Origin of the sequence: Agrobacterium sp. SOY23 (genome assembly GCF_027212525.1) — a bacterium.
Lineage (GTDB): Bacteria > Pseudomonadota > Alphaproteobacteria > Rhizobiales > Rhizobiaceae > Agrobacterium > Agrobacterium tumefaciens_I.
Genome location: NZ_JAPWDT010000008.1, coordinates 173,015 through 230,012 on the forward strand (window position 1 = coordinate 173,015; position 56,998 = coordinate 230,012).

The 56,998-nt window shown below is 59.6% G+C and carries 51 protein-coding genes (1 of these 51 only partly in view); 22 read left to right on the forward strand and 29 right to left on the reverse strand.

Features of this window, described 5'->3' with window-relative positions:
• Positions 1 to 680, reverse strand: partial view of a threonine aldolase family protein gene (locus O3S81_RS21680; protein ID WP_269346559.1) — the 5' portion only. The gene continues 373 nt to the left of window position 1, outside the view; only the first 680 of its 1,053 coding nucleotides appear in the window; the start codon lies at positions 678 to 680; its stop codon lies beyond the left edge, outside the window.
• Between the two features lie 371 nt (positions 681 to 1,051).
• On the opposite strand from O3S81_RS21680, the gene gltB reads away from it, so the two are divergent.
• The 3 genes from gltB to O3S81_RS21695 are packed head-to-tail and all read left to right on the forward strand — an operon-like array spanning position 1,052 to position 7,434.
• Positions 1,052 to 5,797: a glutamate synthase large subunit gene (gene gltB / locus O3S81_RS21685; RefSeq protein WP_269346561.1), complete on the forward strand. Its 4,746-nt coding sequence runs from the start codon at positions 1,052 to 1,054 to the stop codon at positions 5,795 to 5,797.
• 8 nt (positions 5,798 to 5,805) lie between these two features.
• Complete coding sequence (locus tag O3S81_RS21690; protein WP_269346563.1) at positions 5,806 to 5,964, forward strand: hypothetical protein; 159 nt, start codon at positions 5,806 to 5,808, stop codon at positions 5,962 to 5,964.
• Between the two features lie 15 nt (positions 5,965 to 5,979).
• Positions 5,980 to 7,434, forward strand: coding sequence for a glutamate synthase subunit beta (locus O3S81_RS21695; RefSeq protein WP_269346565.1), 1,455 nt, complete (start codon positions 5,980 to 5,982; stop codon positions 7,432 to 7,434).
• A gap of 153 nt (positions 7,435 to 7,587) precedes the next feature.
• On the opposite strand, the gene O3S81_RS21700 is transcribed toward O3S81_RS21695, so the two are convergent.
• The 4 genes from O3S81_RS21700 to O3S81_RS21715 form a co-directional block, all read right to left on the reverse strand.
• Complete coding sequence (locus O3S81_RS21700; protein ID WP_269346567.1) at positions 7,588 to 8,979, reverse strand: sensor histidine kinase; 1,392 nt, start codon at positions 8,977 to 8,979, stop codon at positions 7,588 to 7,590.
• Positions 8,976 to 9,650: a response regulator transcription factor gene (locus tag O3S81_RS21705; RefSeq protein WP_269346569.1), complete on the reverse strand. Its 675-nt coding sequence runs from the start codon at positions 9,648 to 9,650 to the stop codon at positions 8,976 to 8,978. Before O3S81_RS21705 ends, O3S81_RS21700 begins: the two co-directional genes overlap by 4 nt.
• A 250-nt stretch (positions 9,651 to 9,900) precedes the next feature.
• Positions 9,901 to 11,136 carry an SGNH/GDSL hydrolase family protein gene (locus tag O3S81_RS21710; RefSeq protein WP_269346571.1) on the reverse strand — a complete coding sequence of 412 codons (1,236 nt, stop codon included), beginning with the start codon at positions 11,134 to 11,136 and terminating at the stop codon, positions 9,901 to 9,903.
• 63 nt (positions 11,137 to 11,199) lie between these two features.
• Positions 11,200 to 12,423: a lytic murein transglycosylase gene (locus tag O3S81_RS21715; protein WP_269346573.1), complete on the reverse strand. Its 1,224-nt coding sequence runs from the start codon at positions 12,421 to 12,423 to the stop codon at positions 11,200 to 11,202.
• 195 nt (positions 12,424 to 12,618) lie between these two features.
• On the opposite strand from O3S81_RS21715, the gene galU reads away from it, so the two are divergent.
• On the forward strand, positions 12,619 to 13,506 hold the full coding sequence (gene galU / locus O3S81_RS21720; protein WP_269346575.1) for a UTP--glucose-1-phosphate uridylyltransferase GalU: 888 nt from the start codon (positions 12,619 to 12,621) through the stop codon (positions 13,504 to 13,506).
• Positions 13,507 to 13,564: 58 nt separating this feature from the next.
• Here galU and uppP read toward each other — a convergent pair whose 3' ends face one another.
• Entirely contained in the window at positions 13,565 to 15,049 is a 1,485-nt protein-coding gene (uppP, locus tag O3S81_RS21725; protein WP_269346577.1) for a polysaccharide biosynthesis protein UppP, read from the reverse strand.
• Positions 15,050 to 15,460: 411 nt separating this feature from the next.
• On the opposite strand from uppP, the gene O3S81_RS21730 reads away from it, so the two are divergent.
• Together O3S81_RS21730 and O3S81_RS21735 are read left to right on the forward strand one after the other, a co-directional pair.
• Positions 15,461 to 15,826, forward strand: coding sequence for a PAS domain-containing protein (locus tag O3S81_RS21730; protein WP_331284202.1), 366 nt, complete (start codon positions 15,461 to 15,463; stop codon positions 15,824 to 15,826).
• 99 nt (positions 15,827 to 15,925) lie between these two features.
• Positions 15,926 to 16,921 (forward strand): KpsF/GutQ family sugar-phosphate isomerase, encoded by a 996-nt coding sequence (locus O3S81_RS21735; RefSeq protein ID WP_269346581.1) that lies wholly within the window; start codon positions 15,926 to 15,928, stop codon positions 16,919 to 16,921.
• A gap of 22 nt (positions 16,922 to 16,943) precedes the next feature.
• Here the strand turns inward: O3S81_RS21735 and O3S81_RS21740 are convergent, their stop codons facing one another.
• The 6 genes from O3S81_RS21740 to O3S81_RS21765 all read right to left on the reverse strand — a co-directional run bounded on the left by O3S81_RS21740 (position 16,944) and on the right by O3S81_RS21765 (position 24,001).
• A complete protein-coding gene (locus tag O3S81_RS21740) occupies positions 16,944 to 17,408 on the reverse strand; it encodes an NfeD family protein (protein WP_269346582.1) in 465 nt (154 codons plus the stop codon).
• Between the two features lie 2 nt (positions 17,409 to 17,410).
• Positions 17,411 to 18,460 (reverse strand): SPFH domain-containing protein, encoded by a 1,050-nt coding sequence (locus tag O3S81_RS21745; RefSeq protein WP_269346583.1) that lies wholly within the window; start codon positions 18,458 to 18,460, stop codon positions 17,411 to 17,413.
• A gap of 57 nt (positions 18,461 to 18,517) precedes the next feature.
• Positions 18,518 to 19,552, reverse strand: a complete 1,035-nt coding sequence (hemH, locus tag O3S81_RS21750; protein WP_269346584.1) for a ferrochelatase — start codon at positions 19,550 to 19,552, stop codon at positions 18,518 to 18,520.
• Between the two features lie 350 nt (positions 19,553 to 19,902).
• Positions 19,903 to 21,816 carry a 5'-nucleotidase C-terminal domain-containing protein gene (locus O3S81_RS21755; RefSeq protein ID WP_269346586.1) on the reverse strand — a complete coding sequence of 638 codons (1,914 nt, stop codon included), beginning with the start codon at positions 21,814 to 21,816 and terminating at the stop codon, positions 19,903 to 19,905.
• Between the two features lie 215 nt (positions 21,817 to 22,031).
• Positions 22,032 to 22,406 carry an outer membrane lipoprotein Omp10 gene (gene omp10, locus O3S81_RS21760; RefSeq protein WP_269346588.1) on the reverse strand — a complete coding sequence of 125 codons (375 nt, stop codon included), beginning with the start codon at positions 22,404 to 22,406 and terminating at the stop codon, positions 22,032 to 22,034.
• A gap of 149 nt (positions 22,407 to 22,555) precedes the next feature.
• Complete coding sequence (locus tag O3S81_RS21765; RefSeq protein ID WP_269346590.1) at positions 22,556 to 24,001, reverse strand: homospermidine synthase; 1,446 nt, start codon at positions 23,999 to 24,001, stop codon at positions 22,556 to 22,558.
• Positions 24,002 to 24,258: 257 nt separating this feature from the next.
• On the opposite strand from O3S81_RS21765, the gene O3S81_RS21770 reads away from it, so the two are divergent.
• Entirely contained in the window at positions 24,259 to 25,167 is a 909-nt protein-coding gene (locus O3S81_RS21770; RefSeq protein WP_269346592.1) for a sensor domain-containing diguanylate cyclase, read from the forward strand.
• Here O3S81_RS21770 and O3S81_RS21775 read toward each other — a convergent pair.
• A complete protein-coding gene (locus tag O3S81_RS21775) occupies positions 25,164 to 25,799 on the reverse strand; it encodes an aminotransferase class IV family protein (protein WP_269346779.1) in 636 nt (211 codons plus the stop codon). The two genes, O3S81_RS21770 and O3S81_RS21775, sit on opposite strands and share 4 nt — an antisense overlap.
• Before the next feature lie 97 nt (positions 25,800 to 25,896).
• Positions 25,897 to 27,747: a M3 family oligoendopeptidase gene (locus tag O3S81_RS21780; protein ID WP_269346593.1), complete on the reverse strand. Its 1,851-nt coding sequence runs from the start codon at positions 27,745 to 27,747 to the stop codon at positions 25,897 to 25,899.
• Between the two features lie 169 nt (positions 27,748 to 27,916).
• Between O3S81_RS21780 and O3S81_RS21785 the strand changes: the two genes are divergently transcribed.
• Both O3S81_RS21785 and O3S81_RS21790 read left to right on the forward strand, forming a co-directional pair.
• The gene (locus tag O3S81_RS21785) at positions 27,917 to 29,464 is read left to right on the forward strand and encodes a sigma-54-dependent transcriptional regulator (RefSeq protein ID WP_269346595.1); all 1,548 of its coding nucleotides are present in this window, start codon (positions 27,917 to 27,919) and stop codon (positions 29,462 to 29,464) included.
• Between the two features lie 175 nt (positions 29,465 to 29,639).
• Positions 29,640 to 31,544 carry a DUF882 domain-containing protein gene (locus O3S81_RS21790; protein WP_269346597.1) on the forward strand — a complete coding sequence of 635 codons (1,905 nt, stop codon included), beginning with the start codon at positions 29,640 to 29,642 and terminating at the stop codon, positions 31,542 to 31,544.
• A gap of 82 nt (positions 31,545 to 31,626) precedes the next feature.
• Here O3S81_RS21790 and pyk read toward each other — a convergent pair whose 3' ends face one another.
• Entirely contained in the window at positions 31,627 to 33,066 is a 1,440-nt protein-coding gene (gene pyk, locus O3S81_RS21795; RefSeq protein WP_269346599.1) for a pyruvate kinase, read from the reverse strand.
• On the reverse strand, positions 33,066 to 33,452 hold the full coding sequence (locus tag O3S81_RS21800; protein ID WP_442864979.1) for a DUF1036 domain-containing protein: 387 nt from the start codon (positions 33,450 to 33,452) through the stop codon (positions 33,066 to 33,068). The genes pyk and O3S81_RS21800 overlap by 1 nt, the downstream gene beginning before the upstream one ends.
• A gap of 291 nt (positions 33,453 to 33,743) precedes the next feature.
• Between O3S81_RS21800 and O3S81_RS21805 the strand changes: the two genes are divergently transcribed.
• From O3S81_RS21805 to O3S81_RS21815, 3 genes are all read left to right on the forward strand, one after another.
• A complete protein-coding gene (locus tag O3S81_RS21805) occupies positions 33,744 to 34,532 on the forward strand; it encodes an N-formylglutamate amidohydrolase (protein ID WP_269346603.1) in 789 nt (262 codons plus the stop codon).
• A gap of 15 nt (positions 34,533 to 34,547) precedes the next feature.
• Entirely contained in the window at positions 34,548 to 34,853 is a 306-nt protein-coding gene (locus tag O3S81_RS21810) for a DUF1244 domain-containing protein (RefSeq protein WP_269346604.1), read from the forward strand.
• 148 nt (positions 34,854 to 35,001) lie between these two features.
• On the forward strand, positions 35,002 to 35,259 hold the full coding sequence (locus O3S81_RS21815) for a DUF2312 domain-containing protein (RefSeq protein ID WP_006314683.1): 258 nt from the start codon (positions 35,002 to 35,004) through the stop codon (positions 35,257 to 35,259).
• A gap of 68 nt (positions 35,260 to 35,327) precedes the next feature.
• Here the strand turns inward: O3S81_RS21815 and O3S81_RS21820 are convergent, their stop codons facing one another.
• From O3S81_RS21820 to O3S81_RS21840, 5 genes are all read right to left on the reverse strand, one after another.
• A complete protein-coding gene (locus O3S81_RS21820) occupies positions 35,328 to 35,948 on the reverse strand; it encodes a tetratricopeptide repeat protein (RefSeq protein WP_269346610.1) in 621 nt (206 codons plus the stop codon).
• Positions 35,949 to 36,049: 101 nt separating this feature from the next.
• Positions 36,050 to 36,175, reverse strand: coding sequence for a type B 50S ribosomal protein L36 (ykgO, locus tag O3S81_RS21825; protein WP_003497670.1), 126 nt, complete (start codon positions 36,173 to 36,175; stop codon positions 36,050 to 36,052).
• 147 nt (positions 36,176 to 36,322) lie between these two features.
• Entirely contained in the window at positions 36,323 to 37,399 is a 1,077-nt protein-coding gene (locus O3S81_RS21830) for a 5-(carboxyamino)imidazole ribonucleotide synthase (protein WP_269346624.1), read from the reverse strand.
• Between the two features lie 11 nt (positions 37,400 to 37,410).
• The gene (gene purE, locus O3S81_RS21835; protein WP_035216131.1) at positions 37,411 to 37,878 is read right to left on the reverse strand and encodes a 5-(carboxyamino)imidazole ribonucleotide mutase; all 468 of its coding nucleotides are present in this window, start codon (positions 37,876 to 37,878) and stop codon (positions 37,411 to 37,413) included.
• A gap of 47 nt (positions 37,879 to 37,925) precedes the next feature.
• Positions 37,926 to 38,129 (reverse strand): YdcH family protein, encoded by a 204-nt coding sequence (locus tag O3S81_RS21840; RefSeq protein ID WP_003497661.1) that lies wholly within the window; start codon positions 38,127 to 38,129, stop codon positions 37,926 to 37,928.
• Between the two features lie 234 nt (positions 38,130 to 38,363).
• On the opposite strand from O3S81_RS21840, the gene O3S81_RS21845 reads away from it, so the two are divergent.
• Positions 38,364 to 38,540 carry a YdcH family protein gene (locus O3S81_RS21845; protein ID WP_003506164.1) on the forward strand — a complete coding sequence of 59 codons (177 nt, stop codon included), beginning with the start codon at positions 38,364 to 38,366 and terminating at the stop codon, positions 38,538 to 38,540.
• Positions 38,541 to 38,643: 103 nt separating this feature from the next.
• Here the strand turns inward: O3S81_RS21845 and O3S81_RS21850 are convergent, their stop codons facing one another.
• A complete protein-coding gene (locus tag O3S81_RS21850) occupies positions 38,644 to 39,408 on the reverse strand; it encodes a sulfite exporter TauE/SafE family protein (RefSeq protein ID WP_269346627.1) in 765 nt (254 codons plus the stop codon).
• Between the two features lie 104 nt (positions 39,409 to 39,512).
• On the opposite strand from O3S81_RS21850, the gene O3S81_RS21855 reads away from it, so the two are divergent.
• The 6 genes from O3S81_RS21855 to O3S81_RS21880 all read left to right on the forward strand — a co-directional run bounded on the left by O3S81_RS21855 (position 39,513) and on the right by O3S81_RS21880 (position 46,232).
• A complete protein-coding gene (locus O3S81_RS21855; protein WP_269346629.1) occupies positions 39,513 to 40,166 on the forward strand; it encodes a thiamine phosphate synthase in 654 nt (217 codons plus the stop codon).
• Between the two features lie 8 nt (positions 40,167 to 40,174).
• Complete coding sequence (locus O3S81_RS21860) at positions 40,175 to 41,275, forward strand: tetratricopeptide repeat protein (protein WP_269346631.1); 1,101 nt, start codon at positions 40,175 to 40,177, stop codon at positions 41,273 to 41,275.
• 164 nt (positions 41,276 to 41,439) lie between these two features.
• Entirely contained in the window at positions 41,440 to 42,240 is an 801-nt protein-coding gene (locus O3S81_RS21865) for an inositol monophosphatase family protein (RefSeq protein ID WP_269346632.1), read from the forward strand.
• Positions 42,241 to 42,441: 201 nt separating this feature from the next.
• Positions 42,442 to 43,464: a flagellar motor protein MotA gene (locus O3S81_RS21870; protein ID WP_269346634.1), complete on the forward strand. Its 1,023-nt coding sequence runs from the start codon at positions 42,442 to 42,444 to the stop codon at positions 43,462 to 43,464.
• Between the two features lie 2 nt (positions 43,465 to 43,466).
• Positions 43,467 to 44,498 carry a peptidoglycan -binding protein gene (locus O3S81_RS21875; protein ID WP_269346635.1) on the forward strand — a complete coding sequence of 344 codons (1,032 nt, stop codon included), beginning with the start codon at positions 43,467 to 43,469 and terminating at the stop codon, positions 44,496 to 44,498.
• An 87-nt stretch (positions 44,499 to 44,585) separates the two neighbouring features.
• Positions 44,586 to 46,232 carry an FAD-binding dehydrogenase gene (locus O3S81_RS21880; protein WP_269346637.1) on the forward strand — a complete coding sequence of 549 codons (1,647 nt, stop codon included), beginning with the start codon at positions 44,586 to 44,588 and terminating at the stop codon, positions 46,230 to 46,232.
• 102 nt (positions 46,233 to 46,334) lie between these two features.
• On the opposite strand, the gene O3S81_RS21885 is transcribed toward O3S81_RS21880, so the two are convergent.
• Positions 46,335 to 48,134, reverse strand: coding sequence for an ABC transporter transmembrane domain-containing protein (locus O3S81_RS21885; protein WP_269346639.1), 1,800 nt, complete (start codon positions 48,132 to 48,134; stop codon positions 46,335 to 46,337).
• 260 nt (positions 48,135 to 48,394) lie between these two features.
• Here O3S81_RS21885 and rpmE point away from each other — a divergent pair, with 260 nt between their 5' ends.
• On the forward strand, positions 48,395 to 48,616 hold the full coding sequence (rpmE, locus tag O3S81_RS21890) for a 50S ribosomal protein L31 (protein ID WP_003497640.1): 222 nt from the start codon (positions 48,395 to 48,397) through the stop codon (positions 48,614 to 48,616).
• 487 nt (positions 48,617 to 49,103) lie between these two features.
• Here the strand turns inward: rpmE and rcdA are convergent, their stop codons facing one another.
• The 3 genes from rcdA to O3S81_RS21905 form a co-directional block, all read right to left on the reverse strand.
• Positions 49,104 to 49,619 (reverse strand): protease adaptor protein RcdA, encoded by a 516-nt coding sequence (gene rcdA, locus O3S81_RS21895; protein ID WP_003506184.1) that lies wholly within the window; start codon positions 49,617 to 49,619, stop codon positions 49,104 to 49,106.
• Between the two features lie 405 nt (positions 49,620 to 50,024).
• Positions 50,025 to 50,216, reverse strand: coding sequence for a DUF1192 domain-containing protein (locus O3S81_RS21900; RefSeq protein WP_269346640.1), 192 nt, complete (start codon positions 50,214 to 50,216; stop codon positions 50,025 to 50,027).
• Positions 50,213 to 51,502 carry an MFS transporter gene (locus O3S81_RS21905; protein ID WP_269346641.1) on the reverse strand — a complete coding sequence of 430 codons (1,290 nt, stop codon included), beginning with the start codon at positions 51,500 to 51,502 and terminating at the stop codon, positions 50,213 to 50,215. Before O3S81_RS21905 ends, O3S81_RS21900 begins: the two co-directional genes overlap by 4 nt.
• 135 nt (positions 51,503 to 51,637) lie before the next feature.
• Between O3S81_RS21905 and O3S81_RS21910 the strand changes: the two genes are divergently transcribed.
• Positions 51,638 to 51,793 carry a hypothetical protein gene (locus tag O3S81_RS21910; protein ID WP_162854470.1) on the forward strand — a complete coding sequence of 52 codons (156 nt, stop codon included), beginning with the start codon at positions 51,638 to 51,640 and terminating at the stop codon, positions 51,791 to 51,793.
• Positions 51,794 to 51,903: 110 nt separating this feature from the next.
• On the opposite strand, the gene O3S81_RS21915 is transcribed toward O3S81_RS21910, so the two are convergent.
• The 3 genes from O3S81_RS21915 to O3S81_RS21925 all read right to left on the reverse strand — a co-directional run bounded on the left by O3S81_RS21915 (position 51,904) and on the right by O3S81_RS21925 (position 56,257).
• Positions 51,904 to 52,929 carry a class I fructose-bisphosphate aldolase gene (locus O3S81_RS21915; protein WP_269346642.1) on the reverse strand — a complete coding sequence of 342 codons (1,026 nt, stop codon included), beginning with the start codon at positions 52,927 to 52,929 and terminating at the stop codon, positions 51,904 to 51,906.
• Positions 52,930 to 53,120: 191 nt separating this feature from the next.
• Positions 53,121 to 54,323, reverse strand: a complete 1,203-nt coding sequence (locus O3S81_RS21920) for a phosphoglycerate kinase (RefSeq protein ID WP_269346644.1) — start codon at positions 54,321 to 54,323, stop codon at positions 53,121 to 53,123.
• A 68-nt stretch (positions 54,324 to 54,391) separates the two neighbouring features.
• Positions 54,392 to 56,257, reverse strand: a complete 1,866-nt coding sequence (locus O3S81_RS21925; protein ID WP_269346646.1) for a potassium/proton antiporter — start codon at positions 56,255 to 56,257, stop codon at positions 54,392 to 54,394.
• A gap of 387 nt (positions 56,258 to 56,644) precedes the next feature.
• Here O3S81_RS21925 and O3S81_RS21930 point away from each other — a divergent pair, with 387 nt between their 5' ends.
• The gene (locus tag O3S81_RS21930) at positions 56,645 to 56,908 is read left to right on the forward strand and encodes a hypothetical protein (protein WP_269346648.1); all 264 of its coding nucleotides are present in this window, start codon (positions 56,645 to 56,647) and stop codon (positions 56,906 to 56,908) included.
• Positions 56,909 to 56,998: the final 90 nt, after the last annotated feature.

A 56,998-nucleotide genomic window follows, 5' to 3' on the forward strand; every position in this document is an offset into this window, starting at 1 on the left:
CGCAGGAAGGAGAAGTCCCGGGCGAGCGACGGGTCGAAGAAGACGATCGCTTCCGCGCACCAGCAGCCGTTTTTCGTGCCGCCGAAAGACAGGACATCGACGCCGCGTTTCCAGGTCATTTCGGCGGGCGTGGTGCCGAGGGCGGCAAGCGCATTGGCAAACCGCGCGCCATCCATATGCAGCGGCAGGCCGTTTTCCTTGGCGATCTTCGATATCGCGTCGATTTCATCGAGCGTGTAGACGGTGCCGGCCTCGGTTGCCTGTGTCATGGTGATGGCAGCGGCGCGCCCATGGTGCACGGCATCCTGCGGATAACGCGCAATGCGTTCGATCAGGTTTTCCGGCAGCATCTTGCCATTCGGCCCCTCGACAGCGACCATGCGCATGCCGGAAAAGAAATCCGGGGCGCCGCATTCATCCTCGATCACATGCGCTTCGGAATGACAGAAGGTCAGGCCGCCGGCGCGGGCGATGCTGGCCAGCGAAAGCGAATTGGCCGCCGTGCCGGTGGCGACGAAAAACACTGCGACTTCGCGTTCGAAGATTTCGTTGAAGCGCTTTTCGATGGAGAGATCGAGCTCGCTGGTGCCGTAGGCGGCGGCAAAGCGTGTGGATTCCCGAGACAGCCGCTCATTGACGGCCGGATGGGCGCCAGCCCAATTGTCTGAAGCAAAAAACATCTCTGAAGGCTTTCCGATAGCTGAGGGTCTGTGTTGGGCTGCGTGAAGCTATGACGGACAAAGTTCTAGGACCTAAGATCGCGATTGGCAAATCGGGCAATGAAAGCAATGGCCCAGCGGCTTCTTCGACAAGAAAGTTTCGCACAATAGGTCAGTATCGAAACTTCGCTGCAAATCGGGGCATTCACTAATTGGATTCGGACCCTTGCAAAATTCAGTCGTTTCTGCCAAAATCAGCGGGAATTGAGACAGTCTTGCTGTCCTAAATTTGATCCAGCCGGCCTGAATGCGGATTTTGCGGGAAGCAGAAATCCGCATCGAGCCGGATCTTCGCATGAAACCGTGCAAGTAATTTTGCAGGAGGGACAAAAATGACGAACAAGCCGCAGGCGGATATCGCCGCCGCAACCCTGACCACAGACTGTCCCACCGCGGCTGCGGCCGCACCCGTTTCTGCGAAAGCGCGTTTCGCGGGCGGCTTGCCGGAACGGCAGGGTCTTTACGATCCCGCCAACGAACATGACGCCTGCGGCGTCGGCTTCGTAGCCCATATGAAGGGCGTCAAGTCGCACCAGATCGTCAGTGACGGCCTGTTCATCCTCGAAAACCTCACCCATCGCGGTGCGGTTGGCGCTGACCCGCTGATGGGTGATGGCGCGGGCATTCTCGTGCAGATCCCCGACCGTTTCTTCCGCGAGGAAATGGCGGCGCAGGGCGTGACGTTGCCGAAGGCCGGCGAATACGCCGTCGGCCACATCTTCATGCCGCGCGATCCTTCCCGCATCGAGCATTACAAGAAGGTCATCGTCGACGTCATCGGCGAAGAGGGGCAGCAGTTCCTCGGCTTCCGCGACGTGCCTGTCGATAATTCCTCGCTGTCGAAGGCGCCGGATATTGCTGCGACCGAGCCGCACCATGTTCAGGTCTTCATCGGCGCAGGCCGCGATGCCGCGACCAATCATGATTTTGAGCGCAAGCTGTTCCTAATCCGCAAGGTTCTCTCCAACCGCATCTATGATGAGGGCGGCGGCAAGGAAACGCAGGATTTCTATCCCGTTTCCCTTTCCTCCTCCACCATCGTCTACAAGGGCATGTTCCTCGCCTATCAGGTTGGCGCCTATTACAAGGATCTGGCCGATCCGCGCTTCGAATCCGCCGTTGCCCTCGTGCATCAGCGTTTCTCGACCAACACCTTCCCGTCCTGGAAGCTGGCGCATCCCTACCGCATGGTCGCTCATAACGGTGAAATCAACACGCTGCGCGGCAACGTCAACTGGATGGCGGCGCGTCAGGCCTCGGTTTCGTCGGCGCTGTTCGGCGATGACATTTCCAAGCTCTGGCCGATTTCCTATGAAGGTCAGTCGGACACCGCCTGTTTCGACAACGCGCTCGAATTCCTCGTGCGCGGCGGTTACTCCATGGCCCACGCCGTCATGATGCTGATCCCGGAAGCCTGGGCCGGCAACCAGTCCATGTCTGCCGAACGCAAGGCATTCTACGAATATCACGCAGCGCTGATGGAGCCGTGGGACGGCCCGGCCGCCGTTGCCTTCACCGATGGCAAGCAGATTGGCGCGACGCTCGACCGCAACGGTCTTCGCCCGGCACGTTATCTCGTCACCGATGATGATCGCATCATCATGGCGTCCGAGGCGGGCACGCTGCCGGTGCCGGAAGAGCGCATCGTCAAGAAGTGGCGCCTGCAGCCCGGCAAGATGCTGCTGATCGACATGGAAAAGGGTGCGATCATTTCCGATGAGGAAGTGAAGCATGAACTTGCCGCCAAGCACCCCTACCGCACCTGGCTCGACCGCACGCAGCTCATCCTCGAAGAGCTGAAGCCGGTCGAACCGCGCGCGCTTCGCCGCGACGTGTCGCTGCTCGACCGTCAGCAGGCCTTCGGCTACACTAGCGAAGATACGAAGCTGTTGATGTCGCCGATGGCGACGACCGGCCAGGAAGCCATCGGCTCCATGGGCACCGATACGCCGATTTCGGCCATGTCGGAAAAGTCGAAGCTGCTTTACACCTATTTCAAGCAGAACTTCGCGCAGGTGACGAACCCGCCGATCGATCCGATCCGCGAAGAGCTTGTCATGAGCCTCGTGTCCTTCATCGGTCCGCGCCCGAATATCCTCGACCATGAAGGTGCCGCCCGCGCCAAGCGTCTGGAAGTGCGCCAGCCGATCCTGACCAATGGTGATCTGGAGAAGATCCGCTCCATCGGCCATACGGAAGACCGTTTCGACACCAAGACGCTCGACTTCACCTATGATGTGGAGCGTGGCGCGGAAGGCATGCCGGAAATGCTGGAACGCCTGTGCGAGCGGGCGGAATCCGCCGTTCGTGGCGGTTACAACATCATCGTTCTCTCCGACCGTCAGCTTGGCCCGGACCGCATTGCGATCCCCGCCCTTCTGGCGACCGCCGCCGTGCACCACCACCTGATCCGCAAGGGTCTGCGCACCTCGGTCGGCCTCGTCGTGGAAACCGGTGAGCCGCGCGAAATCCATCATTTCTGCCTGCTCGCCGGTTATGGCGCGGAGGCGATCAACCCCTATCTCGCCTTTGACACGCTGCTCGACATGCACAAGCACGGCGCCTTCCCGAAGGAAGTCTCCGACGACGAAGTGGTTTATCGCTACATCAAGGCGGTCGGTAAGGGCATCCTCAAGGTCATGTCCAAGATGGGCATTTCCACCTACCAGTCCTATTGCGGCGCGCAGATCTTCGACGCCATCGGCCTTTCCTCGGAATTCGTCGAGAAGTATTTCTTCGGCACCGCCACCTCCATCGAAGGTGTCGGCCTGACGGAGATTGCCGAAGAAACCGTAACGCGCCACACGGCGGCCTTTGGCAAGGATCCGATCCTTGCCAACACGCTCGATATCGGCGGTGAATACGCCTATCGCATGCGCGGTGAAAGCCACGCCTGGACGCCGGATGCCGTCGCCTCGCTGCAGCACGCCGTGCGCGGCAACAGCCAGGATCGTTACCGCGAATTCGCCGGCATGGTGAATGAGACGGCGCTGCGCATGAACACCATTCGCGGCCTGTTCAAGGTAAAGTCGGCGGAAGCGCTCGGCCGCAAGCCGGTTTCCATCGATGATGTCGAGCCGGCGGCAGATATCGTCAAGCGCTTCTCGACCGGGGCCATGTCCTTCGGCTCGATCAGCCGCGAGGCGCATACCACGCTCGCCATCGCCATGAACCGTATCGGCGGCAAGTCAAACACTGGTGAGGGCGGCGAAGAATCCGACCGTTACATGCCGCTGTTGAACGGCCAGCCGAACCCGGAACGCTCCGCCATCAAGCAGATCGCTTCCGGACGCTTCGGCGTGACGACGGAATATCTCGTCAATGCCGATATGCTGCAGATCAAGGTGGCGCAGGGCGCAAAGCCCGGCGAAGGTGGTCAGCTGCCCGGCCACAAGGTGGATGCGACGGTTGCCAAGACCCGTCACTCCACCCCGGGTGTCGGCCTCATCTCGCCGCCGCCGCATCATGACATCTATTCGATCGAAGATCTGGCACAGCTGATCTACGACCTGAAGAACGTCAACCCGGAAGCCGATGTTTCGGTGAAGCTGGTGTCGGAAGTGGGCGTCGGCACGGTTGCTGCCGGTGTCGCCAAGGCGCGTGCCGACCATATCACCGTTGCCGGTTTCGACGGCGGCACGGGTGCTTCGCCGCTTACCTCGCTGAAGCATGCGGGCTCGCCCTGGGAAATCGGCCTTGCCGAAACCCAGCAGACGCTGGTGCTGAACGGCCTTCGCTCGCGCGTTGCCCTGCAGGTGGATGGCGGTCTGAAGACCGGCCGCGACGTCATCATCGGCGCGCTGCTCGGTGCGGATGAATTCGGCTTCGCCACTGCGCCGCTGATTGCGGCGGGCTGCATCATGATGCGCAAGTGCCATCTCAATACCTGCCCGGTGGGCGTCGCGACGCAGGACCCGGTTCTGCGCAAGCGCTTCAAGGGCACGCCGGAACATGTCATCAACTACTTCTTCTTCGTGGCCGAAGAAGTGCGCGAAATTCTTGCCTCGCTTGGCGTTACCAGGCTGGATGAGATCATCGGTGCTTCCGAGATGCTCGAAAAGGATGAGATGCTGGCGCACTGGAAGGCCAAGGGTCTGGATTTCAGCCGCATCTTCCACAAGGTTGAGGCACCCAAGGAAGCAACCTTCTGGACCGAACGCCAGAAGCATCCGATCGACGATATTCTCGACCGCAAGCTGATCGAGAAGTCCTTGCCGTCGCTCGAAAACCGCGAACCCGTGGTCTTCGAAGTGCCGATCAAGAACGTCGACCGTTCCGCAGGCGCCATGCTTTCGGGTGCGCTTGCCAAGCGTTGGGGTCACAAGGGCCTGAAGGACGATACGATCCACGTCACGCTCAAGGGCACGGCCGGTCAGTCCTTCGGCGCGTTCCTTGCCCGCGGCATCACCTTCGATCTGGTGGGTGACGGCAACGACTATGTCGGCAAGGGTCTTTCGGGTGGCCGCATCATCGTGCGCCCGCCGGAAAACACCCGCATCGTTGCGGAAAACTCGATCATCGTCGGCAATACCGTGCTTTACGGCGCGATCACCGGTGAGTGTTATTTCCGCGGTGTCGCGGGTGAGCGTTTCGCGGTGCGTAACTCCGGCGCGGTTGCTGTTGTCGAAGGCGTGGGCGACCACGGCTGCGAATATATGACGGGCGGCATCGTCGTTGTTCTCGGTGAGACGGGCCGTAACTTCGCGGCCGGCATGTCCGGCGGCGTGGCTTATGTTCTCGACGAGAAGGGTGACTTCGCCACCCGCTGCAACATGGCCATGGTCGAGCTTGAGCCGGTTCCGGAAGAAGACGACATGCTGGAAAAGCTGCACCATCACGGCGGCGACCTCATGCACAAGGGACGTGTGGACGTTTCCGAGGACATGACGCGCCACGACGAGGAGCGCCTATACCAGCTGATCTCGAACCACTTCCATTACACGAATTCGTCGCGCGCCAAGGATATACTCGACCGCTGGAGCGAGTTCCGTCCGAAGTTCCGCAAGGTCATGCCGGTCGAATACCGCCGTGCGCTTGAGGAAATGGAGCGCATGCGCATGGGCGTGGCGGCGGAATAATCCGCCGCGTGAGGACACTACACCAACTGGTCTCGCTGATGATCGCGGCCGCCGTTCCCACGGCGATCTACTGGACGAGCGGCGAGACCGGATTTGAGTTCATCGTATTGGGGGCGGCTTTCGGTTTCGCCTACTGGTACTGGGGCCCGACAGGCGCTCCGCTTTGATGTGAGGACATAAACGTGGGCAAGGTTACAGGTTTTCTGGAAATCGACCGGCAGGTGGGCAAGTATCAGCCCGCATCGGATCGTATCCGCCATTTCCGCGAATTCACCATTCCGATGTCGGATGCCGAGGTGCAGAAGCAGGCGGCGCGCTGCATGGATTGCGGCATTCCCTACTGTCATGGCCCGACGGGCTGTCCCGTGCACAACCAGATCCCCGACTGGAACGATCTGGTCTATAACAACAATTGGGAAGAGGCGATCCGTAACCTCCATTCCACCAACAACTTCCCGGAATTTACCGGCCGCGTCTGTCCCGCGCCCTGCGAGGAAGCGTGCACGCTGAACCTCGAGGATGCACCGGTCGCCATCAAGACCGTAGAGCAGGCGATTGCCGACAAGGCCTATGAGCTGGGCTTCATCGTGCCGAAGCCGGCGACGATCCACACCGGCAAGAAGGTCGCCATCATCGGTTCCGGCCCTTCGGGCATGGCGGCGGCTCAGCAGCTTGGCCGCGCCGGTCACGAGGTGCACGTTTACGAGCGTGAATCCAAGCCCGGCGGCCTGCTGCGTTACGGTATCCCGGACTTCAAGATGGAGAAGAACTTCATCGATCGCCGTGTCGAGCAGATCAAGGGCGAAGGCGTCACCTTCCATTGTGGCGTCAATGTCGGCGTTGATGTGACGGTTGAGGCGCTTCTCTCCGACCACGATGCGGTTCTTTATTGCGGCGGTTCGGAAACCCCGCGTCCGGCCGGTATCGGTGGCGCCGATCTGCTTGGTGTTTACGATGCCATGCCTTATCTCGTGCAGCAGAACCGCCGCGTCGGCCGTGAAAACATCGACAGCATCGGCTGGCCTGCCGATCCGATCCTTGCCGGTGGCAAGCATGTCGTCGTTGTTGGTGGTGGCGATACCGCATCCGACTGCGTCGGTACGGCCTTCCGTCAGGGCGCGGTGAAAGTCACCCAGCTCGACATCCGCCCGATGCCGCCGGAAAAGGAAGACAAGCTTGCGGTCTGGCCCTTCTGGGCAACCAAGATGCGCACCTCGTCCTCGCAGGCCGAAGGCGCCATTCGCGAGTTCCAGGTGGCGACGCTTGAATTCGTCGGCGAAGACGGCGTGCTGACAGGCGTGAAGTGCTGCCAGGTGGATGACCGCCGCAAGCCGATCGCCGGCACGGAATTCATCATCAAGGCCGATCTCGCCTTCATCGCCATCGGCTTCTCCGGTCCCTTCACCGACAGCGTGCTGAAGGAGATGGACGGCAAGCTGACGCTCAACACCGACCGCCGCGGCTCCACCAATGTGGTTGCCAACGAAACAGATTACCGGACCTCGGTCGACAAGCTGTGGGCTGCGGGCGATGTGCGCCGTGGCCAGTCCCTGGTGGTCTGGGCGATCCGCGAAGGCCGCCAGGCGGCGCGTGCGATCGACGAGGCGCTGATGGGTGCCACCGTTCTGCCGCGCTAAGCGAATGAATGCGGCATAAGCCGCACGAACCATAACAAAAGGCCTGTTGTCAGATACAACAGGCCTTTTGTCTGACTGGACGACCAAAAAAGCGATTGGGGCGTCGCTTTCATGGGGACGGGCAAGATATCGCGCCTGTGAATTGCAAGGACATTACGCGTTTCCCGAAAAGCAGTTTTTTGCCAGTAATACGGGATGGGTCCAGCAATAGGGAAGGCTGATGCGGAAGCAGGCGCCACCGGTGGATGAATCGCTGATGGTGATCTCGCCGCCGTGGTAGCGGACGATTTCCTGAACGAGGTTGAGACCGAGCCCGGTGCCACGATCCTTTGGCCGCAGGCGATGGAATGCGTCGAACACCAGTTCCCTGTCCTCTTCGGGAATACCGTTGCCTTCGTCGGAGATGTCGATCACGCGGTTCGCCGCGATTTTGACGGTGATCGTGCCGCGATTGCCGCCATGTTCGATGGCATTCTGCACGATGTTCATCAGCGCGCGCTGCAGCGAGGCGTCGTCGGCAAGGGCGAGGATCGGCTCTTCTTCCGGCTCGAAAGAGAGATTATATCCCTGTGAGATCGCAAGCGGCGCCATATCCGCAACGACGGATCTGCAAAGGCTGACGAGATCAAGCGGAATAAGCGGTGCTTTCTGGCCGCCCAGACGTTGCAGGTCGAGCAATTGTTCGGCCAGCACGGCAATACGGCTGGCATCGGCCAAAATCCTGCTGCGGGCCGGGCCTTCCAGCAGCGTTTCAACACGGGTCTGGAGAATGGCGACAGGGGTGCGCAATTCATGGGCGGCATCGAGAATGAAACGTTTGTGCCGTTCATAGCCATCGTCCAGCCGCTGCAATGCGCCGTTGACGGCATGCACGAGTGGCTGCACCTCCCGTGGAATGTTGCCGTCCGGCAATCGATATCCGCGTTTGTCGATATCGATGGTTTCCGCCGTGCGCGCGATGGTCGAGAGGGCGCGAAATTCCCGGCGAATGATCCAGGGAATGGTTACGATCGTCACGATCGACATGAGAATGAGAACCGGCATGATCAAGATATTGGAGAATAGCAGGACGGGGAAGGTCATGCTGAACGGCCCGCCTTTGCCGATCATGACGAACTCTCCAGCCGGCCCCGAAGCGCGCCGCACGACAGCTATTCGTACCACGGCGAGATAGGAATAGGACAGTGCCGCGTCGCGTACGTCGGAAATCCTGATATCGCTCAGCTGCTGGTCCATGTTGAATGCATCCGGTACCTGCCCGGCCTTTACGACTTCTCCCTTTTCGCTAACGGCGGTGAACCAGAAATCGGACGTGTTGTTGCGGAGCTGGGTGAATTCTGGTGTTTCTTTGAGAACCAGCTGGCCATCCTTATCCCGCACGATTGCTTTGGCAGTAATCTGGGCCGCCTCGGGGCTCAGCAGGGCGCTTCCAGCCCCGCCGGTCGACAAAGAGGTGACGATGGCTGCGGTGACGACGAAGAGGCTGCCGATCTGAAACAGCAGCAATTGAATGGTCAGGCGGCGCTTCAGCGATTTCCTCTTCACGCGGTCGCCCTCAGGAGATAACCGACACCGCGAATGCCGTGAACCTCAAGGCCCGCATCCGCAGCTGCCAATTTGCGGCGCAAACGGGAAATATGGGAATCGAGTGCATTGGACTGGATTTCATCATCGAAATTATAGACGGCCTCCTCCAGCAGCGGGCGCAGCACCGTTCTGCCCTGTCGCCGCAACAATGCTTCGAGGATCAGCAGCTCCCGTCTCGTCAGGGGAAGGAATTCACCCTTGATGCGCACTTCGCGGGTTTCGAAGCAGAATTCCAGCCTGCCCAGTCTCGCCGTCATCGTCACGGCGCCAGCCGGCCGGCGCATCAGGGCACGGATGCGGGCAAGCAGTTCCTCAACGGCGAAAGGCTTGGCCAGATAATCGTCCGCGCCGAGATTGAGGCCGTTGATCCGGTCCGCAAGCGCACCCTGGGCCGTCAGCACGATGACGGGTGGGGTGACGGGCAGGAGACGCAGATCTTCGATAAGCTCGATGCCATCACCATCGGGCAATTGCCGGTCGAGCACGACAAGATCGTGAACACCGTCCATGATGGCATGACGGGCAAGATCGAGCGTGCCGACCGTATCCACGATAATATCGAACCGATGGAGCGCGGCGGACAGGGCTGCTGCCATTTCGCGTTCGTCTTCAACAAGCAGCAGGCGCATGAATTCGTCTCGGCAATGTCCGGCTTCGTCTCCCGAAGAGGAAGAACGCGCGTGAAGTCAAAAAACGACGGCGCCGTTGACGCTCTGAGCGAGTGGCGCGCCGCCGTTGGGTCAATATAGCCATGCAAAAGGAGGATGGGAGAAGGCAGGCCACCAACCCCACATTCCTGCAAAGCTATACTTATCCTGCCATGGTCGGATTGCCTAAACATTACGCCTGTCACGGGCCGTCAGGCCACGGAAAAAGCGTCTATTGTTTCGCCTGCGTGGTATCCGGTATCACGCGGTAGTCATCGATACGGCCTGCCGGGGCATCCGCCATCTCGCCCCGTTTGGTCAGCCTTTCGCGGGGCGATTCCACCACGGATACGCGTGACGGACCAGCCGTCAAAGGGGTATCGCCAAGCAGCTTGTCGCCGCCATCGAGATTGGGATCGGTCAGGCTGATCGGCTGGGTGCGCACCTGCCCCGCATCGATGCCGAGCGCCGGCAGGGAGGTGAGCGCCGGCAAATTGCTGCCGTCGAGTTTCACGAGGTCCGGTCCGGCGCTGTCGAGGTGCCTGCGCACGAATTTCTCGACGTAAAAGGCGAGCTTGCGCTTGCCGGCCTGCGTCATGCCGATGCCGTCCGCCTCACGCAGGCGGGCCTGCTGGCCGTTCATATCATAACCGGTAATGACGAATTTCCCGGCCTCGTCGACGAAGCCGTCCCATACATCCACAAATTCACCGCCATATTTTTCGACATGGCTGCGATAAAGCCGGTTGAAGCCGACGAGATCGGCCGAAAGCGAGGGCGACTGGAAGGCGGGCACGCCAACCCAAAGCACCGGCACCTTCGGGCGGCCTGCAAGGGTCAGAAGCTCGTCGATGCGCCGTTCATATTCCTTGAACCAGACTTCGGTGCCGAATTTTTCCCTGACATCACCGATCTGCATCTGCTGGCGATCGTTCGAGCCCATCATGATGACGATGGTGGCCGGATTGGTCTCGCTTATGAATTGCGGCAGATTGGTAGACCAGTCGTAATAATCCTTGCGGACGAGGCCGGAGGAACCGTTGGCACGCACATCGACGGCGATCGCCGGCGAGCTGGCAAAGGCATTGACCAGCTCTTCCCCCATGCCGCCGGCGAGGAAGTCGCCGATGACCAGAACGCGTCTCGCATTTTCAAGCTTGGCGGCAGGCTCCGGTTTTGCGGTTCGCATCTGAACCACCGAGGGAGCTTTCCGCGTTGGCTGTGGGCGGGTGACCGATCTTTCACGCGGAGCAGCCGGAAAATCCCGGCGGCTGCGGGGCTGATATTCGCGGCCTGAGCCACCGTCGCGGCCCACGGGCTTGCCAAACAGCATTTCGAAAAGGGTGCGTCGCTGCTCCTGTGCGAAGGTCTCGGAAGGAACGAGCGGCACACAGAGGACGGTGGAAAGAATGATGGCGCAGAAACGCCAACCCGTCTTTCCGTTTCTCGCCGCAGGTTTCCTACTCATGACATCAACCCTTCCGGATGCATCGGCGGCGTCCATGACGTCGCCGAATGCGCCGGCACATTATCAATTGCGCAATGCTTTCAGCAATCGCTGCGACGGCTCGCCGTCCTTTTCCATGCCCATGCGGGACTGGATGGCGCTGATGGCGGCCTTGGAGCCGGAGCCGAAATTGCCATCGATCTCGCCATCATAATAACCGAGTTCCTTCATGCGGGTCTGGAGTTCGAATTTTTCACGAATATCCAGTGTGCCGTCCGGGCGCGGCCATTTCTGCTGCATGCCACCATAACCGGCGATTTCGTCCGCAAGCAGGCCGACGGCCAGCGCATAGCTGTCCGAGGCGTTGTATTTCTTGATGGTGAAGAAGTTCTTCATCATCAGGAAACCGGGGCCGTTCGCTCCGCCCTGCAGTTTCAGCATGGCGCGATCAGAACCGCGGGTGAAAGTCTTGCCGTTCGGGCGGGTGAAGCCGAGCTTCGACCATTCCGCGATGGTCTTCGTCTGCCCTTCGTAACGGGCGCCGCCACGTGGTACGGCGGTCTCATAACCCCAGGTCCGGCCGGGTTCCCAGCCATTCTTGGAAAGAAGGTTGGCAGCGGTCGCCAGCGCATCCGGAACCGAATGCCAGATATCACGCTTGCCATTGCCGTCCGCATCGACCGCATAGAGCAGGTAGCTGGTCGGAATGAACTGGGTGTGGCCCATCGCGCCCGCCCAGGAACCCGTCAGCTGTTTCGGCGTGACATCGCCGGCCTGAAGGATCTTGAGTGCGGCGATCAGCTGGGTGCGGGCGAATTTGGCGCGTTTGGGATCGGAATAGGCGAGCGTCGCCAACGCCTGCGGAATGTTGTGCAACCGCTCCGGCTTTTCGAGAACCGCGCCGTAATTGGACTCCATCGACCAGATGGCAAGAATGATGTGTTTGTCGACGTTGAAGTTGCGCTCGATCCAGTTGAGTGTCGTCGCGTGTTTCATCTTCATTTCGCGGCCAATCCGCACCGTATACGGATTGACGCGGGAATCGACATAATCCCAGATCTGGGTGGTGAATTCCGGCTGGAAGGTTGCCTTGCGCAGCGCGTCCGGATCCGGCTCGCTGACACCGGCAAAGGCCTTCTGATAGGTCGCCTTGCTAATGCCTTCTTTGGCGGCTGTTGCGTAGAACTGGTTGATCCACTGCTTGAACCCTTGATCGGCCCGGGCCGAGACGGGAGCCAGCGAGATTGCCAGACCTGCAACCATCATGCAGCCGAATTTGCGGACACCTGAAAGGATCATCTTTGTCATCGTCTGTCTTTCGTTCTCTCGAATGTCATTTCGATTGCGAAAACGCATCGGGCGTCGTCATGGATAACAAAAGAACGTCAACAAATTCTTTACCATTAATAGATGGTAGCGTCACCCTTTACAAAACGTTGTTATTTTTGAAATAACAACAGCGTGCGGGGATTGTGATCAAGTTTTATCTCTCAGGAGGGATATGTGGTAGAACAGAAGAAAATTCGGAAGGCCGTATTTCCGGTCGCGGGTCTTGGCACCCGTTTCCTGCCCGCAACCAAGGCAGTTCCGAAAGAAATGCTCACTGTCGTCGACAAGCCGGTCATTCAATACGTCGTCGATGAGGCGGCGGAAGCGGGCATCGAGCATTTTGTATTTGTCACCGGCCGTGGCAAGGCGGTGATCGAAGATTATTTTGATATTCAATTTGAACTCGAACAAATGCTGCGCGAGCGCAACAAGAATGCCGAGCTGACATTGCTGGCCGGCCTTCTGCCCAAGGCGGGCACCGCAAGCTTCACGCGCCAGCAGGTGCCGCTTGGTCTCGGCCACGCGGTCTGGTGCGCGCGCGACATCGTTGGTGATGAACCTTTTGCGGTGCTTTTGCCCGACATGATCATGCATTCGCAGAAAAGCTGCCTCAAAGGCATGGTCGAACTTTACGACCAGACCCGGGGCAACGTCATCGCGGTGCAGGAATGCGCTCCCGACCAGACGCATAAATACGGCATTGTCGGCGTAGGTGATGCCGTCGGCGAAGGCTTCAAGATTACCGAAATGGTCGAAAAGCCGGCCAAGGGTACGGCGCCGTCGAATTTCTTCATCAACGGCCGTTATATCCTCCAGCCGGAAATTTTCGATATTCTCGAAAATCAGGAACGCGGGGCCGGCAACGAGATCCAGTTGACGGACGGCATGCTGACGCTCGCACAGTCGCAGCAGTTCGCCGGCTATCATTTCCGTGGCCAGACCTTCGATTGCGGCGCCAAGGATGGTTTCATCCTGGCCAACGTTGCTTTTGCACTGGAACGCGGCGATATCCGCCCGGCGATCGAGGAGCCGATCAAGGCTCTGATCGACGGTCTGAAATAATCGACCGAACACACAGGGAAATCCCGGCCTTCGTGCCGGGATTTTCATTTGGGGCTCATTATCGCTTCAGGACAAGTCCGGCGCCGACACGCAATTCGTTGCTGTCATAAACCGGCGTCCACTGGTAGCTGACGTCAGCGGTCAGGTCGAGATAGCGGTTCAGCCCCCAGGTCAGGCCGGCGCCTGCCGTATATTCCACGGCATCCTCCGTGTTGGAGGAGGGGAATGTGCGATGCACGATCTGCCCCGTCAGGCGCGCGACCAGATTGCTGCGCAATTCGTGGGTCAGGCCGGCATCCAGCCGATAGGAAACCCAGCCGCCCTGTGGACCGCCGGCGAAGTCCTCTATCGTCGTACGCAGGCCGAGATTGACGTTCGTGCCGCGCTGGGGTGACCAGTTAAGTTTGCCATCCAGCGTCAATGCGCCGATCGAGGCCAGGCGATCATCGTCATATTGCTTGCGCAGATAACCGATGGCGGCTTCGCCGCGGGTCTTCTCGCCAAGATCGACTTCCGCGCCGACCTTCGCCCCATAGGCATTGGAGGAGCGGGCATAGCCCGAATTGTCGAGACGCCTGTCATATTGGGTCGTCCCCACATTAAGTTCGAGGAAGGGGATCAAGGCCGGTGATAACTCATAGCCGATGCGTCCGCGCAGGTTCGCGCCGTTCTGGTCGCGGTCGCTGAGGCTGATCGGCCGGCCGTCGATGCCCTTGGCATCCGTATAGACCGTGCGGGAAAGATCGAGCGCTGCCAGCCCGCGCAGCTTGCCGAAATCGCGCTCTATCGATGCGCCGGCGGTGAAGCGGTGTTCGCCGCCCTGCACGGCGGCGCCGGTCAGGGCGTTGGGGTCTGTCGTGTCCTCGCGGCTGAATTCATAACCCGCCTTGAGATTGGCGGTTGTTTCCGCGCCGAGATCGAGCCGCAGATCGGCCTCAATCCGTGCCCTTGGCTCTTCGCCATCCTTCTCGCTGCCGAAGTTTCTCTCCCAGGCGCCATCGCCCGTCACTGTCAGCGCGTGGCGGGACCAGTCGCTGGTCAACGTACCGCGTATGCCTGTCGTCAGATAGTTGCGTCTGGAAGGGCCGCCGGTATTCGTCTGTTTTTCCGTGTTGATCGTCTGGCTGATCGAAGGTCGCAGAACCAATGTGCCGAGCCGGATGCCGGGCGTTTGCCCTGGTTCGGTTGCCATTCGCGGGTTTTCACCGCCATCTACCGTCGGCTCATAGGGGTTCTCGGCATCGGCATAGGGTTGGCCAGCTTCGTCCGGTTGTTCGTAAATCGGATCGCCGGGATTGCTCGAGGGACGCCAGAGTTGCGGGACGGGTGCAGGCGCAGGCGCCGCCTGCGTCGTGCCTGTGGTCGCCCCTGGTTCCGTTGTGGGTGTGGCTGATAATGTCCCGTTGCCGGCGGGAACAGCGCCCGGCAAGGCTGTCGCCGCAGTCTGCGCGAAAGCGCTCGGGGAAAAAAACGTGCAGGCGAGCAGCAGGGTTGCTGCTTTCCGCGACGTCGGCAGACGTGTGGCGGTGCCCTTCACACTCATTCCTTTTCACCCGGCGAATTTGGCCGATGCCGGATCGAAGATTTGCCAATGTCTCGCCTCAGCCCAAATGAGGCCGGTGAAATGACATTGACGAACCAGGGACCAGACAGGCGACGCAAGTTTTAACATCGCTTTAACAATAGGTTTTTTATGGTTAACAGTTGATAAAGATCACCCGGATTTCAGCGCGTCCGCAGGGGCGAAATATCGGCGAGACCTGTCGGCCGTCTTGGCAGCCTGATTTCAGCAATTTCGATTGCTGTTGGAAAATGGTCATAAGTGCAAAATATTTCTAATATGAGAAGATTAAAACGTTTCAATTTGGCGCGGAATCGCCCTATGATTTAGAGGAGCTGATCCTCTTTTGCTCAGCAAATCGTATTGAATTTATTTTGTGTGACGCCTCGATTTATGAATCCCGTTTTGAACATCAAGCAGGTCGGTTTTTATTGTTGGGATATTACCAACGACCGTTTTTATATGGATGAGATATGCGCTGAATTCTTCGGGATTTCGCTGAGGCAGGCGATGCAGGGCATCAGCATTTTTCAGATGCTCGAAAAAGTGCATCTGGATCATCGAAATCGCGTGATCGAGACGGCACTGACCACCCTGAAGGCGGCGAGTTTTTATAATCAGGAATATGCCGTTCACCGTAGCGATGGCTCCGTCTTGTGGGTAAGGACGCTCGGGCGATATCTGGTCGATGAGGAGAACATCCCCTTCAAACGGCTTGGAACGATGGAGGAGATTTCTCCACCGGATCTGCGCCATTGATCCCGAAGCTGCCGCACAATTTCGGGCCGCATTTGCGAAAACCTAGCGCTGACCGGCTGAAGAGTGGACTTATTCCGGCTGAAAGAGTAACAGTCGGCCATGATTACGCGCGCCGTCAAACTGGTTGAAGACAATGCCATCGAATCCGCCGTGCGGACGATTTCGATGGAGCGGGCTGGCCTTGCCGCCCTTGAGGATGCCCTGAGGAACGGTCTTTCCGACCCCTTCTGCAAGGCGATCGAGACCATCGGCCAGTCGAATGGCCGCCTCATCATCACCGGGGTCGGTAAAAGCGGCCACATAGGCGCAAAGCTTGCGGCCACCTTTGCCTCCACCGGAACGCCTGCCTTTTTTGTGCATGCGGCGGAGGCCAATCACGGCGATCTTGGCATGATCGGCGGCGATGATGTCGTGCTGGCCATTTCCAAGAGCGGCGAAAGTGCGGAACTGCGCAGCATCATCAATTATTCGCGCCGTTTTTCCGTTCCGCTGATCGCGCTCACCTGTTCGGAAACTTCATCGCTGGCGCAGGCCTCCGATATCGTGCTTCTGGTGCCCAATGAGCAGGAGGCCTGCCCGCTCGGTCTTGCGCCCACCACCTCCACATTGATGCAGCTGGCGTTGGGTGATGCCCTTGCGGTTGCGCTGCTGGAGGCGCGCAATTTTACCGCCGGCGATTTCAAGGTGTTTCATCCCGGCGGCAAGCTGGGTGCGAGCCTCACGCTGGTCAGCGATATCATGCATACCGGTGATCGTGTGCCGCTGGTCAGCAAGGGAACTGCGATGCCGGAAGCGGTGGGCGTTCTCTCGCGCAAGCATTTCGGCTGCGTCGGCATTCTGGACGAAGATGGGCGCCTGTGCGGCATCGTCACCGAGGGCGACATGGCGCGCAACCTGTCGCGCAACCTCGCCGAATTGACGGTTGACGATATCATGACCCGCACCCCGAAGACCGTCAAAAAATCCGTTCTGGCGACCAGTGCGCTGGCGACGCTGGAAAAATTCCACATCGGCGCGCTGATCGTCGTTGATGACGACAACCGGCCGGTTGGGCTGGTGCATTTCCACGATCTCTTGAGGATCGGCGTGGCCTGAAGCCATCGCTGACCCTGAAAACCTATCGGTCAATCGGCTCGATTGTCAGGGTGCGCCCGCGTGCAGACGCGATCCTGACACGGGTTCCGGCGGGCAGGTCTTCACCATTCACCGGCCACCAGGTGTCGTCCAGCCTTATCCGGCCGCGCCCTTCGACAATCGGTTCCTGGAGGGTCGCAGTGCGGCCGACAAGGCTTGCCTCCCGCTGGTTCAGGAAGGGCTCATCGCTTGCCGCACGGTTTCGGCCGAAATATTTCCGGCCGAGCAGGGCGAAGATGACGGAGAGCGCGGCAAACAGCACCAGCTGCAATTGCCAGGCCCAGAATGCCGTTTCCCAGAAAAACAGCGAAAACGCACCGATGACCAGCGCGGCAATCCCGATCCAGATCAGGAAAACGCCGGGCGCGATGAGTTCGGCGGCCAGCAGCACGAAGCCGACGATCCACCAGCTCCAGGGTCCCAGCTCAGTGGCAAGCCGTTGCAGCATCGTCACTTCTCCGATGAAGAGCCGAAGGGATTACCGGGGATCGTGACGTTAATGCTCTGGCCGGAAGGCCGGGCCGGCGGCACGGAGCGGGACGATGTGGAGGTGGCGGGCGCAGTCGGCGCATCGCCCTTGTCGCCGAACACTTCTTTCGCAATCGTGCCGATGCCGCCGAGAGAGCCGATCAACGCCGAGGCTTCCATCGGCATCAGTACGATCTTGGAATTCTTGGCTGTGCCGATCTCGGCAAGCGCTTCGGTATATTTCTGGGCGACGAAATAGTTGATGGCGTGGACATTGCCGGCGGCAATGGCTTCCGAGACCATGCGGGTGGCGTTGGCTTCGGCCTCGGCCAGACGTTCGCGTGCTTCGGCATCACGGAACGCCGCCTCGCGCTGGCCTTCCGCCTCCAGAATGGCGGATTGTTTTGCGCCTTCCGCGCGCAGAATCTGGGCATTGCGGGCGCCTTCGGCTTCCAGCACCTGCGCGCGTTTTTCGCGCTCGGCCTTCATCTGCCGCGCCATGGAATCGACGAGATCCTTCGGCGGTGCGATGTCCTTGATTTCGATACGGGTGACCTTGATGCCCCATGGTCCCACCGCCTCGTCCACCACGCGCAGCAGGCGATCGTTGATCGCATCGCGGTTCGACAGCAACTCGTCGAGGTCCATCGAACCCATCACCGAGCGGATGTTGGTCATGGTAAGGTTTTCGATCGCCATTTGCAGATTGGATATCTGATAAGCGGCCTGTGCGGCATTGAGCACCTGATAGAAGGTGACGGCATCGGCCGAGACACTGGCATTGTCGCGGGTAATGACTTCCTGCGTCGGGATGTGGAGCACCTGCTCCATCACATTCATTTTCGAGCCGATGCTTTCGAAGAACGGTACGATGAGGTTCAGGCCGGGTTCGAGCGTGCGGGTGTAGCGCCCGAAGCGTTCAACCGTGTAACGATGCCCCTGCGGCACGGTCTTGATGCCGGCAAACAGCACCAGAATAACCAGAACAACCGCCGCTATGACGACGATGTCGAAACCGCCCAATGCAATCATCACTTTCCTCCTAGGATCAGAACGTCCGGGATTTATCCCAACAACCTTATGGCAAGATTACACCCAGCCTTGCAACTCCCGTCTTACAACCTTTTCGAGAACATTCATGCCCTCGGCGCTGTCGTTCAGACAGGGAATATGGGTGAATTTCTCTCCACCATTATGCAGGAAAATTTCGCCGGCTTCACCGGCGATTTCTTCCAGCGTCTCAAGACAATCCGAAACGAAGCCGGGATTCATGACGGCAATGCGCTTGATACCCTCGGAGGCCAGTTTTTCCACGGTCTTGTCGGTATAGGGCTGCAGCCATTCTTCCGGCCCGAAGCGTGACTGGAAGGTGATCATGAAATCCTTCTCGGTCCGCCCCAGAGCCTCCCGCAGCAGGCGGGCGGATTTCTGGCAATGACAATAATAGGGATCGCCCTTTTTGAAATAGGATTGCGGAATACCGTGGAAGGAGGTGATCAGCATCTCCGGCTCCCAGTCCAGCGTCGCCAGATGGTTTTTGACGGAAGCAGCGAGCGCCTCGATATAGGCCGGATCGTCGTGGTAGGGTGGCACGGTGCGGATGGCCGGCTGCCAGCGCAGCTTCATCAGATGTTCGAAAGCCTTGTCGTTCACGGTTGCCGTGGTCGATGCGGCATATTGCGGATAAAGCGGGAAGAGAAGGATTTTTTCACAGCCCTGTTCCTTCAGCGCATCGATTTTCGAGGCGATGGAGGGCTGCCCGTAACGCATGCCCCAGTCAACCACGACATTGGGCAGGTCCTTCAATGCTTCTGCCAGCAACTCGCCCTGGCTGCGTGTATAGGTGCGCAGGTAGCTTTCGTTGCGCTCGTGATTCCAGATTTCCTCATAGGCCTTGCCGACCTTCTGCGGGCGCTTGTTGAGGACGATGCCGTAAAGGATCGGATACCAGTAGAGACGCGACCATTCGATCACGCGCTTGTCGCTCAGAAACTCCGCGAGATAACGGCGCATCGGCCAATAGTCCGTACCGTCAGGCGTGCCGAGGTTGACGAGCAGGACACCCACCTTGCCAAAAGCTGTGCGGGGATGGTTTGCGGGGAGTGCGGATAGTTCTGTCGCCATGAATGATACCCTGAAACTCGGACTGGTTGTGTGAGGAGCGGTTCCGCCTGGGAAGGGCGAAACGCTCCATCGTGTGTTTTATGCATGCCGGACGCGCACCGTGACGGGTTTTGCCGGAAATGCCCAAGCTATACGCTCGGGCCGTCTATTTGTTCACGTGTTCTAGACGAAATTTTTCAGGATTAAACCACCAGCGGAGGCTATTTCGGGGGCAGGGGGAGCCGCGGGCTATCCTTTGTCGGCATGCGACGCGTAGTGATTTGTTTCTTAAGGGAAAATAAGAAGCCGGCCCCGATGTTCGGGGCCGGCGTCATATCTGCGGCAAATTGCCCTGTCCGTTCACGTCCGGCTTATTGCGCCGGCAGCTCCAGCTCTTCGCCGATTTCGATGTGGTTCGGCTGCTTCAGCGTGTTTGCCTTGGCAATTCTGGTCCAGAGCGCGCCGTCGCCATATTTCTCCGCTGCGATCTTCCAGAGGGAATCGCCCTTCGCGACGACATATTTGCTGACTGCTGCAGCGGCTGCGGCCGGTGTTGGGGATGCCGGCGCGGTTGCAGCGGGTGCAGGTGCCGCGGCGGTGGCGGGGGCCGGTGCGGCGGCTGGCGCGGCTGCAGCAGGTGCCGCCGGCTTTGCCGGAGCCACATAACCGGCAGGCGTCACTTCGCTGATGCGGCCGTCCGTATAGGGCTTATAGGGGCTGTTGGCGGTGATGTAGGCCGCGACCGCCTCTTCGAGGTTGGGGCCGAAGTCATAGGCGTTGATCGCCTTCGTCGCAAAGACCTTGAAGCCGTCGCCGCCGGTGCGCACGTAATTATTGGCCGCGACGATATAGGTCTTGGCGGGATCGAGCGGCACGAAGGCATCGCCTTCCTTGACCTCGATCGAAACGACGCGGCTGCCGGCCGGCTTGGAACGGTCGAAGGAATATTTCATGCCGGAAACCTGCATGAAGCGGCCCGCGCCATCGTCGATCTGGCTGACGCCGTTTTCGAGGGCAGCGCGAATATCCTCGCCCTTGAGCTGGAAGGTTGCAACGGTGTTCTGGAACGGCAGAACCGTCAGCACTTCACCCATCGAGACATCACCGCCATCGATGGAGGAGCGCAGGCCGCCGCTGTTTGCAAAAGCGATGGTGACGCCCTGATCCTTGACGCGCGCCAGCGTCGCATCGGCCACCAGATTGCCCATGGAGCATTCCTTCACGCGGCAAACCTTGCGGTCGCCCTCGATCGGGCCTTCCGAAGTGCCGACGACCTTTGCTTTCAGGGCTTCGATCGGCGCCTTCAGCTCATCGATGCGCTTCAGCGTGGCTTCATCGGGTTTGAAGGCGGAATCGATGAGGATCGGGTCGCCCTTGCTTTCCTTGACCACGCCATTGTCGTCGAAGACCACTTTGAGGTCGCCGAGATATTTGCTGTACTGCCCGGCCTGAACCACCGGAACCTTGTAGCCGCCGGGATTGTCGACGACGGTCGGATAGGGGCCTTCGGCCTTCTGGTCGGTGTTGGACAGCAGCGTATGGGTATGGCCGCCGACCACGACGTCGACATCAGGGATTTTGGCGATGAATTCGAGGTCACGCGGATAACCGACATGGGTGAGCGCGATGATCTTGTTGACGCCGTCCTGCTTCAGCTTCTGCACCTGTTCGCTGATCTTGGCGACATCTTCGGCGATGGTGATATTGGGACCGGGCGTTGCCAGTTCCGCCGTGTCGTTGGCAACCGCACCGACGATGCCGATTTTCTGTCCGCCGACCTCAAGCACGATGGACGGCTTGACGCGGTCGCCGATTTTCGAGGCGGCGGTGGCCACCACATTGGCGGTCACGACGGGGAACTGCACCTTGTCGAGGAAGCCAGCAAGCCCGTCCTCGCTATCGTCGAACTCATGGTTGCCGACGGTCATGGCGTCGAACTTCATGGCGTTCAGCACTTCCGCTTCCACCGTGCCCTTGTAGGTGGTGTAGAACAGCGAACCCTGGAAATTGTCGCCGGCATTGAGCAGGAGAACGTTCTTTCCCTCAGCCTTCAGGGCATCACGCGTCTGGTTGATGGCGGTCAGCAGGCGGGCTGCGCCGCCGAAGCATTCGTTCTTGCCCTCTTCCTCCGCCGAGCAGGTCGAGTCGAATTTGTTGATCGATTCGATACGGGAGTGAAAATCATTGATGTGAAGAATGTTGAGTTCGTAGTCGGCCAGGGCCGCCCCAGCCGAAAGCGTCATCGCCGAAACGCTCAGCATGCCCAGTCTCAGAATTTTCTTCATGGTCCCTCTCTCCTCTTCAAAGCGGAAGCCCGGACCGGTCGATCATCCTCCGGCCGTGCTCATTCCTAATCCGAAAACATGTCAGTCTTTCAAAGCGGGATGTTTCCATTTAGCGACAGCCGCCGCAAGCGAAATTATGACAGGTTCGCAATAAAGGAAAACGCACGCCTGAGGCGTGCGTTTCAGAATATCATCTTATTGAAAAGGCGAGGTTATCAGCCCTGACGCGTCAGCGAGAACTGGCTGTTCGTGTCCGTCGTGCAATTCAATTGTGACGGGGAGACGAGAGCGCAGTTGACGCGCGACTGCGTGTTGCGCACCAACGAAGTCATGTTGATCTCGTAAAGCGTCGGCGAAATCGTGACATAGGTGCCGGAGGCCAGCAGCGTGTTGGTGTCGGTCGAACGGGTGGAGAAGGCGCCGTTCTGGAATGTCGATACGATGCCGTTCCTGTCGATCCAGCGGCCGTCGACGGCCGGCCCGCGTGCCAGCGAAGGCGCCATCGAGGTCTGCTGCGAGGGACCCGGCGCGACGCATGAAGACACCGCGATGGCGGCACCAAGCAATGCAGCGCTTGTCTTGAAGTTCATGAGCCTGTTCTCCTGCGATTCGATGAAACCTTCCGTGCTTCGACCATGCCGTGAAGCGTTGCTTATTTCAAGGCAACGTTGTTCGCTCTCCCCGGTTCCTGTCGTCGCGTAAGGAAAGCCCGGCGTGACAAATATGTGACGCCGATCCCTCAGCGCACCAGTATGTTGCGGAACTGCCAGGGATCGGACGTATCGATATTGTCGGGGAACAGGCCCGGGCGACCGTCGATCGGCGTCCAGTCGGTATAATGGCCCTCGACCGGGCCGAGATAGGGGCGCTGTACCTCGAGGCAACGGCGATAATCCATCTCGTCGGCCTCGACGATGCCGGCTTGAGGGTTTTCGATGGCCCAGACCATGCCGGCCAGAACCGCCGAACTGACCTGCAGTCCGGTCGCATTCTGGCTGGGGGCAAGCGAGCGCGCCTCCTTGAGGCTCAGCCGCGAACCATACCAATAGGCGTTCCTGTCATGGCCATAAAGAAGAACGCCCAGTTCGTCGGCACCGTCGACAAGTTCGTCTTCGCCGAGCACATGCTGGATCGGCTGAGGGTTGCCGCCATTGCCGAACAGTTCATGCAGGGACAGGATGGCGTCGTTGCAGGGGTGATAGGCATAATGGCAGGTCGGCCGATAGGTCACGTCGCCATCATCGTTGCGGACGGTGAAATAGTCCGAAATCGAGATCGCCTCATTGTGGGTAACGAGGAAGCCATATTGCGCTCCGAGCCCCGGGCACCATGTGCGCACCCGCGTATTGGCGCCGGGCTGATCGAGATAGATCGCCGCCTTGCTTCCCTTCTTCTGCTTTTTCGCGTTTTTCGGCATCCAGTTTTCATGCGTTCCCCAGCCGAGTTCGGCCGGCTGAAAACCTTCGGCGATGAAACCTTCCACGGACCAGGTGTTCCAGAAAGCGCCGAAGGGCTTCGGCTCCTTCGCCCGCTGGGTGTCACGCTCGGCCACATGAACGCCCTTGACGCCAAGCTGCTTCATCAGCCTTGCCCAGCCTTCCCGGTCCTGCGGCTGCGGCTCCTCGATGTCGAGGCCGGTGTCCTTGGCAAGATTGACGAGTGCCTGCTTCACAAACCACGACACCATGCCGGGATTGGCACCGCAGGTGGAAACCGCGGTCGTGCCGCCGGGTTTGCGTGCCCTTTCCTTCAGCATGGTCTCGCGCAGCGAATAATTGGTTCTGGCGCCATTGTCGGCATCGGCGTCGAAATAAAAACCGGGCCATGGTTCCACGACGGTGTCGATGTAGAGCATGCCATGCTTGCGACAGATCCGCATCAGATCAACGGAGGCGGCATCGACAGAAAGATTGACGCAGAAGCCCTGACCTTGCACGCCCTTGAGAAGCGGCTTGAGAACTTCCTTATAGTTCGCCTTGGTCAGATGCGTCTGGACGTGACGGATATTTCTCTCCGCCAGAAATGCAGCGATGTCCTCGCGCGGATCGATGACGACGAGGCGGGTTCTGTCGAAATTGAAATGACGTTCGATCAACGGAAGAGTGCCGCGCCCGATGGAGCCGAAGCCGATCATGATGATGGGGCCGTCAATATCACCGTAAATCGGGTAGTTTGCGTCCGTCATTCGTCAATTTTCCTTTTTCAGCCAATAAGTAAGCTAGATCATAAAAGCGTGCCACAATAAAGGGCAGGTGGATGACGGAGATATGACGATGGCGGGGGAGAGATGGGCGCCGGCGTTCTTTCCACCGCATTCTGCCTCTTCGCATTTGAGGGAGTGCGTTTATAATCGAGGTATTCTTCTCGTTCATAGGCCCAAAGGTTTGGGGGACTTTGGTCGGATGACGACGGGAAATTTTCGCCAGCGCAGGGAGCCGCCTGTTGAATGATCTTATCGAGCGTGTCGCAGCGCTTCAGGATGCCACTCCCGTTCTTATTGCCCTTTATGATTCCGGGGACCGGTTGCGCCATGCCAACCCGTCGTTTCGGGAAAGCTTTCAGCTTGCCGCCGATGATTTCCCGACCTGGGCGGATATCATGCGGCTGAACCACCGGCTGAGCACCGGTGTCGTCATCCGCAACAATGATTTCGAGGGATGGCTGCTCTCGGCGCAATCCCGGCGTGGCAAGCTGCCCTATCGTGCCTTTGAGATGGACCTCTATGACGGCCGCTGGTTCTGGATGACCGAGACGGTGCAGCAGGATGGCTGGATGCTCTGCGTTGCAAGCGACGTTACCGAATTGCGCCAGGGTTACAGAACCCTGCGGCAGGACCGGGATCTGGCGGTGCGCGCATCGCAGACGGATGAATTGACGGGCACGGCGAACCGTCGCTTCGTTTTCGCCAAGCTCGCCCTGCAGGTGGAACGGGTTTCCAAGGGGCTTGAAGCGCCCTTTTGCCTGTGCACGCTCGACATCGATTTTTTCAAGCAGATCAACGATCGTTTCGGTCACAGGAGCGGCGATGCGGTGCTGCGCGATTTTGTCGGCATTGCCCATTCCGTCATCCGGCGGGTGGATTGTTTCGGCAGGATCGGCGGGGAGGAATTCATGCTTGTCCTGCCGCGCAGCACAGTGGCCGAAGGCCGGGAGATCGTCGAGCGGCTGCTGCAGAAGGTGCGCCTTTCCAGGCCTCTCTCGGAATTCCCGGATTTCTCCTATAGCTGCTCGGCAGGCCTGACGGCATATCGGGTAGGGGAAAGCGCGGACGATGTGTTCATGCGTGCCGATCAGGCCCTTTATGCGGCCAAGGAGAAAGGCCGCGACCGGCTTCTGTCGGTAACGGCCTAAACAAGCTCCGCTGCAATCAAACCATGCAGCGAATTGCCGACGAAAAGCTTCCGGCCGGCGATATCCTCCGGCTTCAGCGCCTGTCCGCGCGCCTTGCGTTCGCGGATCAGATCGGCGCGTAGCACGCCCGGCAGAATGCCGCTGTCGAGCGGCGGCGTCAGCAATTGCCCATCCGGCATTTCGATGAAGATGCTGGTCGACGATCCCTCGCACAGCTCACCGCGCTCGTTGAGCAGCAGCACCTCGTCTGCCTCTTTGGCCGAAAATTCGGCGCGGGCGGCATCATAGGGCTCGCGGCGTGAGGACTTGTGGCGATAGAAAGTATCGGCGGAATCGAGTGTGGTCTGTCTGGCAATGCGGACGCGCCAGACGGTGTTTTCCTGCAATGGCTGGAATTCGGCCGTTTCGATATCCAGCTCGCCCTTGTAGTTCATGACCAGCCTGACGCAGAGCGGGTTTTCACCACCCACCTTCTTTTCCAGCACCTGAACCGCATTGACGGGCGCGCGAAAACCAAGCGCATCAGCGGAACGCAATAGCCGGCGCATATGCTGGTCGATGCGCTGAAAGCCGGTTTGCGGCTCCCAGCGCAGGGTTTCCCTCAAGGTCAGATCGGCGGGTTTGCGTTTCATGGCCATGCTCGTCGCCTGAATTGTTTACCGGTGGCTTTGCCGGCAATATCAACCGGCAAACCTGTCCGAAACAGGATAGCTCTGCCGGCGGAAGAGATTAAGCCTGTTTCTTGTCCAGCGCTTCCAGCTCGTCGATCAGCCCTTCGATCATCGAAAGCCCCTTGTCCCAGAAGGAAGGATCGGTCGCATCGAGGCCGAAGGGTTTCAGAAGCTCCGAATGATGCTTGGTGCCGCCGGCTTTCAGAAGTTCGAAATATTTCTCCTGAAAGCCCGTCTCGGCCTTCTGGTAGACGGCATAGAGCGAGTTCACCAGGCAATCGCCGAAGGCATAGGCGTAAACATAGAAGGGCGAGTGGATGAAATGGGGGATGTATGTCCACCAAGTCTCGTAGCCTTCGGAAATCCGGATAGCCGGGCCGAGGCTTTCGGCCTGAACGGAGAGCCACAAGTCGCCGATCTGTTCCGAAGTCAACTCGCCCTCTTTGCGCGCAGTGTGCAGTTTGCGCTCAAATTCGTAAAAGGCGATCTGGCGCACGACCGTGTTGATCATGTCTTCGACCTTGCGGGCGAGCATGGCCTTGCGTTCCCTGATGTCCTTGGTGTCGTCGAGCAGCTTGCGGAAGGTCAGCATTTCGCCAAAGACGGAAGCGGTTTCGGCAAGCGTCAACGGCGTGGCGCACATCAGTGCGCCCTGCTGGCCTGCCAGCACCTGGTGCACGCCATGGCCAAGCTCATGGGCGAGCGTCATCACGTCGCGTGGTTTGCCGAGATAGTTGACCAGCACATAAGGATGAGCCGAGGGCACGGTTGGGTGGGCGAATGCGCCGGGCGCCTTGCCTGGGCGGGCGGGGGCGTCGATCCATTCTTCATCGAAGAATCTGCGGGCAATATCGGCCATCTCAGGGGCGAAATTGCCATAGGCGGAAAGTACCGTGTCCTTTGCCTCATCCCAGGGAATGATCGTGTTCGATGTATCGGGAAGCGGCGCGTTGCGGTCCCAATAATTCATCTGCTCCATGCCGAGCCATTTCGCCTTCATGGCATAATAACGATGCGAAAGGCGCGGATAGGCCTTCTTGACGGCTGCCGCCAGGGCATCGACTACCTCCCGCTCGACGCGGTTGGCGAGATGACGGCTGTCGGCGATATCCTCGAACTTGCGCCAGCGGTCGGAAATATCCTTGTCCTTGGCAAGCGTGTTGGTGATGAGGGTGAAGACCCGCAGATTGTCCTTGAAGGTGGCGCTCAGCGCTTCGGCCGCCTTCCTGCGGGTTTCCGGCTCCGGCTCCTGCAGCATGTTGAGCGTCACTTCCAGCGGAAGGCTTGCGCCATCTATGTCGAAATGCAGATCGGCCATGGTTTCGTCGAACAGGCGGTTGAAGGCCGCCGCGCTGGTCATCGATTTTTCGAGGAAAAGCTGTTCCAGCTGGTCATCGAGCTGGTGCGGCTTGTCCTTGCGCAGATCCACCAGCCAGGGGCGGTAGTGACCGGCCGCGGCATCATTCGCCATGCAGGCATCCATCACGGCATCGTCAATGCGGTTGAGTTCCAGCGTGAAGAACAGGAGATGCGCGGAAATATCCGTCAGTTTCGCCTGGGCATCGCCGTAAAGCTTGCCGTTTGCCGGGTTGGAAGTGTCGGAAAAATAGGTGAGCCCCGCAAAGGAGCCGATGCGGCCGATGAGGTCGTCCAGCGCTTCATAGTCCTTCAGCGCGGCGCCGATGCCCTTTTCGCCCGTGGCCTTCGCGGCAGCTTCAAGCTTGCCCTTCCATTTCTCCTCGAAAGCCGTCGCCATCGATGCCGCCTTGTCGAGATCGCCTTTATATTCCGGCGAATCCCCCGACCGATAAAGGTCCGAGAGCTTCCAGCCGGGCAGATCGCCAAGCGCCGGACCGGCGGTTTCGGCAAGGGAGAATACGGGTTGCGGGGTGGCGAGGTTGAGGGTCATCGAACGTGTCCTTCTGATTATGCGTGCGAAGCATATGGGGACCTTGTTTCCCGCGGCAATGGATAAAATGCAAGCAATTCTCAAAACTGGATGTTCAAGTCTCCCATGCCAGAGTGCGGAATAAGGGACCGCATGAAGCAGGTCCATAAACCGGAAACCGGAGCTAAAAATGACCGCGCATGTTCTCGTGATAGACGATGATCCCGTCCAGCGCCGCCTGCTCAAAAATGCGGTGGAACGTTATGGGCATATGGCCTTGCTTGCCGAAAACGGCAAGGCGGGGCTGGAATTGCTCAAGCAATATAGTGGTGAGATCAACGTCATCGTCCTCGATCTGATGATGCCGGAAATGGATGGGCTTACCTTTCTGAAGGCCGTCGGCGAACTCGGCACCGATGTTCCCGTCATCGTTCAGACAGGACAGGGCGGCATCGAGACCGTTGTGCAGGCCATGCGCGCTGGCGCCTTCGATTTTGTCGTCAAGCCGGTCTCGCCGGAAAGGATCGGCGCCGCCATCTCCAATGCGCTCAAGCTGGACAGGAGAGAGGCAAAGGCCCGCACGGGCAGGCGCGGACGGAGCAATGCAGTGAATTTTACCGATATCGTTTCCGCAAGCCCCGCAATGCTGAGGGTCATTGAGCTCGCGCAGCGCGCCGCCCAGTCCAGCATTCCCGTGGTGCTGGAAGGCGAATCCGGCGTGGGTAAGGAAATGGTCGCCCGCGCCATCCAGTCGGCCGGTGACCGGGCGAACAAGCCGTTCATCACCGTCAATTGCGGTGCAATCCCGCATAATCTCGTGGAAAGTATCCTCTTCGGCCACGAGAAGGGCGCCTTCACGGGTGCGACGGAAAAACATGTCGGCAAGTTCATGGAGGCGGATGGCGGCACGCTGTTCCTCGATGAAATCGGCGATCTGCCGCTCGACGTGCAGGTGAAGCTTCTGCGCGCCGTTCAGCAGGGCGAAATCGAAACCGTCGGCTCCGCGCGGGTGCAGAAGGTCAATGTGCGGCTGATTTCCGCCACCAACAAGAACCTTATCGAAGAGGTGAAGGAAGGCCGCTTCCGCGAGGATCTTTATTATCGTCTCAACGTCTTTCCGATCACCATCCCGGCGTTGCGCCGCCGCAAGGAAGACATTCCGCATCTGGCGCGGGTTTTCGCCGAACGCTTTTCGGCGGAACAGAAATTGCCCAATTCCGTCGGTCTTAATGCCAGCGCGCTGGCGCTGCTGACGGCCTATGACTGGCCGGGCAATATCCGCCAGCTCGAAAACGCCGTTTTCCGCGCCGTGGTGCTGTCGCAGGGCGAGGAATTGTCGGATTCTGATTTTCCGCAGATCGCGCTGCAATTGCCGGAGTTTTCGAACGGCGATGATGGGGACGATGTCATCCACTCGCCATCCGGGTCGTCGTTGAAGCTTGCGGCCTATTCGCCACCCCCGCCGCCGGCTGCCGAAAGCCATGCCGTCATCGACGAACAGTCGGATATTTCCACCACCATCTATCGGGGCGGAAACCTGATCTCCAGCATGGACGATTCGGGCAATATCCGGAAACTGGCCGAGATCGAAGAGGAACTCATCCGTTTCGCCCTTCGTTTTTATCGGGGTCAGATGAGCCAGGTCGCAAGAAAGCTCGGCATCGGCCGCTCGACGCTTTATCGCAAGCTCAAGGATTATGGCATCGATCCGGATGATCCGCTTCGAGATGCCGCCTGAGGCCCAAACCGCTTATTCCAAGGCAGATCGTGAAATTCGTTAACTTCTGAGCAAGGATATCCGCTTACCGTCTATAAACCTCTTGTTAGTGGCTGATTCACTATGTAGAGGAAGGTTGTATGTGTGTGGCAATTTTGCCATCGTGTCACCGTATTTGACGTTCATTTGAGGCAATGTGACAGAAATTGTCTTCCAGGCGGGGATCGAATTGCCATATCTGCATCGGAATAACGCGCTTTCGACCAGGATCGCGCGCGGCTTGATCAAGGATATATGCACGAAGCTGTCGGCGCGCGCTGTCACCTTTGCCTGCCTGATGCTCGCCGCAATGCCTTTCGTAGGTGTTTCGGCGACGGAAGCCGCCGCCGAGACGCGTAGCCTCAAACTGTATTATATCCATACACGCGAGAAGGCGGTCATCACCTTCAAGCGCAATGGCAGATATGATCAGAAAGGCCTGCAGGAACTGAACCGCTTCCTGCGTGACTGGCGCCGCAACCAGCCGACGCGGATGGACCCGCGACTTTTCGATCTTGTCTGGGAAGTCTATCGCCGCAGCGGCGCGACCGATTACATCAATGTCGTTTCGGCCTTCCGTTCGCCCGAGACCAATGGACTGCTGCGCACGCGCACCAAGGGCGTTGCGGAAAAAAGCCAGCATATGCTTGGCAAGGCCATGGACTTTTACATTCCCGGCGTGAAGCTTGCCCGCCTGCGTGAAATCGGCATGCAGATGCAGATCGGTGGCGTCGGCTTCTATCCGACATCGGGCTCTCCCTTCGTGCACATGGATGTTGGCGGCGTTCGCGCCTGGCCGCGCATGAGCCGTCAGGAGCTCGTCCGCATCTTCCCGAACGGCAATACGCTGCATCTTCCTTCCGACGGCAAGCCGCTTCCAGGTTATGAGCAGGCGCTCGCCGATTACAAGAAGCGCGTCAGCTCGTCCTCCATTCAGGTTGCTTCCAGTGCCGGAGCCGGCCCCGCTTCTTCCGGTGAGGGCAAGCGCAAGACCCTGTTGCAGGCTCTCTTTGGTGGTGGTGACGAGGATGAAGATCCCGATAGCATCGCAGCGCCGGAGCCCGCAGAACGCCCGGCTGTCGCTCGCCCGGCGGCACCGCAGCAGGCGGCTCCCGAGCCTGAACCCACTATCGCCGTTGCTTCGGCACAGGCACTTCCCGGCGTGAACGATGCGCCGCTGCCGACGGCTCGTCCCGCATTTGGCAACCAGCCGCCAGCCAATACCGGCCTTGCGACTGCCCTTTATTCTCCGGCCCGCAATGCCGCGCAGGATGCCCTGCAGGCGGCGACGACGCCGACGCCGACCTCAGCTCCGGCCGAGCGCCAGCAATTTGCTGATCTCGCGGAAGTCTCGGTGCCTGTGCCCACACTTCTCGGCCCGCGTGGCATGAAGGGTGATGCGGAAGGGTCGATCCTGACGGCTTCTGCTGATGGTGCGACGCCAGCCGCGACCGGCGAACTCGCCTCCGTTCCGGTTCCGGCCAATCGTCCGGCCGTGGCGGAAGCCCTGCTGGCGGCGGCCAATGCCGATCCGGAAGGCGAAGACGATCTTGCCGAGGCACAACAGGATACGCTTTCGCCGACCGTGGTTGCGGCTCTTGAACAGAGCGGTCAAGCTGCCCGGTCGCAGGTCCAGTCTGCCGCCATGCCGACGGCCGCGCAATTCCCGGCTGCCGTCAACCACAAGGTTACCGTCGCGCCTGCCGAAACCGCCAAGGCCGAGCCGCAGCAGGGCTTCGGCGATGCCTTCGATCTGAAACCCGCCATCAATGGCGGTCTCAGCGCCGGCATGCCGACCAAGGGTTCGCGCCCGAGCAAGCAGGATGCGGCCGTTTCCGAGCAGGCGATGGTGGGCGGTGGTCGCTTGACGCAGGATCTTATTTCGGATTGGGCGCTCAACCAGAACAAGGGTACGACCGGACGCTCGGTAAAGGCGCCACGTGTTGTCGCCAACCGTATGCTCAGCAATGCCATGTCGGCTTCCGCCACCTCGGCGAGCTTCAAGCCGGGTGCAGTGGCCATCGAATCCAGCCGCTTCAGCACGCCGGTGAAGATGCACTGAGCCAGTTTTATCAGATGGCCGAAAGGCCAATAAAAAACCCGCCGGCGACGGCGGGTTTTTTCATGCGGTATTGTGAGCGGCGTCAGACGCCGCTCTGGCCGTCCGAGCCGATATAGGCGATGCGTACCATATTGGTTGCGCCGGGGGTGCCGAGCGGCACGCCGGCGGAGATGATGATGCGATCACCCGGCTTGCCGAAACCTTCGGAAACAACGATGCGACAAGCGCGGTTCACCATGTCGTCCAGATCGCTGGCATCGCCGGTGACGACGCAGTGCAGGCCCCAGACGACCGACAGGCGGCGTGCGGTCTGGATGATCGGCGACAGGGCAATGATCGGCACCTGCGGGCGTTCGCGCGCGGCGCGCAGGCCGGTCGTGCCCGAGGACGTATAGGTGACGATCGCCGCAAGCTTCAGCGTTTCGGCGATCTGGCGGGCAGCGAGCGAAATGGCGTCGGCACCTGTCGGCTCCGGCTGGGCGCGCTGCGCATAGATGATGTTGGAATAATAGGGGTCCTGTTCCACCGTGCTGGCGATGGAGGCCATGGTGGAAACCGCTTCGACCGGGTAGTCGCCGGAGGCGGATTCAGCCGACAGCATAATCGCATCAGCGCCTTCGAAGACGGCGGTGGCGACGTCGGAGACTTCGGCGCGGGTCGGCACGGGGGCGGTGATCATCGATTCCAGCATCTGCGTGGCGACAACGACCGGCTTGCCGGCGCGGCGGCAGGCGCGGGTCAGCTGCTTCTGGATGCCGGGAACGGCTTCCAGCGGCATTTCCACACCCAGGTCGCCACGGGCGACCATCAATGCGTCGGAAAGCTCGATGATTTCTTCGATACGCTCGACAGCCTGCGGCTTTTCGATCTTGGACATCAGGCCAACGCGGCCGCGCGCGATCTTACGCACTTCCGCCAGGTCTTCCGGGCGCTGAACGAAGGAAAGGGCAACCCAGTCCACTTCGTTGGTCTCCAGAACGGCATCGAGGTCGACGCGGTCCTTGTCCGTGAGAACACCGACGCCGAGCAGGGTGTCGGGCAGGCTGATGCCCTTGCGGTCGGAAATGCGGGTGCCGGAAACGACCGTGGTGACGATGCTTTTGCCGTCGCTCTTTTCAGCGCGCAGGTGCAGCTTGCCGTCATCGATCAGCAGGCGGTGGCCGGGCTTCACCGCCTCGAGAATTTCAGGATGCGGCAGGAAAACGCGGGTGTTGTCGCCGGGGGTGTCCTTGTTATCAAGGGTGAAGGTCTGGCCCGGAACCAGATCGACCTTCGTCTCGGCGAATTTTCCGACGCGCAGCTTGGGACCCTGCAGGTCGGCCAGAATGCCGATAGGACGGCCGGTACGGCTCTCAACGGAGCGGATGCGCTGAATGAGCGTCCGCATCACGTCGTGGCTCGCATGGCTCATGTTGATCCGGAAAAGATCGGCGCCAGCAAGATGCAGCTTTTCGATCATGGCCTCTTCGGAAGAGGCCGGGCCGAGAGTTGCAAGAATTTTGACTTTGCGGTTACGCTTCATCAGTTTTGATTTCCCTGTGTGCCTGGCGTATCGGAAAGCTGGACCATCCAGCTGCCCTGTCTGCCCGTGTCATATTCCTTGAAACCCATTCTCTGGAAGCTGCGGGCATAACAATCATCTACGCCGGCGATCTTGAACTCGTTCTCCGCCACGCACATGTTGACGTCACCAGTCCAGCGGCCGCCATGGGCGGCATCTTCTGCATAGAGATAATAATAACGTGACTGCAGCTCACCCTCGATCAGCGTTGCGCAGGTCGAAGAGGGAACCTGCCACCAGCCTTCGCTGACCCAGCCTTCCTGAGCGCGGTAGCCGATTGCGACCCCCACGAGATTCTGCGTGCTATTACACACGCGAAAATCCGCATGGGCGGGTGCCGCCATCATGAACGGGGTCAGAAACAATGCCGCTGCGGAAAAAAGACGGGCGATATGCCGAAAGTGGCGAGGAAGAGCGAGAGATGACTGAGTCACGGCTTCCATCCGGATTCCATGGTTATAATGAACACACTTCTTGGCGTGGCCGCCAAAGAAAGTCAACGCGAGTTTAATCGATTATATTGTTCGTGGGATCATGAGTGCGATAAGGTAGATGGCTGTTCTTTCGCCGCAACTTGCGCCCGGCCTCAAGCCATGCCATCAAGCTTCTCTCCTCAATCCTGCCCCAGAAAATCATCGATGAACGACTTCATACCCTATGAAATCATAGAAGGCGATTATGACAAAGGCATGGTTCTTCTGGCGGACCATGCCATGAACCTCCTGCCGGCACACTACGGCAATCTTGGCCTTCCGCAAACCGCTTTTCATCGCCACATCGCATTTGATATCGGCATAGAAGGGCTGACGCGCTCGCTTGCCGCACGCCTTGGCGTGCCGGCCGTGCTCGGGCGGTTCTCACGGCTGCTGATCGATCCGAATCGCGGCGAGGACGACCCCACCCTCATCATGAAGATTTCGGACGGGGCGATCGTCCCTGGCAACCATCCGATTTCGGATGAGGAATGGCAAAGGCGCATCGAGATTTTTCACCGGCCCTATCACAATGCCGTGGACCGAGTGCTGACCGGCGTGGCGCAAGCGTCTGAAGAAGCGCCGCTCGTCCTGTCTCTGCATTCCTACACGCCGTTCTGGAAAGAAACGCCGCGGCCATGGCATGCGGCCGTTCTGTGGGATACGGATCACCGTGCGGTCGATCCGCTTCTGGCACATCTGCGCGCCACCGGCGACATCCTCGTTGGCGACAACGAACCCTATGACGGGGCGCTCAAGGGCGATACCATGTATCGCCATTGCATGATGAAGGGCATACCGCATGCGCTGCTGGAGGTTCGGCAGGATCTGATCGCGGATGAGAAGGGGATCGCCGAATGGTCGGACCGGCTTGCTCCCATTTTCGCCGCAATGAATGACGATCCCGTTTTACATGAATATCAGCTGTTCGCCTCTCGCACCGGCCCCTATTGATCCTGGAGTTTTGCCATGACGAATGAGAACGACAACAGGCAGATCGAGTTCGAGGCGGCCGCCTTCCGCCGCCTCCTCAAGCACCTTCGTGACCGCCACGATGTGCAGAATATCGACCTGATGAATCTCGCGGGCTTCTGCCGCAATTGTCTTTCCAACTGGTATCGGGAAGCCGCCGAGGAAGCCGGCGTTTCGATCAGCAAGGATCAATCCCGGGAAATCGTCTACGGCATGCCCTATGAGGATTGGAAAGAGAAATATCAGGCGGAGGCGAGCGATGCCCAGAAAGCCGCCTTTGAGCAGAGCCGACCCAGGGAATAGCCCCTTATCGACGGAAACGACTTGACTGGACGCCTTTCAGTGGGCAGTTCACAGGGCTGAATTTTGCCGCCGGCTGGCGGCGACCGGCGAAGGCTTCGTCCGGATATAATGAACAGGGCTCAGATGCGGGCCGCCAATAAAGGATGATATGATGGACGAAACCAGCACCACAGAAACCGTCGCCGCCGCAGAACTGCGTCAGTTCATCGAGCGCGTCGAGCGCCTCGAAGAAGAAAAGGCTGCCATTCAGGGTGATATCAAGGATGTCATGGGTGAGGCGAAGGGCCGTGGTTACGACACCAAGGCGATCCGCACCATCATCCGCCTGCGCAAGAAGGACGCCAACGAGCGTATCGAGGAAGAAACGATTCTCCAGACCTATATGGCCGCGCTCGGCATGGAATGATCGGTTGAGAACGCCTCAATGAAAAATCGCCGCTTTTGCGGCGATTTTTATTTGTGCTTTTGTCAAATTCAGCCGCGCGTGCCCGCCAGCTTTTCCGAGAGGTCGGCGGCTTCCTTGCGGGCGTCCTTGTCTGCGGGGTAAACCGCCAGATAGCGTTCCCAGGCCTTCAGTGCCAGCTCGTCGCGGCCGGAGGCTTCGAGGATGTTGGCGAGGCTCGCCAGCGCCGGAAAATAGCGCGGCTCCATTTCCAGAGTCAGGTTGATGTCCGCCATCGCCTTGCGGGTATCGCCATCGGCGAAATGCACCATGGCGCGACGATAGGGCGCCTGCACATAGGTCGGGTCGAGCAGGATGACCTGGTCGAAAAAATCATAAGCGGCTGCGTTCCGCTTTTCGTCTGCGGCTTCGCCGGCCCATTGCATCAGGAGATTGACGGTCGCGCTGCCGGAATCATTCCATTCGGAGGCGATCTGGTTGGCGATGCTGCGCGCCTTGACGGCATTCCGCTCTTTTTTCAACGATGCGAAAAGCGTGTCGATGGTTTTGGCGGGGGAAGGCGCGGCTTCTACCGCTGCAGCAGGCTGTCCGTCCGCCGCATGACCAATGGCGACCGCTCCCGAAATCGGGAGGCCGGAAAGCAGGAAACCCTGAGCGAGGATGATAGCCGTGCAAAAACGATTTGGGCGCATGGGTTAAAGCTTAACCCGGCTGCGCCCAATATCAAATGCAAACTTCTGCACTGTCAACAAAGTGATCCGCGAGATTGATCGCGAACCGCAGTCGCGATCAATCAGCCCTGACGAGCCTTGAAGCGCGGGTTCTGCTTGTTGATGATGTAGACGCGGCCCTTGCGGCGAACCAGGCGGTTATCGCGATGACGGGCCTTAAGCGCTTTAAGCGAATTCTTGATCTTCATTTTACTGGTCCGCAGTTTTGCACGGTTTCTGCCGTGCTTATTCAAACAATCAAAAGCGCGCAACGGGGCGCGCTCTTTTCGGTTGGCAGGCAGATACCCGTTTGAGCCATGCCTGTCAACACTTGGCCGCGTCTTTGCCTTAAAAGACTAGGCTTTTCCTGTGTGCAGAAGCTCGGTCACATGGCCCATCTTGCGGCCTGGCCGTGCTTCCGTCTTGCCATAGAGATGCACGAGACAGTCTTTTTTCGAAAGCCATGCCGGCACATCGTTGATGTCGTCACCGATCAGGTTGATCATGACGCAATCGGAATGGCGATCCGTGCTGCCGGGGGCAAGGCCCGAAACGGCGCGGATATGCTGTTCGAACTGCGAGATCACGCAGGCCGCTTCCGTCCAGTGGCCGGTATTGTGAACGCGTGGCGCCATCTCATTGGCAACCAGCGAACCATCCGGCAGGACGAAGAATTCGATGCCGATGACGCCGACATAATCGAGCGCGGCGAGAAGTTTTTCCGCCGATTGTACGGCAACAGCTTTCGCTGCATCGGAAAGGGCGGCCGGCACCGTCGAGGTGTGCAGAATGCCGTTCAGATGAACGTTTTCGGCCGGGTCGTAACAGGTGACGGTGCCGTCCTTGAAACGGGCGGCGATGATCGAAATTTCCCGCTCGAAGGTAATGAAGCTTTCGAGGATGAGCGGCACGCCGCCAAGGGCTGCAAAGGCGCCTGTAAGGTCTTCGCCGCCCCGGAAGAGACGCTGGCCCTTGCCGTCATAACCCATGCGGCGGGTTTTCAGCACGCCCTTGCCGCCAAACGCAGCGAGAGCGGCTTCCAGCTCATCCTGACTGTCCACGGCGTGGAAATCGGCGGTCGGAATGCCGCAACCGTTGAGGAAACGTTTTTCCGTCAACCGGTCCTGCGAAGCGCTGAGCGCCTGCGCCGGCGGATAGACGGGCACGGAAGCGCTTAGTTTTTCGGCGGCCGCGACAGGCACGTTTTCGAATTCGTAGGTGACGACATCGCAGCGGCTTGCGAGCTCCGCAAGCGCCTTTTCGTCGTCATATTCCGCGACGATCTGGTCATTGCAAACCTGCGCGGCCGGACAATCGGCCTGCGGCTCCAGCACGATGGTGCGGTGGTTGAGGCGGGCTGCGGCCATGGCGAGCATGCGGCCAAGCTGCCCGCCGCCGATGATGCCGATGGTCAGGTTGGTCGTCTTTGCCATCACGTTTTTCGTCACTGGGCGCTATCCATGGGATATTCCGCGACGGCTGCCGACTGGCGGGCGCGCCAGGCATCCAGCCGGTCGGCGAGGTCTTCATCGCTGAGCGCCAGGACAGCGGCTGCAAGAAGGGCGGCATTGATGGCGCCGGCCTTGCCGATGGCAAGCGTGCCGACCGGAATGCCTGCGGGCATCTGCACGATGGAATAGAGGCTGTCCTGACCGGACATGGTCTTTGACTGTACAGGAACCCCGAAGACCGGAAGCGGGGTCATGGCGGCCGTCATGCCCGGCAGGTGGGCGGCACCGCCCGCGCCGGCGATGATGACCTTGAAGCCCTCGTCCTTTGCGCCGTTGGCAAAGTCATAAAGCCGGTCCGGGGTGCGGTGGGCGGAAATGATGCGGGCTTCATATTCCACGTCGAGCGCATCCAGCGTATCGGCGGCGTTCTTCATGGTTTCCCAGTCGGACTGGCTGCCCATGATGATGGCGACGGGGGGCGTTTCTGCTGTCACGTAATCTCTCCGGCTCAGGCGATGATATCGGGAATGACCTGGTCTTCCAGCTGGGTCATCTTGTCCTTGACGGCCAGCTTCTTCTTTTTCATGCGCTGTATTCTCAGCGCATCGCAGCTGGTCTGGATCATCGCGTTGATCGCCGCGTCATAATCCTCATGCTCCTGGCGCAGCCGCGCCAGCGTGAGCCTGATGTCCGCCTGGTCCTGATCGGGCATCTCGTCATCCCCATTTTATGCCGCCGGATCGGCTCCGGCGTGTATGTCATCCGTTCTGGAGGCTCTATCATCAAATCGCGGGAACGGGAAGTTATCCCTTGCGACCAAATTGCCCACTTATTGCCTTCATTTCGCCTTCGACAAGCGGCGCGATCCGTGTCACATTGCCGTCGTAAACCTGAAACTCCAGCGATGGAGAGCTGGAGGTAGGTTCAAAAAGGAAGGACGTGCCGCATGACCATTCAGGCTCATATTGCATCGCTCGAAAAGAAACACGGTGCTCTGGAGGAGGAGCTCGAAAGTATTCTTGCTTCCCCGTCGTCTGACGATAGAGAGATCGCGGACCTTAAACGTCGAAAACTGCGCCTGAAGGATGAACTGCAGAGGCTCAAAGCCTCGACAAGACATTGAATTATGCCAGGCCGCCGGCCCTCGATGAATGAGGAGCGGGCGGTCTGAGCCTCTCAAGCTCTGGCGGCGAAAACCTGCTGCCAGAGCTTTTTTATTGCCGGATTTAGAACGGCAGCCCGTCCCACAGCAGTTTCAGCGCCGCAATCAGCGCCATCGCATACATCAGCGGGTAAAACACGGCCGGTTTCAGATATTTCACCACCCTTGCGCCGGCAAGCGTCGCCAGCATTGCCACCGGCAGCAGGGTGGCCGAAGTCTTGAGGTTCGTTGCGTCGAGCGCGCCGAGAGCGAAATAGGGGATGAGCTTGATTGCGTTCATGATGGCGAAGAAACGCACGCTCATGCCGGTATAGGTCTTGGGATCGAGCTTCAGCGGCAGGACATAAATCTGAAAGGGCGGTCCACCGGCATGGGCGACGAAGCTCGCATAACCGGACAGGCTGGACCAGAGTGTCGCGGCGGCCGGTCTTTGCGGTTTGGCCGGAATTTCCTGGCCTTTGCGGCTTTTGAAGCTCTCGTAAAAATAACGCAGCACGAACAGGATCGTGACCGAGGCGACGACAAGCCGCATGGCATTTGCGGAAATGAGGCTGGATGTCGCCCAGCCGAGTGCGATGCCGGCGATGGCGCCGGGCAGCATGATGAGCAGCGTTTCCCGGTGATTGTGCCCTCGCCACGCCCAGAGCGCCACGATATCCATGACGATCAGGATCGGAAGGAAGATCGCCGCCGCCTGCACGGGCGAAACGGCAAGTGCCATCAGTGGCACGCCCATCAGCGCCAGCGCGCCGCCAAGCCCCCCCTTGGAAAGGCCGACAAGCACGACTGCGGGGATGGCGACGAGATAAAAATGAAAATCGGTCAGCATGGATGTATGGTTGATCCTTTCGCCGGTCCGGTTTATCGGATTTGTCATATGAAAACGAGTGCAGATCGCGCCATAAGCGTCCTCTGCCTGAAATGGACGAAACGATGAGCATTGTTGAAGACCGTTGCCGCCTTGTCCTGATCGTTCCGCAAGCGGACGATGTGCAAAAGCAGGTGACAGATGTGGAAGACGCGCTGCGGGGCGGCGATGTCGCTTCGGTCATCATTCCGCAATATGGTCTGGATGACGCCGCCTTCCAAAAACGCGCGGAACTGATTGTGCCCGTCGTCCAGAAGGCCGGGGCGGCAGCGCTCATCGCCGGTGACAGCCGAGTCGCCGGTCGAGTGAAGGCGGATGGCCTGCATGTGGTCGGCAATGCCGAGGCGCTTGCCGAGGCGGTGGAAAAATTCACGCCGAAGCTGATCGTTGGCGGCGGCACTGCGGACGACCGTCACAAGGCGCTGGAGCAGGGCGAGTGCAATCCGGACTATGTGTTCTTTGGAAAGCTGGAGGGTGACATCAAGCCGGAGGCGCATCCCAAAAATCTGGCGCTCGGCGAGTGGTGGGCGTCGATGATCGAAATCCCGGCCATCGTCATGGGCGGCACGGATCCGTCGTCGGTGCTTGCCGTTGCCGAAACCGGCGTGGAGTTCGTGGCCATGCGCAGCGGCGTTTTCGACAATGCGTCCGGCGCTGCCCAGGCCGTTTCTGAAATCAACGCCTTGCTTGACGAAAAAGCGCCACGGTTGGACGGTTGATACAGGCGATGATCATGCGCTCGGTTCACCTCCGCATTTCCGTTTTGCTGCTGGCGCTCGCTTTCGGCGTGCCGGCGGGTGTCGCTTTTGCCCAATCCGGGCCGCAGAGCGAAAGCAATGCGCTTTCCCGCCAGCTGGAAAGTGAGGCTCAGCCGACCCGTCAGGGCAGGGTGCAATCCGAAGAGCAGAAGGACTTGCAGCCTTCTGCAGGCGTGAATGTCTATCAGCGCATGGGCGCGGATCTGCCGGCCCTGCCGCCGGAAAAGGAATTCAAGGGCCGGGTGGACGAAGCCTATGGCCATTTCCAGCGCGGCGAATATGTGCAGGCGCTCGACAAGGCACTGAACCGCGCCCAGAACGGCGATGCGGCCGCCCAGACGCTGGTGGCGGAAATGATGTCGCGGGGTCTCGGCATCGCCCGCGACGAAAAGACCGCCACTTTCTGGTATCAGCAGGCGGCTGGCGGCGGCGATCCCGTCGCCATGTTCAAATTCGCGTTGATCCTGATGGAAGGCAAATTCGTCACCCGTGACAAGGCAAAGGCTGACGATTTCATGCGGCGTGCGGCGGAAGCCGGCAATGCCTCTGCCCAGTTCAACTGGGGCCAGATTCTGGTTTCGGAAAATCCCGGTGCCAAGGGGCTCTTGATGGCCTTGCCGTTCTACGAAAAATCCGCCGATCAGGGCATTGCTGACGCGCAATATGCGGTCTCGCAGATCTACTGGACGGTCAAGGATGTGCCGGCCGAAAAGAAAGCCAAGGCGCGGGACTGGCTGATGCGGGCCGCGAAGGCGGGTTACGATACGGCGCAGGTCGATCTCGGCATCTGGCTCGTCAATGGTTTTGGCGGCGAGCGCAATCTGGATGAGGGCTTCCGCTGGCTTTATGGCGCGGCACAACGCGGCAATGTCGTGGCGCAGAACAAGGTGGCGCATCTTTACGTGCAGGCGCTCGGCACCCGGCCGGATCCCGTGGAGGCGGCCAAATGGTATGTGCTTTCCCGCCGCGCCGGTCTGAAGGATCCGAGGCTCGAGGACTTTTATCTCGGCATCACCGACGAGCAGCAGAAAAAGGCGATCGAAGCGGCAAATCGTTTCCGCCCGACGTGATGCAGCTACCTTTCCTTCGCTGCCGACATTCTCATTCGGGCTTTTTGCCTTGAATTTCCGCGCGTTTTGTGGTCTTGAACCGCAAACTTTCAATTCAAGAAAATAATGACGTGCCTGCCCGTTGCGCTTCGGGCGGCTCGCAAGCTTTCCAGGAAACAACATCGATGGCCCGTTCAGCCCTTCTCAATGTCATGGTTCAGGCCGCCATCAAGGCGGGTAAGTCTTTGTCGCGTGACTTCGGTGAAGTGCAGAACCTTCAGGTTTCGGTCAAGGGACCGAGCGACTTCGTGTCTCAGGCAGACCTCAAGGCCGAAAAGATCGTGCGTGAAGAGCTGATGAAGGCCCGCCCGACCTACGACTTCCTGGGCGAGGAAGGCGGCGAGGAAAAGGGCACCGATGGCGCGCATCGCTGGATCGTCGATCCGCTTGATGGCACCACCAATTTCCTGCACGGCATTCCGCATTTTGCGGTATCCATCGCGCTGGAGCGGAACGGTGAAGTTGTTGCCGGCGTGATCTTCAACCCGGCCACCGACGAACTTTACACCGCCGAGCGCGGCGGCGGCGCGTTCCTCAACGATCGCCGCATCCGCGTTGCCGCGCGCAAGGCGCTGACCGATTGCATCATCGGCTGCGGTGTGCCGCATCTTGGCCGCGGCAATCACGGCAAGTTCCTGGTCGAGCTTCGCCATGTCATGGGTGAGGCCGCAGGCATTCGTCGCATGGGCGCGGCTTCGCTGGACCTCGCTTATGTTGCGGCGGGCCGTCTCGATGGTTTCTGGGAAGCGGACCTCTCGCCCTGGGACATGGCGGCCGGTCTGGTGCTGATTCGTGAAGCCGGCGGTTTTGCTTCCGATGCCAAGGGCGGTGCGGATATCTTCGGCAGCGGCAGCGTTGCTGCCGGTAACGAATATATCCACAAGGCGCTTGTTGAGGTCGCCAATCGCCCGGTGCCGGGTCGCTGATGCATTTTCGGCAGATAACCTGCCGTTTTCTGTAAGTTTTAGACGCCCGGTGAATTTTCGCCGGGCGTTTTCGTTTTCCATTGCCGACTGCTCATCCAGTTTCCTGAAATGCCTGTGACGAAAGACCGGCTTTTCGCTTCAAATCGTCGCAATTTTCAAATAGCTTCCGCTTGATACGTGACCAGAGGGAATGCGAACGTTATGGCGGATTCGGAGCTGCTCGATCTTGGTGTCGAGAAACCGGTGACCACGCGGCAATACAGCCACAAGCTGTCCAGCCCCACACCCTTTCTCTGGACGATGGTTCTGTTTCTGATCCTCGTCGGCTTTCTGGCGGCCATTCTCTATCGGCAGGCGCACACCGCCTTCATGACCAATCCGGGGCTCAACGGCTTCATTCTCGGCGTGCTCGCCATCGGCATCATTCTGGTGTTTACGCAGACCATGAGCCTGCGGTCTGAAGTTCGCTGGTTCAACGCTTTCCGCGCCGCCGGCAGCGTCGAAAAGGTCGGCCGTGCACCAAAACTGCTGGCACCGATGAGCACGCTTATCGGCAAGCGCGGCGAAGTCCGGCTGTCCACCGTCACGCAGCGCACGATCCTCGATTCCATCGCCACACGTCTTGATGAAACGCGTGACACATCGCGTTACCTCGTCGGCCTGCTGGTGTTTCTCGGCCTGCTCGGTACATTCTGGGGTCTGATCGGCACCATCGGCGCCATCAGCAATGTCATCCAGTCGCTCGATCCGAGCGCGGGCGACAGCAACGATATTCTGAGCTCGCTGAAGGCTGGTCTCACCGCGCCGCTGGCGGGCATGGGAACGGCGTTCTCCTCCTCGCTGCTCGGTCTTTCGGGCTCGCTGATTCTCGGTTTCCTCGATCTTCAGGCCGGTCGCGCACAGAACCGATTTTATACCCAGCTGGAAAACTGGCTTTCATCGGTAACGGATACGTCGGCGGAGGGGCCGAGGGAGTTCAAGGCCGCTGAACCGGGCGCCGTGGTCAGCACCGAGCGCTCGCTGGCGGCCATGACCAGCCTTGCCGAAGGCATTCAGGGCCTCGTCAAGAATATGCGCAGCGAACAGCAGATGCTGCGCGACTGGATCGAGGCGCAGCAGGAAGAATCGAAATCGCTCCGCCGCACGCTCGACCGGCTTTCGACGCGTATCGACAGCGAGACAAAATCCCCCGGACGCACCCGGCACGATAACGGGAGCGAGTAGCCATGGCGCTTGCGCGCAACCGCCGCCGCGACAGGGGTGTGGATTATTGGCCGGGTTTCGTCGATGCGCTGTCGACGCTGCTCATGGCCATCATGTTTCTGCTGACGGTTTTCGTGCTGGCGCAATTCGTGCTGTCGCGGGAAATTACCGGCAAGGACGAGGTGCTGACCCGCCTCAATAGCCAGATTGCCGAACTGACCGAGCTTCTGGCCATGGAAAAGGGCAACAAGCAGGATATCGAGGACGCGCTTGCGAGCCTGCAATCCACACTTGCGGCTTCGGAAAACGAGCGTTCGCGCCTGCAGGCACTTCTCGATGCGGGATCGGGCAATAATGCCAACGCCAATGCCCGCATCGGCAGCCTGACCGGCGAACTGGATGAGCAGCGGCAGGCGAATTCCCGCGCCTCCGCGCAGATCGAATTGCTGAATCAGCAGATTGCGGCTCTGAGGGCGCAGATCGCTTCCGTCGAAGCTGCCCTGCAGGCATCGGAGGCCAAGGATGCCTCGTCTCAGGTCAAGATCGCCGATCTCGGCCGTCGCCTCAATGTCGCGCTGGCGCAGCGCGTGCAGGAATTGAACCGTTATCGCTCGGATTTCTTCGGTCGGCTGCGTGAAATCCTTTCGGACCGCGAAAACATCCGCATCGTCGGTGACCGTTTCGTCTTCCAGTCGGAGGTGCTCTTTCCTTCCGGTGGCAACGAACTCAATCCGGAAGGGCAGGCGGAGATGGAGAAGCTGGCGGTTGCGCTGCTCGATCTCGCCAAGGAAATTCCGGCCGAGATCAACTGGGTGCTGCGCGTGGATGGCCATACGGATAATGTCCAGCTTTCCGGTTCCGGCCGCTACCGCGACAACTGGGAGCTTTCTTCTGCCCGTGCGACATCGGTGGTGAAATTCCTGATCTCCAGGGGCGTACCGGCAAACCGGCTGGTTGCCGCCGGTTTCGGCGAATATCAGCCGATTGCCGAAGGTGACTCACCGGAAGCGCGCCAGCAGAACCGCCGTATCGAACTCAAGCTGACCGAGCGCTGAATCACGGCCCCATCATGACCGTTGCCTTCTGGCGAAAGTAAATTTACGTTCGCGTAAAAGTAATTCCGTCATATCTGGGAGGGGCTGATGGAACGCTATGATGTGATTGTCGTCGGCGCGGGGCTTGCGGGGCTGGTGGCGGCCACTGAGGCGGCCGAGCGTGGTTTCAGCGTCTGTGTCGTAGATCAGGAGGGGGAGCAGAACCTCGGAGGCCAGGCCTTCTGGTCGCTGGGCGGACTGTTTTTCATCGATAGTCCCGAGCAGCGCCGGATGCGGGTGCGAGACAGTCTCGATCTTGCCCGGCAGGACTGGTTTGGTTCGGCCGGTTTCGATCGCCCCGAGGACCGTTGGCCGCGTCGCTGGGCGGAGGCCTATCTTGATTTCGCGGCCGGCGAGAAACGCGGATGGCTGCATCGCATGGGCATGCGCTGGTTTCCCGTGGTTGGCTGGGCCGAGCGCGGCGGCTCTTTGGCGGATGGTCACGGCAATTCCGTTCCGCGCTTTCATGTCACATGGGGCACCGGTCCCGGAGTGCTGGCGCCCTTCGTCAAGAAAGCACAGGACATGGCGGCAAGCGGTCGATTGACTTTCCGCTTCCGCCATCAGGTCGACCGTCTGGAAACGACCGATGGCCGGATCGCAGGCATTTCCGGCGTCGTGCTTACCGCTGATCCGGTTCTTCGTGGTCAAAAAAGCAGCCGCGATGCCGAGGGTGACTTCCGCCTTTCTGCCTCCGCGGTCGTCGTCAGTTCCGGCGGCATCGGTGGCAATCAGGAACTGGTGCGGCGCAACTGGCCGGTGGAACGTCTGGGCAGGCCGCCGGAAAATATGGTCTGTGGCGTGCCCGCGCATGTGGATGGCCGCATGATCGGCATTACTGAAACCGCTGGCGGGGCCGTCATCAATCGGGACCGCATGTGGCACTATACCGAGGGCGTGAAAAACCACGATCCGATCTGGCCGAACCACGGCATTCGTATTCTTCCCGGCCCGTCATCCTTCTGGTGCGATGCCGGTGGAAACCGGCTCGATGCTCCCGCCATGCCGGGCTTCGATACGCTCGGCACGTTGAAGATGCTGGGTGAGCGCGACAGCGGCCACAGCTGGTTCATTCTGACCAAGGCGATTATCAAGAAGGAGTTTGCGCTTTCAGGCTCGGAGCAAAATCCGGATCTGACGGGTAAGGATATACGGCTGCTGCTAAAACGGCTGGGCAAGGAGCCGCCGGGTCCGGTGCGGGCCTTCATGGAGCGGGGCGAAGACTTTGTCGTTCGCGATACGCTGGAAGAGCTGGTGATGGGAATGAATGCCGTCAGCGGTGGGGACCGGCTCAATATCGATCATGTCCGCCGGCAGATAGAAGCACGGGACCGAGAAATCGAAAACGGCTTCAGCAAGGATGTGCAGGTAACGGCGATCCATGGCGCGCGCCGTTATCTGGGTGACCGGCTGATGCGGACGGCAAAACCGCACCGGTTGCTTGATCCGGCAATGGGGCCGTTGATTGCCGTGCGCCTGCATGTGCTGACGCGCAAGACGCTCGGTGGCCTGCATACCGATCTCGAAGCACGGGTGCTGGATGCCACGGGTCAACCGGTGCCGGGCCTTTATGCCGCCGGTGAGGTGGCGGGTTTCGGCGGCGGTGGCATGCATGGTTATAATGCGCTGGAGGGCACATTCCTTGGCGGCTGCCTGTTTTCAGGCCGCGTTGCGGGACGCAGGGTGTTGGGCTAGAGCAATTCCGGTGAACACCGGTCCACCTCCATTGCTCTAACTCTTTGTTTTGCGCATTTCCGGACGCAAAACCGAGTACACTTCTGCTGGAAATGCTCCAAATCAGGCCTGGGCGCGCAATTCGTCCGGTCCGGTCTGGAATTGCAGCCGGGCGAGGCGGGCATAAAGGCCGTTCTGGCGAATGAGGCTCTGATGCGTGCCTTCCTCGATGATACGGCCTTCATCCATCACCAGAATGCGATCGGCCTTGAGCACGGTGGCGAGGCGGTGGGCAATGACGATGGTGGTGCGGGTTTTCATCAGCTCGTCGAGGGCCTTCTGCACCAGCGTTTCGCTTTCTGCATCCAGCGCCGAGGTCGCTTCGTCTAGCAGCAGGATTGGCGCATTGCGCAGGATGGCGCGGGCGATGGCGATGCGCTGGCGCTGGCCGCCGGAAAGCGTCACACCGCGCTCGCCCACCTGCGTATCGTAACCATCGCCGAGACGCTCGACGAAGCTGTCGGCCTGCGCGGCGATGGCGGCGGCGCGCACCTCCTCGCGTGTCGCTTCGGGCCGGCCAAAGGCGATATTGTCGTGGATGGAGGAGGCGAAGATCGCGACATCCTGCGGCACGATGGAAAGCCGCGCGCGCAGATCGGCTAGGCTGACGTTGCGAATATCCATGCCGTCGATGGTGATGCGGCCCTGCTGCGGATCGTAAAACCGCATCAGCAGGGAAAAGACCGTGCTTTTGCCGGCACCGGAAGGGCCGACGATGGCAACGGTTTCGCCGGCAGCGATCTTGAAGGAGAGGCCGGAGACAATCGGCCGCCCTGTTGCGAGCGGATAGACGAAATCGACATTGTCGAATTCCGTTTCGCCCCGCGGTGGTTGCGGCATGGCATCGGGGGCTGCCGGCTCTGCAACGGGTGAGCGTTCATTCAGCAGCTCGGAAAGCCTTTCGGCCGCGCCGCCCGCCTGGGCGAGTTCGCCCCAGACTTCCGAAAGCTGGCCGAGGCCGCTGGCTGCGATGACGGAATAAAGCACGAACTGGCCAAGCGTACCCGCCGTCATGCTGCCCGACAGAACGTTCTGCGCGCCATACCAGAGAATGCCGACAACGCTGCCGAAGACGAGAGCGATGGCGACAGCGGTAAGAATGGAACGGGCACCGATCGCCGCCCGCGCGCCCTGATAGGCGGCTTCTACGGAGGCGCCGTAACGGGCATTCGCCAGTGCCTCGGCATTGAAGGATTGCACGGTGCGGCTTGCTGCGATCGTTTCGGAAGCATAGGCGGCGGAATTGGCCAATGTATCCTGCGTGATGCGGGAGCGGGCGCGAACGGATCGTCCAAAGGCGATCAATGGAAAAACGATGAAGGGAATGGCAAGCAGTGCGAGGCCGGAAAGGCCGGGACTGGTATAGATCATCATCGCCACGGCACCACAGCACATGATGATGTTGCGCAGCGCCACCGAGGCGGAAGAGCCGAAGGCGGAGCGGATCTGCACCGTGTCAGCGGTCAGCCGCGAAGTGAGTTCGCCGGAACGGTTGGTATCGAAAAACTGCTGGGACAGGGTGGTGAGGTGGGCAAAGACATCGCGGCGGAGATCGGCAACGACCCTTTCGCCGATAGTCATCACGTAATAATAACGCATGGCGCTGGCGAGCGCGAGGACAACGGCAATCGCCAGAAGCATGGCGAAATAGCTGTTGATCATGCCGCCATCCGGCGTCTGAAAGCCGTGATCGATGATGCGGCGGACGGCAAGCGGCAGGGCCAGTGTTGTGGCGGAGGAAAGCACAAGCGCAAAAAGGGCTGCCGCCATCAGGCCGCGATAGCGCCTGAGATAGGGAAACAGGCTAAGAAGCGGTTTCAGGCTTCTCTGTTTTGCCACTTTCTGCGCTTCTATATCTGCCACGTCCCGTATGCTCCTCGTTCCACGCCGTTTTCGGCCTTTTGTGGGCGAATTTCCGATGTTCGGTAAAATTCCCGCCCCTTTGGCCATCTCCTTTCACAAGGGGATAGCAGGCTCTTGTTATCTGGGCGACCTTCATGTATAGGCTCCGCATCGAATTGGGAAGCCATAGCCCATCTGGTCTATGGCTTCATTTATTGAAATGGCTCAGTTGACGCAATTGCGGCAAATGGACCGCACGTCACTTAACCAGGAAGATTGTCATGAAGGCTGATATCCATCCCGATTATCACACGATCAAGGTGGTCATGACCGATGGCACCGAATACGAAACCCGCTCTACCTGGGGTTCGGAAGGCGCCGTCATGAACCTTGAAATCGACCCCAAGTCCCATCCGGCATGGACGGGCGGCAACCAGCAGCTTATGGACCGCGGTGGTCGCGTTTCCAAGTTCAACAAGCGTTTCGGCGGCCTCGGCCTCTGATCCCCTTGTGGACGGATCATTTAAAAAAGCCCGGCTTTGCCGGGCTTTTTTGTTGCCTCGTCCCGCCTGGCTTGTTGCCATTACAATATCTTTCTGTATGGCGACCCTCGTTCTCATGTTCCGCTTCGGCCTGGCACTAATCGGCGCAGGCAGCGGCTCTGGCGGCGTCATCGTGGATATATGCCGGAGAGTAGTCATCGAAACATCGGTCGATTCTCTCGTTGGCGTCCCAAAGTGGTTTTCCATAAATATAGACAGAAACGAGCAGCGCCGATAAAGACGCGATTGAGATATACTTTAGGGTCCTCATCCTTTCCCTCTTTAGGTGTGCCGGTAAGCTGAAATACACATAAAAAATTGAATACCAATCTCACGTATTTATTTGAATCTGGGCAATACTTGGGTGGCAGCGACTGCTTTGCCATCGCAAACAAAAAAGCAGGCCCGTGAGCCTGCTTTCAAGTTGTCCGGATAATGTCGTCTTTTCTCAGTTGATCGAGAAAGCCGTGCGCAGCAGGTTGAGCTGCGCCTGCACGCTGTTTTCGTTGTCCGGCACCTTGGCGGCTTCGGACGGGCGATAGATTTCGCGGTCGAGCAGGGCGATGCGGTTCTGAAGACGCAGCGAGCGCTCGATGAGGTCGCGGAAGGATTCAGGCAGGTCGTTCCAGCCGGGCGCGTTGCGGTCGACATTAAAGCTGTCGAGACGTACCTTGTTCTTTTCGCTCAGAACCTGATCGCGCGTCATCTCGCCATTGTTGACGGCGCGCTGCAGAAGCAGCCAGGAGGCCATCTGCATCAGGCGGGTGGTGAGGCGCATCGATTCTGCCGCATAGAGGACCGATGCCATGCGCGGCAGAACCTTGGAGGCTGCGCGGCCGGCGCCGTCGAGATAACTTGCCGTCTCCTCAACCAAGGTCATGCCTTCGGTATAGAGGGTCTTGAACTGGTTGGAAGCAGCCGCGCGACCCGCAAAGCTTATGGTATTTAAAACCTGTTCCGACATTTTCTTTAAATCCCTGCTCACGCACCACACTGTCAGGCAACGACGACCCGGATATTTTGTTCCGGTCTTTAGTGTTTTCAGGATGGTATCTTTACCCGAAATGCGCAAGGCAATTATTAAAGAAGGGTTAATACCCACAGTTTTACAGAATCCGCAGGGCGGCAAAAAAAGAGCCGCGAAAGCGGCTCTCAAGGTAAAACAGGGAGAAAAATCAGACCAATTCGCCGTATGGAGAAGATGCCTGAGGTCCAGAAGAACTGGACATGTATAGTAATCTCTCAGAAAGCTTAATTTTTGGTTAATGGTAAACGAAAGACTGCGCCAGGATCTTTATTTTAAGACGCTGTCGGGGCGCCTTAACCAGCATTGGAAGACGTGCAGCCCGTATCTATTCTGAGGCGCGCATCAGGATCGGAAGAGATTCTCCGCCGCCAGCCGGCCGGCGGATTTGCGTTTCCTCTCCTCCTCAAGTCGGGCGATTTCGGCTTGCAGGAGGTCAATGCGGCTGCTCAGCTCGTCCACCGAAAGAAGGCTGAGATCGCCGCCGATCTCGTGTGCCACGGGTTTTTGCGGGCGGTCGTCGTCAAAGAGGCTCATATGCCTGCTCCTTTTTCCACATAGTCGCCATCCTCCTCGGAATATTGCGGCGCGCGCGGGTCAAGTGCAATACTTTCCGGCGTGACGAGTGGCGAGGGCGTCGTCGGCATCATGGTCGAGAAATTGTCCTTTTCCTCGGTGGAAAGGGCGGCGCGCTGGCGACTTCTGATGATGGCATAAGCGGTGATCAGCAGATGCGCCACCGCCGTCACCAGAAACAGCGCATAGGGGCCGGAGTAGGTCATGATCGTGCCGCCGAGCGTCGGGCCGATAATGGTGCCGATGCCATAAAGCAGCAGCAGGCCGCCGGAGACCTTGACGAAATCTTCCGATGCGGCGAAGTCATTGGCATGCGCCACGGCGATGGGATAAAGCGCGTTGGCGGCGGCGCCATAAATGGCGATCATGGAAATCAGCACATAGACGTCATGTGGCTGCACCAAGGCGACGGCAAGGCCAGCGACGGCGCCAAGCCCGGCGAGGCCAGCCAGCACGTAACGGCGGTCTATCCGGTCCGAAAGCCTGCCCGCCGGAAATTGCGCCAGCGCACCGACGAAAATCGTGACGGAGACCATGATGGCGATCATGGTCGGGTCGAGACCTGCCCTTGCGCCGAAGACGGCGCCGAGCGTGCCGTAAGCACCATTGGCGATGCCGATCATCAGGATACCGACGAAGGAGACCGGCGAGTTGCGGTAAAGGGCGGGCAGATCCAGCTTGACCTTTTGTAACGGCTGGGGACTGGCGGCCTTGGAAAGCGTGGCCGGCAGAATGGCGATGCAATAGATGATGCCGCAAATCATGAACAGCGATGTATTGCTGATATCGCCCATCGGCACGATCATCTGTCCCGCGACGACGCCGAGCAGCGTGATGGCGATATAGAGCGAAAAGATCATGCCACGGCTCTCATTGGTGGCGCGCTCGTTCAGCCAGCTTTCAATGATCATCGAGGTGCCGGCCGTGCAGAAACCGGTGAGCGCACGCAGCGCGATCCACGAGGCATCGTCGATGATCAGGCCGGTCATCAGCACCGTCAGGCACACCAGCGCCACGAAGGATCCGAATGCCCGCACATGCCCCGCGCGGCGGACGATGGCGGGCGCCACAAAGCAGCCGATGACGAAACCCGCCGCCCAGGAGGTGCCGAGAAAGCCCAGAGTTTCGTTGGAATAACCTTCCGCCGAACCGCGCACCGGCAGGATGAGGCCCTGCAGGCCGTTGCCGAGAAAAAGAAACAGAGTGCTGGATAAAAGAGCGAATACGGGTAGAAGATTTCTGCTCATGAAGACACTCTCATGCGTTCGGCGGACGGTCGGACAGGCCATTGAACGGGGTTACCCGAATGAGTTGCACTCTTCTGGTGAACGGTAAAAATGTCCAGCCTGTGACGATGCAGAAATAAAGAAAAGGCTCAATAAATGACGAAGGCAATCGGCCTTTTTTTACTGCTGGCCATGATGGTCCAGATCATCCGGCCTTTGGGCCTGCCGGGCCTGAAAAAAAGAGGCGATTGCTGGAAGATTGCGGTTGCCGCCTTTGTCATCTGGTCGGCGACGCTGCTCTTGCGGCCATAGGCCGGAACAAAAGCGGGTGGCGAAACCGCGCATGGCCTTTGCCATTGGTTCCAAAGAAAAAGCCGCCCGGAAGGGCGGCTTCATTTTAGCGCATGTCTGCGGCGAAAGCCTCAGGCTGCCTTTTCGAGTTCCTGTTTCCAGTTGCCCTTGGCGGCAAGGCTGTTCATGGCGGCGCGGTGCGTGAAGGCGCGCTGGCCGGCGGCGACATTTTCCTGCTTGCCGCCCCAGGTCTTGAGAGCGGTATCCTGAAGGGCGCGGCCGTAGGAATAGGTCAGCGACCAGGGCAGGTTGTAACCGGCATTCATGGCGGAGAGATGAGCCGTCGCCTCTTCGGAGGACTGGCCGCCGGAAAGGAAGGCAATGCCAGGAACGGCGGAAGGAACGGTGGCCTTCAGAACCTTCACGGTCTTTTCCGCCACTTCCTCGACGGACGCCTTGCGGGCGTTCTTGCCGTCGATGATCATGTTCGGCTTGAGGATCATGCCTTCAAGGTTGACGCGGGCGTCGAACAGATCGGCGAACACGGTCTGGAGAACCCATTGCGTGACTTCCGCACAACGATCGATGTCATGCGTGCCGGGCTCGCCGTCCATCAGCACTTCAGGCTCGACGATCGGCACGATATCGGCCTGCTGGCAGAGAGCTGCGTAACGGGCGAGCGACTGGGAGTTTGCCTTGATCGAACCCCAGCTCGGGCGCTGTTCACCAATGGTGATGACGCCGCGCCATTTGGCGAAACGGGCGCCCGCCTCGTGATATTTGCGCAGGCGCTCGTAAAGACCGTCAAGGCCTTCGGTGATGAATTCATGCGGGTGGAAGGCCATCGGCTTGGCGCCGATATCCACCTTGATACCCGGCAGGCTGCCGGCTGCCTTGATGATGTCCACGAAAGGCGTGCCATCGGCGGCCTTCTGGAACAGGGTCTCTTCGTAAAGGATGACGCCGGAAATGTATTTCTTCATGGCGTCGTCGGCGCGGAACAGCATCTCGCGATAGTCGCGACGGGCGGTCTCGGTGGACTCCAGATTGATACTGTCGAAACGCTTCTTGATCGTTCCTGTGGATTCGTCGGCGGCAAGAAGGCCCTTGCCGTCGGCGACCATCTTGATTGCAATGTCTTCGAGACGTTCGGTCATTTGCTATTCTCCCAAGGCACAATAAATTCCCGATAACAGAAGTTCCAGGGCAGGGAAATGGCACGCTAACTCATTGAAACGATTGAAATGATTTCAATCGTTTGAAACTTTTTATCAAGGTGCCGCTTACCAAAAAGCAAGGCCGGACAAGCATGGCTTGTCCGGCCTCGTGTCAGGCAAGTGGAAGAAGTTTACTTGGCGGCGGCAAGGATGGCAACGCCCGGCAATTCCTTGCCTTCCATCCATTCGAGGAAGGCGCCGCCAGCCGTCGAAACGTAGGAGAAATCCTCGGAAACCCCGGCATGGTTGAGTGCTGCAACGGTGTCACCGCCGCCGGCGACGGAGACGAGCTTGCCGGCCTTGGTGCATTCTGCCGCATGTTTTGCGGCAGCCACGGTCGCCGCGTCGAAGGGCTCGATTTCGAAGGCGCCGAGCGGGCCGTTCCAGACCAGCGTTTCCGCGCGGGAAATCCAGGCCTTGATGCTTTCAACCGATTTCGGGCCGACATCGAGAACCATGGCGTCGGCGGGAATGGCGTTGATGTCGACGACTTCATTGGCGGCACCCGCCTTGAATTCGCGGGCGACCACGCCGTCTTCCGGCAGGACGATCGCGCAGCCGGATGTCGCGGCCTCGATCATGATCTGCTTTGCGGTTTCTGCCAGATCATGCTCGCAGAGCGACTTGCCGACCTGCGCGCCGCGGGCGGCGAGGAATGTATTGGCCATGCCGCCGCCGATGACGAGGGCATCGACCTTCTTGACGAGGTTCATCAGGAGGTCGATCTTGCTCGAAACCTTGGCGCCGCCGACGATGGCGACGACCGGGCGCACCGGCTGGCCGAGGCCCTTTTCCAGCGCCTCAAGCTCGGCCTGCATGGTGCGGCCGGCATAGGCGGGCAGGTGGCGGGCGAGACCCTCGGTGGAAGCATGGGCGCGGTGCGCGGCGGAGAAGGCGTCGTTCACATAGATATCGCCGTTGGCGGCGAGGGCCTCGACGAAAGCGGGATCGTTCTTTTCCTCACCCTTGTGGAAACGGGTGTTTTCCAGCAGCAGGATATCGCCATCATTCAGTTTTGCGACCGCATCCGCCGCCGCCGCGCCGATGCAATCGGCTGCGAAGGAAACGGCGTGATCCAGCACCTCTTCGACGGCGGGTACGATCTGGGAAAGCGACATGTCCGCCACCGGCTCGCCCTTGGGGCGACCGAAATGGGCGAGCAGAATGACTTTCGCACCCTTTCCGGACAGTTCCAGAATGGTCGGCGCAACACGTTCGATACGGGTCTTGTCCGTCACTTTCCCATCCGCGACCGGCACGTTGAGATCAACGCGGAGGAGGACGCGTTTTCCGGCAATGTCGTTAAGGTCGTCGAGGGTCTTGAAAGCGGGCATAGGTCGATCCTGATGTTGTTGCGAGTTCGGCACGGACCATACTATGCCTGAATGCCGACGCAAGCCGGTCAGGCGTCATTTTCTCGCACTGTATTGGCAGGGGCGGGGATGCCTTCTTCGGTGTCGGCGGGCTGCTGTTGGCGCCTCTGCGCCAGATAGTTGCGCACGCGGCCGAGAATTTCCGAAAAGCTGATGAAGATCGGCAGGCTGGTTGCCGGCTCCACCGGCTCGAGGGAAATGCCGACGCCGGTAATTGCCTCATGCTCGTCGAGTGTGCGGACAATCAGGACGATGGAGCCAAGGCGCACGCGGTCGGCATAATCGGCCTTTCCGGCAAGGCGTGCCTCGATAAGTTCGGCGACGCTCATCGCCAGTTCGGCGGGAGAAAGCAGGCCGGGACCATAGGCCGCGTCCAGCTCCTTTGCCGGACGGGCGGGCGAGATCGCGAAGGTGCCGAAGAAATCGGCGTCGTCATCGGCAACCGGCAGTGCGCTTGCGAACAACCGATCGATCAGGCGGGTATAGCCGGGCGCGATGAAAAGGTAGACGAGATCGTTTTCCCGCAGCCGCCCGGCATATTGGTAGCGGATCGACTTGCCGTCGCGCACAACCAGTGACGGCATGGCCCAGCGCGGAATCCGTTCGCCCTGCATGATGGCGCTGCCCTTGGCGACGCGGTAGGAAATCAGCTCGTGATTGGCGGTGCCCGGAAGATCGACCTCCAGCTTGTCCACCTCGCCCATGCGCGGCGGCACGATCAGCCCGAGCCTTGTGGCCACCGGCTTGATGGTCCAGCCCTGCACCAGAAGCGACACCAGCACGATGATGAAGGCGGCATTGAAATAGATCTGCGCATCGTCGAGCCCACCGAGAATCGGCATGATGGCGAGCAGGATCGAGACGGCGCCGCGCAAGCCCACCCAGGCCACGAAGGATGTTTCCTGCTGGGTATAGTTGAAGGGCATGAGACTAAGCCAAACCGCGAGCGGGCGGGCGACGAAGATCAGGAAAAGTGCCAGCAGCACGGCGGGAATGGCGATCGCCGGAAATTGCGACGGGGTGGCGAGGAGACCGAGCATCAGGAACATGATGATCTGGGCAAGCCATGTCAGCCCCTCGTGGAAACGGCGGATGGTCTCCTTGGCGAAGATCCTGCGGTTGCCCGCAACGATGCCCGCCACATAGACCGCCAGAAAGCCGCTGCCGCCGATTGCCCCGGTAGAGGAAAAGACGAGCAGCGCCAGCGCCAGCACGAAGATCGGCGCCAGTCCACGGTCGGCGGCGAAACGGTTGACGACGGTGGCGATCATGACGCCACCGAGCAGGCCGAGCACCAGGCCAAGGCCCATTTCCTCGATGAAAAGCAGCAGGAAACCGCCGTCGATGCCCGCCAGCCCCTGACCCTTGGCGATGATTTCGACGAGCGCGACGGTGAGGAAGATGGCCATCGGATCGTTGGTGCCGGATTCCACTTCCAGCGTCGAGCGGACCTGATCGCGGATGTGAATGCCGCCGATGCGCAGCAGGAAGAAGACGGCCGCCGCATCGGTGGAGGCGACGATGGCGCCGAGCAGCAGGCCCTCCAGCCAGGAGAGCCCGAGCAGCAGGGCAGCCGCACCCGCGAAGAACACGGATGTGAGGATGACGCCGACGGTGGCGAGCGCGACGGCGGGTGCTGCGGAAAGCCGGAAGGATTGTATCGACGTGCCAAAACCGGAATCGAAAAGAATGACGGCAAGCACAAGCGAGCCGAGCATATAGGCGAGTGGATTGTTGGTGAATTCGATGCCGAGGCCATCCACGCCCGCGGCAAGGCCGATCATCAGGAACAGCAGCAGCAGCGGCGCGCCGAAGCGGAAGGCGATGAGGCTGGAAAAGGCTGCGACGAGAACCAGAACGGTTGCCACCAGCAACAGAAGATAAAATGATTCCACGTCCACCGCCTCATTCGAACCGCTTTGATCGCCGCAATCGCCGCTCTGCGCGTCTGCAGTCAATGCGCCACGGGTTGCGGTCTGTCAGCGCTGTCTGGGTGGCGTTGAAAGGCGACGCAAGGCGGGGTGTATCGAATGATACGGCAGGGCCGAAGTGCATTGCGCACGACCGTTATCCCTATGTTTCTTGTCCGTCTCAAAATGGACCAGACAAAGGCAGGAAATGGGAATTTTTTCGGCGTGCGAGTGAAAACGGAGACAGCGCGCAGCGTGGCGGATGTGGCTCTGAAACAATCCGCCTGCCGGTGCTTCAACGTAACATAGAGACAATGCAGCTGCGTTAGTTCTCGCGTCCGAATTGCTTTTCACCATGACCGGAGCGATCGGATGAAACGGATATCTACATTGATTATATTGCTGGCGGCGGGCTCGATTGTTTCGGGCTGCTCGAGCACCGAACAGACGGCTGAAAACATGGCCGCGCAACGCGAACGTTGCCGGGTGTTTGGCTATTACGAAGGCTCGCGGGACTTCGCCGACTGCATGATGAAATTGTCCATGCAGCAAAGCGAACTGAGGCAACAGACTTTCGATACGATCTGGAGCAGCGCCCGCAATTCGGGTCCGGTCATCATTAACAATAGAAAGTAGCGGAGGCGGTTGCCGCATCCGGCCGGCTGGGGGACGGTTTGGTCCGTCTCGCGGCTGCAATGGTTTTCGATCCGAAGCGCCCGTCGCCCT

Coding starts and splice junctions, on each gene's coding strand:
- gltB (WP_269346561.1), top strand. CDS start 1,052: ATGACGAACAAGCCGCAGGCGGATATCGCCGCCGCAACCCTGACCACA.
- O3S81_RS21705 (WP_269346569.1), bottom strand. CDS start 9,650: ATGCGCCTGCTGCTTGTTGAAGACGAACGCGAAATGGCAGCAGCCCTG.
- O3S81_RS21710 (WP_269346571.1), bottom strand. CDS start 11,136: ATGAGTAGGAAACCTGCGGCGAGAAACGGAAAGACGGGTTGGCGTTTC.
- O3S81_RS21715 (WP_269346573.1), bottom strand. CDS start 12,423: ATGACAAAGATGATCCTTTCAGGTGTCCGCAAATTCGGCTGCATGATG.
- uppP (WP_269346577.1), bottom strand. CDS start 15,049: ATGAGTGTGAAGGGCACCGCCACACGTCTGCCGACGTCGCGGAAAGCA.
- O3S81_RS21730 (WP_331284202.1), top strand. CDS start 15,461: ATGAATCCCGTTTTGAACATCAAGCAGGTCGGTTTTTATTGTTGGGAT.
- O3S81_RS21735 (WP_269346581.1), top strand. CDS start 15,926: ATGATTACGCGCGCCGTCAAACTGGTTGAAGACAATGCCATCGAATCC.
- O3S81_RS21740 (WP_269346582.1), bottom strand. CDS start 17,408: ATGCTGCAACGGCTTGCCACTGAGCTGGGACCCTGGAGCTGGTGGATC.
- O3S81_RS21745 (WP_269346583.1), bottom strand. CDS start 18,460: ATGATTGCATTGGGCGGTTTCGACATCGTCGTCATAGCGGCGGTTGTT.
- hemH (WP_269346584.1), bottom strand. CDS start 19,552: ATGGCGACAGAACTATCCGCACTCCCCGCAAACCATCCCCGCACAGCT.
- O3S81_RS21755 (WP_269346586.1), bottom strand. CDS start 21,816: ATGAAGAAAATTCTGAGACTGGGCATGCTGAGCGTTTCGGCGATGACG.
- omp10 (WP_269346588.1), bottom strand. CDS start 22,406: ATGAACTTCAAGACAAGCGCTGCATTGCTTGGTGCCGCCATCGCGGTG.
- O3S81_RS21765 (WP_269346590.1), bottom strand. CDS start 24,001: ATGACGGACGCAAACTACCCGATTTACGGTGATATTGACGGCCCCATC.
- O3S81_RS21775 (WP_269346779.1), bottom strand. CDS start 25,799: ATGAAACGCAAACCCGCCGATCTGACCTTGAGGGAAACCCTGCGCTGG.
- O3S81_RS21780 (WP_269346593.1), bottom strand. CDS start 27,747: ATGACCCTCAACCTCGCCACCCCGCAACCCGTATTCTCCCTTGCCGAA.
- O3S81_RS21785 (WP_269346595.1), top strand. CDS start 27,917: ATGACCGCGCATGTTCTCGTGATAGACGATGATCCCGTCCAGCGCCGC.
- pyk (WP_269346599.1), bottom strand. CDS start 33,066: ATGAAGCGTAACCGCAAAGTCAAAATTCTTGCAACTCTCGGCCCGGCC.
- O3S81_RS21800 (WP_442864979.1), bottom strand. CDS start 33,452: ATGATGGCGGCACCCGCCCATGCGGATTTTCGCGTGTGTAATAGCACG.
- O3S81_RS21805 (WP_269346603.1), top strand. CDS start 33,744: ATGAACGACTTCATACCCTATGAAATCATAGAAGGCGATTATGACAAA.
- O3S81_RS21810 (WP_269346604.1), top strand. CDS start 34,548: ATGACGAATGAGAACGACAACAGGCAGATCGAGTTCGAGGCGGCCGCC.
- O3S81_RS21815 (WP_006314683.1), top strand. CDS start 35,002: ATGATGGACGAAACCAGCACCACAGAAACCGTCGCCGCCGCAGAACTG.
- O3S81_RS21820 (WP_269346610.1), bottom strand. CDS start 35,948: ATGCGCCCAAATCGTTTTTGCACGGCTATCATCCTCGCTCAGGGTTTC.
- ykgO (WP_003497670.1), bottom strand. CDS start 36,175: ATGAAGATCAAGAATTCGCTTAAAGCGCTTAAGGCCCGTCATCGCGAT.
- O3S81_RS21830 (WP_269346624.1), bottom strand. CDS start 37,399: ATGGCAAAGACGACCAACCTGACCATCGGCATCATCGGCGGCGGGCAG.
- purE (WP_035216131.1), bottom strand. CDS start 37,878: ATGGGCAGCCAGTCCGACTGGGAAACCATGAAGAACGCCGCCGATACG.
- O3S81_RS21840 (WP_003497661.1), bottom strand. CDS start 38,129: ATGCCCGATCAGGACCAGGCGGACATCAGGCTCACGCTGGCGCGGCTG.
- O3S81_RS21845 (WP_003506164.1), top strand. CDS start 38,364: ATGACCATTCAGGCTCATATTGCATCGCTCGAAAAGAAACACGGTGCT.
- O3S81_RS21850 (WP_269346627.1), bottom strand. CDS start 39,408: ATGCTGACCGATTTTCATTTTTATCTCGTCGCCATCCCCGCAGTCGTG.
- O3S81_RS21855 (WP_269346629.1), top strand. CDS start 39,513: ATGAGCATTGTTGAAGACCGTTGCCGCCTTGTCCTGATCGTTCCGCAA.
- O3S81_RS21860 (WP_269346631.1), top strand. CDS start 40,175: ATGATCATGCGCTCGGTTCACCTCCGCATTTCCGTTTTGCTGCTGGCG.
- O3S81_RS21865 (WP_269346632.1), top strand. CDS start 41,440: ATGGCCCGTTCAGCCCTTCTCAATGTCATGGTTCAGGCCGCCATCAAG.
- O3S81_RS21870 (WP_269346634.1), top strand. CDS start 42,442: ATGGCGGATTCGGAGCTGCTCGATCTTGGTGTCGAGAAACCGGTGACC.
- O3S81_RS21875 (WP_269346635.1), top strand. CDS start 43,467: ATGGCGCTTGCGCGCAACCGCCGCCGCGACAGGGGTGTGGATTATTGG.
- O3S81_RS21880 (WP_269346637.1), top strand. CDS start 44,586: ATGGAACGCTATGATGTGATTGTCGTCGGCGCGGGGCTTGCGGGGCTG.
- rpmE (WP_003497640.1), top strand. CDS start 48,395: ATGAAGGCTGATATCCATCCCGATTATCACACGATCAAGGTGGTCATG.
- rcdA (WP_003506184.1), bottom strand. CDS start 49,619: ATGTCGGAACAGGTTTTAAATACCATAAGCTTTGCGGGTCGCGCGGCT.
- O3S81_RS21900 (WP_269346640.1), bottom strand. CDS start 50,216: ATGAGCCTCTTTGACGACGACCGCCCGCAAAAACCCGTGGCACACGAG.
- O3S81_RS21905 (WP_269346641.1), bottom strand. CDS start 51,502: ATGAGCAGAAATCTTCTACCCGTATTCGCTCTTTTATCCAGCACTCTG.
- O3S81_RS21910 (WP_162854470.1), top strand. CDS start 51,638: ATGACGAAGGCAATCGGCCTTTTTTTACTGCTGGCCATGATGGTCCAG.
- O3S81_RS21915 (WP_269346642.1), bottom strand. CDS start 52,929: ATGACCGAACGTCTCGAAGACATTGCAATCAAGATGGTCGCCGACGGC.
- O3S81_RS21920 (WP_269346644.1), bottom strand. CDS start 54,323: ATGCCCGCTTTCAAGACCCTCGACGACCTTAACGACATTGCCGGAAAA.
- O3S81_RS21930 (WP_269346648.1), top strand. CDS start 56,645: ATGAAACGGATATCTACATTGATTATATTGCTGGCGGCGGGCTCGATT.